The organism is Streptomyces sp. NPDC088254 (assembly GCF_044740925.1).
Taxonomy (GTDB): Bacteria; Actinomycetota; Actinomycetes; order Streptomycetales; family Streptomycetaceae; genus Streptomyces.
In genome coordinates this window covers 399,946-457,616 of the sequence record NZ_JBIURQ010000008.1, presented here as the reverse complement: position 1 = coordinate 457,616, position 57,671 = coordinate 399,946, and the positions used below count along the sequence as shown (strand labels likewise).

General features: G+C 72.7%; 49 protein-coding genes and 1 pseudogene (2 of these 50 only partly in view). 31 read left to right on the top strand and 19 right to left on the bottom strand.

Annotated elements, in window-relative coordinates:
- The 3 genes from ACIOC0_RS24960 to ACIOC0_RS24950 form a co-directional block, all read left to right on the top strand.
- A protein-coding gene (locus ACIOC0_RS24960) for an NAD kinase (RefSeq protein WP_130443973.1) crosses the window boundary here: on the top strand, positions 1-847 show its 3' portion. It extends 59 nt beyond the left edge of the window; only the last 847 of its 906 coding nucleotides appear in the window; its start codon lies beyond the left edge, outside the window; the stop codon is at positions 845-847.
- Positions 848-947: 100 nt separating this feature from the next.
- Positions 948-2,675 (top strand): DNA repair protein RecN, encoded by a 1,728-nt coding sequence (recN, locus tag ACIOC0_RS24955; RefSeq protein WP_402157675.1) that lies wholly within the window; start codon positions 948-950, stop codon positions 2,673-2,675.
- Between the two features lie 395 nt (positions 2,676-3,070).
- On the top strand, positions 3,071-4,192 hold the full coding sequence (locus ACIOC0_RS24950; protein WP_402157645.1) for a glycosyltransferase family 4 protein: 1,122 nt from the start codon (positions 3,071-3,073) through the stop codon (positions 4,190-4,192).
- Positions 4,193-4,243: 51 nt separating this feature from the next.
- Here the strand turns inward: ACIOC0_RS24950 and ACIOC0_RS24945 are convergent, their stop codons facing one another.
- Together ACIOC0_RS24945 and ACIOC0_RS24940 are read right to left on the bottom strand one after the other, a co-directional pair.
- Complete coding sequence (locus ACIOC0_RS24945) at positions 4,244-5,893, bottom strand: PucR family transcriptional regulator (RefSeq protein WP_402157642.1); 1,650 nt, start codon at positions 5,891-5,893, stop codon at positions 4,244-4,246.
- A 92-nt stretch (positions 5,894-5,985) separates the two neighbouring features.
- Positions 5,986-7,788 (bottom strand): glycoside hydrolase family 15 protein, encoded by a 1,803-nt coding sequence (locus ACIOC0_RS24940; RefSeq protein ID WP_130444305.1) that lies wholly within the window; start codon positions 7,786-7,788, stop codon positions 5,986-5,988.
- A gap of 544 nt (positions 7,789-8,332) precedes the next feature.
- On the opposite strand from ACIOC0_RS24940, the gene ACIOC0_RS24935 reads away from it, so the two are divergent.
- From ACIOC0_RS24935 to ACIOC0_RS24895, 9 genes are all read left to right on the top strand, one after another.
- Positions 8,333-10,018 (top strand): CTP synthase, encoded by a 1,686-nt coding sequence (locus ACIOC0_RS24935; protein ID WP_402157640.1) that lies wholly within the window; start codon positions 8,333-8,335, stop codon positions 10,016-10,018.
- 96 nt (positions 10,019-10,114) lie between these two features.
- Positions 10,115-10,741 (top strand): NUDIX hydrolase, encoded by a 627-nt coding sequence (locus ACIOC0_RS24930; protein ID WP_130443989.1) that lies wholly within the window; start codon positions 10,115-10,117, stop codon positions 10,739-10,741.
- A 156-nt stretch (positions 10,742-10,897) separates the two neighbouring features.
- The gene (locus tag ACIOC0_RS24925) at positions 10,898-12,955 is read left to right on the top strand and encodes a tetratricopeptide repeat protein (protein ID WP_402157639.1); all 2,058 of its coding nucleotides are present in this window, start codon (positions 10,898-10,900) and stop codon (positions 12,953-12,955) included.
- Between the two features lie 134 nt (positions 12,956-13,089).
- Entirely contained in the window at positions 13,090-14,214 is a 1,125-nt protein-coding gene (ald, locus tag ACIOC0_RS24920; protein ID WP_402157638.1) for an alanine dehydrogenase, read from the top strand.
- Between the two features lie 545 nt (positions 14,215-14,759).
- On the top strand, positions 14,760-15,752 hold the full coding sequence (locus ACIOC0_RS24915) for a ParA family protein (RefSeq protein ID WP_242621006.1): 993 nt from the start codon (positions 14,760-14,762) through the stop codon (positions 15,750-15,752).
- Positions 15,737-16,327, top strand: coding sequence for a hypothetical protein (locus tag ACIOC0_RS24910; RefSeq protein ID WP_130443995.1), 591 nt, complete (start codon positions 15,737-15,739; stop codon positions 16,325-16,327). The genes ACIOC0_RS24915 and ACIOC0_RS24910 overlap by 16 nt, the downstream gene beginning before the upstream one ends.
- Positions 16,328-16,345: 18 nt before the next feature.
- Complete coding sequence (locus ACIOC0_RS24905) at positions 16,346-17,593, top strand: segregation and condensation protein A (protein ID WP_402157636.1); 1,248 nt, start codon at positions 16,346-16,348, stop codon at positions 17,591-17,593.
- A complete protein-coding gene (gene scpB, locus ACIOC0_RS24900; RefSeq protein WP_402157634.1) occupies positions 17,590-18,243 on the top strand; it encodes an SMC-Scp complex subunit ScpB in 654 nt (217 codons plus the stop codon). Before ACIOC0_RS24905 ends, scpB begins: the two co-directional genes overlap by 4 nt.
- Positions 18,243-19,364, top strand: a complete 1,122-nt coding sequence (locus ACIOC0_RS24895; protein ID WP_402157632.1) for a pseudouridine synthase — start codon at positions 18,243-18,245, stop codon at positions 19,362-19,364. Before scpB ends, ACIOC0_RS24895 begins: the two co-directional genes overlap by 1 nt.
- A gap of 122 nt (positions 19,365-19,486) precedes the next feature.
- Here ACIOC0_RS24895 and ACIOC0_RS24890 read toward each other — a convergent pair whose 3' ends face one another.
- Positions 19,487-19,942 carry a Rieske (2Fe-2S) protein gene (locus ACIOC0_RS24890; protein WP_402157630.1) on the bottom strand — a complete coding sequence of 152 codons (456 nt, stop codon included), beginning with the start codon at positions 19,940-19,942 and terminating at the stop codon, positions 19,487-19,489.
- 348 nt (positions 19,943-20,290) lie between these two features.
- On the opposite strand from ACIOC0_RS24890, the gene ACIOC0_RS24885 reads away from it, so the two are divergent.
- The 4 genes from ACIOC0_RS24885 (at position 20,291) to der (ending at position 24,378) form a co-directional block, all read left to right on the top strand.
- Positions 20,291-21,376, top strand: a complete 1,086-nt coding sequence (locus ACIOC0_RS24885; RefSeq protein ID WP_402157628.1) for a prephenate dehydrogenase — start codon at positions 20,291-20,293, stop codon at positions 21,374-21,376.
- A gap of 115 nt (positions 21,377-21,491) precedes the next feature.
- The gene (gene cmk, locus ACIOC0_RS24880; RefSeq protein WP_402157627.1) at positions 21,492-22,178 is read left to right on the top strand and encodes a (d)CMP kinase; all 687 of its coding nucleotides are present in this window, start codon (positions 21,492-21,494) and stop codon (positions 22,176-22,178) included.
- The gene (locus tag ACIOC0_RS24875; RefSeq protein WP_402157625.1) at positions 22,136-22,828 is read left to right on the top strand and encodes a lysophospholipid acyltransferase family protein; all 693 of its coding nucleotides are present in this window, start codon (positions 22,136-22,138) and stop codon (positions 22,826-22,828) included. The genes cmk and ACIOC0_RS24875 overlap by 43 nt, the downstream gene beginning before the upstream one ends.
- A gap of 71 nt (positions 22,829-22,899) precedes the next feature.
- Entirely contained in the window at positions 22,900-24,378 is a 1,479-nt protein-coding gene (gene der, locus ACIOC0_RS24870; protein WP_402157623.1) for a ribosome biogenesis GTPase Der, read from the top strand.
- A gap of 88 nt (positions 24,379-24,466) precedes the next feature.
- Here the strand turns inward: der and ACIOC0_RS24865 are convergent, their stop codons facing one another.
- Positions 24,467-24,913, bottom strand: a complete 447-nt coding sequence (locus ACIOC0_RS24865; protein ID WP_402157620.1) for a hypothetical protein — start codon at positions 24,911-24,913, stop codon at positions 24,467-24,469.
- A 52-nt stretch (positions 24,914-24,965) separates the two neighbouring features.
- The gene (locus ACIOC0_RS24860) at positions 24,966-25,745 is read right to left on the bottom strand and encodes a hypothetical protein (RefSeq protein ID WP_351097619.1); all 780 of its coding nucleotides are present in this window, start codon (positions 25,743-25,745) and stop codon (positions 24,966-24,968) included.
- A 518-nt stretch (positions 25,746-26,263) separates the two neighbouring features.
- On the opposite strand from ACIOC0_RS24860, the gene ACIOC0_RS24855 reads away from it, so the two are divergent.
- A complete protein-coding gene (locus ACIOC0_RS24855; protein WP_402157619.1) occupies positions 26,264-27,013 on the top strand; it encodes a transglycosylase family protein in 750 nt (249 codons plus the stop codon).
- A gap of 447 nt (positions 27,014-27,460) precedes the next feature.
- Positions 27,461-27,676, top strand: a complete 216-nt coding sequence (locus tag ACIOC0_RS24850; RefSeq protein ID WP_130444017.1) for an I78 family peptidase inhibitor — start codon at positions 27,461-27,463, stop codon at positions 27,674-27,676.
- A gap of 100 nt (positions 27,677-27,776) precedes the next feature.
- On the opposite strand, the gene ACIOC0_RS24845 is transcribed toward ACIOC0_RS24850, so the two are convergent.
- On the bottom strand, positions 27,777-28,805 hold the full coding sequence (locus ACIOC0_RS24845) for a phosphatase PAP2 family protein (protein ID WP_402157617.1): 1,029 nt from the start codon (positions 28,803-28,805) through the stop codon (positions 27,777-27,779).
- A 201-nt stretch (positions 28,806-29,006) separates the two neighbouring features.
- On the bottom strand, positions 29,007-30,209 hold the full coding sequence (locus tag ACIOC0_RS24840) for a hypothetical protein (protein WP_402157616.1): 1,203 nt from the start codon (positions 30,207-30,209) through the stop codon (positions 29,007-29,009).
- A gap of 270 nt (positions 30,210-30,479) precedes the next feature.
- On the opposite strand from ACIOC0_RS24840, the gene ACIOC0_RS24835 reads away from it, so the two are divergent.
- Both ACIOC0_RS24835 and ACIOC0_RS24830 read left to right on the top strand, forming a co-directional pair.
- Positions 30,480-32,105, top strand: a complete 1,626-nt coding sequence (locus tag ACIOC0_RS24835; RefSeq protein ID WP_402157614.1) for an MFS transporter — start codon at positions 30,480-30,482, stop codon at positions 32,103-32,105.
- A 240-nt stretch (positions 32,106-32,345) separates the two neighbouring features.
- Positions 32,346-33,518 (top strand): acyl-CoA dehydrogenase family protein, encoded by a 1,173-nt coding sequence (locus tag ACIOC0_RS24830; RefSeq protein ID WP_402157612.1) that lies wholly within the window; start codon positions 32,346-32,348, stop codon positions 33,516-33,518.
- 35 nt (positions 33,519-33,553) lie between these two features.
- On the opposite strand, the gene ACIOC0_RS24825 is transcribed toward ACIOC0_RS24830, so the two are convergent.
- Entirely contained in the window at positions 33,554-33,991 is a 438-nt protein-coding gene (locus ACIOC0_RS24825; RefSeq protein WP_130444025.1) for a cell division protein SepF, read from the bottom strand.
- Between the two features lie 325 nt (positions 33,992-34,316).
- Between ACIOC0_RS24825 and ACIOC0_RS24820 the strand changes: the two genes are divergently transcribed.
- The 6 genes and pseudogenes from ACIOC0_RS24820 to ACIOC0_RS24795 all read left to right on the top strand — a co-directional run bounded on the left by ACIOC0_RS24820 (position 34,317) and on the right by ACIOC0_RS24795 (position 43,302).
- On the top strand, positions 34,317-35,531 hold the full coding sequence (locus ACIOC0_RS24820; RefSeq protein ID WP_402157610.1) for a DUF5685 family protein: 1,215 nt from the start codon (positions 34,317-34,319) through the stop codon (positions 35,529-35,531).
- Positions 35,532-35,711: 180 nt separating this feature from the next.
- Positions 35,712-35,938: pseudogene (locus ACIOC0_RS24815) on the top strand (FMNH2-dependent monooxygenase); the annotation flags it as partial.
- 439 nt (positions 35,939-36,377) lie between these two features.
- The gene (locus ACIOC0_RS24810) at positions 36,378-37,283 is read left to right on the top strand and encodes a S1 family peptidase (protein ID WP_402157609.1); all 906 of its coding nucleotides are present in this window, start codon (positions 36,378-36,380) and stop codon (positions 37,281-37,283) included.
- 253 nt (positions 37,284-37,536) lie between these two features.
- The gene (locus ACIOC0_RS24805; protein WP_402157608.1) at positions 37,537-38,619 is read left to right on the top strand and encodes a S1 family peptidase; all 1,083 of its coding nucleotides are present in this window, start codon (positions 37,537-37,539) and stop codon (positions 38,617-38,619) included.
- 190 nt (positions 38,620-38,809) lie between these two features.
- Positions 38,810-42,337: a DNA polymerase III subunit alpha gene (locus tag ACIOC0_RS24800; RefSeq protein WP_402157606.1), complete on the top strand. Its 3,528-nt coding sequence runs from the start codon at positions 38,810-38,812 to the stop codon at positions 42,335-42,337.
- Complete coding sequence (locus ACIOC0_RS24795; protein WP_402157604.1) at positions 42,334-43,302, top strand: DNA polymerase thumb domain-containing protein; 969 nt, start codon at positions 42,334-42,336, stop codon at positions 43,300-43,302. Before ACIOC0_RS24800 ends, ACIOC0_RS24795 begins: the two co-directional genes overlap by 4 nt.
- 24 nt (positions 43,303-43,326) lie before the next feature.
- Here ACIOC0_RS24795 and ACIOC0_RS24790 read toward each other — a convergent pair whose 3' ends face one another.
- Positions 43,327-43,701 carry a cupin domain-containing protein gene (locus tag ACIOC0_RS24790; RefSeq protein WP_402157603.1) on the bottom strand — a complete coding sequence of 125 codons (375 nt, stop codon included), beginning with the start codon at positions 43,699-43,701 and terminating at the stop codon, positions 43,327-43,329.
- A gap of 104 nt (positions 43,702-43,805) precedes the next feature.
- Here ACIOC0_RS24790 and ACIOC0_RS24785 point away from each other — a divergent pair, with 104 nt between their 5' ends.
- Positions 43,806-44,252, top strand: coding sequence for a MarR family transcriptional regulator (locus tag ACIOC0_RS24785; protein ID WP_352250478.1), 447 nt, complete (start codon positions 43,806-43,808; stop codon positions 44,250-44,252).
- Between the two features lie 170 nt (positions 44,253-44,422).
- Positions 44,423-45,307: an esterase/lipase family protein gene (locus ACIOC0_RS24780; RefSeq protein WP_402157602.1), complete on the top strand. Its 885-nt coding sequence runs from the start codon at positions 44,423-44,425 to the stop codon at positions 45,305-45,307.
- Between the two features lie 219 nt (positions 45,308-45,526).
- Here the strand turns inward: ACIOC0_RS24780 and ACIOC0_RS24775 are convergent, their stop codons facing one another.
- Positions 45,527-45,661, bottom strand: coding sequence for a hypothetical protein (locus ACIOC0_RS24775; RefSeq protein WP_130444047.1), 135 nt, complete (start codon positions 45,659-45,661; stop codon positions 45,527-45,529).
- Between the two features lie 143 nt (positions 45,662-45,804).
- Between ACIOC0_RS24775 and ACIOC0_RS24770 the strand changes: the two genes are divergently transcribed.
- Positions 45,805-46,422, top strand: a complete 618-nt coding sequence (locus tag ACIOC0_RS24770) for a class I SAM-dependent methyltransferase (RefSeq protein WP_402157601.1) — start codon at positions 45,805-45,807, stop codon at positions 46,420-46,422.
- Between the two features lie 31 nt (positions 46,423-46,453).
- Here the strand turns inward: ACIOC0_RS24770 and ACIOC0_RS24765 are convergent, their stop codons facing one another.
- Positions 46,454-46,978, bottom strand: coding sequence for a DUF402 domain-containing protein (locus ACIOC0_RS24765; RefSeq protein ID WP_402157600.1), 525 nt, complete (start codon positions 46,976-46,978; stop codon positions 46,454-46,456).
- Complete coding sequence (locus ACIOC0_RS24760; protein ID WP_402157597.1) at positions 46,959-47,888, bottom strand: GNAT family N-acetyltransferase; 930 nt, start codon at positions 47,886-47,888, stop codon at positions 46,959-46,961. Before ACIOC0_RS24760 ends, ACIOC0_RS24765 begins: the two co-directional genes overlap by 20 nt.
- 71 nt (positions 47,889-47,959) lie before the next feature.
- Here ACIOC0_RS24760 and ACIOC0_RS24755 point away from each other — a divergent pair, with 71 nt between their 5' ends.
- Positions 47,960-48,328, top strand: a complete 369-nt coding sequence (locus ACIOC0_RS24755; protein ID WP_130444055.1) for a GntR family transcriptional regulator — start codon at positions 47,960-47,962, stop codon at positions 48,326-48,328.
- A 45-nt stretch (positions 48,329-48,373) separates the two neighbouring features.
- Here the strand turns inward: ACIOC0_RS24755 and ACIOC0_RS24750 are convergent, their stop codons facing one another.
- The 5 genes from ACIOC0_RS24750 to ACIOC0_RS24730 all read right to left on the bottom strand — a co-directional run bounded on the left by ACIOC0_RS24750 (position 48,374) and on the right by ACIOC0_RS24730 (position 53,119).
- Positions 48,374-49,150, bottom strand: coding sequence for a DUF72 domain-containing protein (locus ACIOC0_RS24750; RefSeq protein WP_402157595.1), 777 nt, complete (start codon positions 49,148-49,150; stop codon positions 48,374-48,376).
- Positions 49,151-49,185: 35 nt separating this feature from the next.
- Positions 49,186-50,280, bottom strand: coding sequence for a DUF5925 domain-containing protein (locus ACIOC0_RS24745; protein ID WP_402157593.1), 1,095 nt, complete (start codon positions 50,278-50,280; stop codon positions 49,186-49,188).
- An 81-nt stretch (positions 50,281-50,361) separates the two neighbouring features.
- Positions 50,362-51,162: a polysaccharide deacetylase family protein gene (locus ACIOC0_RS24740; RefSeq protein WP_402157592.1), complete on the bottom strand. Its 801-nt coding sequence runs from the start codon at positions 51,160-51,162 to the stop codon at positions 50,362-50,364.
- Positions 51,159-52,265: a glycosyltransferase family 2 protein gene (locus tag ACIOC0_RS24735; RefSeq protein WP_402157591.1), complete on the bottom strand. Its 1,107-nt coding sequence runs from the start codon at positions 52,263-52,265 to the stop codon at positions 51,159-51,161. The genes ACIOC0_RS24740 and ACIOC0_RS24735 overlap by 4 nt, the downstream gene beginning before the upstream one ends.
- Positions 52,262-53,119 (bottom strand): glycosyltransferase family 2 protein, encoded by an 858-nt coding sequence (locus tag ACIOC0_RS24730; protein WP_402157589.1) that lies wholly within the window; start codon positions 53,117-53,119, stop codon positions 52,262-52,264. Before ACIOC0_RS24730 ends, ACIOC0_RS24735 begins: the two co-directional genes overlap by 4 nt.
- Before the next feature lie 538 nt (positions 53,120-53,657).
- Here ACIOC0_RS24730 and ACIOC0_RS24725 point away from each other — a divergent pair.
- Positions 53,658-54,464, top strand: coding sequence for an SGNH/GDSL hydrolase family protein (locus ACIOC0_RS24725; RefSeq protein WP_402157588.1), 807 nt, complete (start codon positions 53,658-53,660; stop codon positions 54,462-54,464).
- Between the two features lie 21 nt (positions 54,465-54,485).
- Here the strand turns inward: ACIOC0_RS24725 and ACIOC0_RS24720 are convergent, their stop codons facing one another.
- Complete coding sequence (locus ACIOC0_RS24720) at positions 54,486-56,123, bottom strand: protein kinase (protein WP_402157586.1); 1,638 nt, start codon at positions 56,121-56,123, stop codon at positions 54,486-54,488.
- A 52-nt stretch (positions 56,124-56,175) separates the two neighbouring features.
- A protein-coding gene (locus ACIOC0_RS24715) for a nickel transporter (protein WP_402157585.1) crosses the window boundary here: on the bottom strand, positions 56,176-57,671 show its 3' portion. Its footprint extends 247 nt past the window's final position; the window shows 1,496 of its 1,743 coding nt (coding positions 248-1,743); its start codon lies off the right edge, out of view; it ends in the stop codon at positions 56,176-56,178.

Sequence of the window (57,671 nt, the reverse complement as noted above, 5' to 3'; positions counted from 1 at the left end):
GATCCGCAGCGCGGAACTTGTGGTCAAGGGGCTGCTGCGGTCCGGCATCGTGGTCCGCGTCCTCGAGTACGAGGCCGCCGACCTGCCCCTGCCGAGCGAGGTGGAGCTGGTCTCCGAGGCCACCCCGCAGTGCCTGGAGGGCTGCGAGCTGCTCATCGTCCTCGGCGGCGACGGCACGCTGCTGCGCGGCGCGGAGTTCGCGCGGGCGTCCGGGGTGCCGATGCTCGGCGTGAATCTGGGCAGCGTCGGCTTCCTGGCCGAGGCCGAGCGCGACGACCTCGACAAGGTCGTCGACCGGGTGGTGTCGAAGGCGTACGAGGTCGAGGAGCGGATGACCGTCGACGTCGTCGTGCACCGCAACGGGGACATCGTGCACACCGACTGGGCGCTGAACGAGGCGGCGGTGCAGAAGGCCGGCGCGGAGAAGCTGCTCGAGGTCGTGCTGGAGATCGACGGGCGGCCGGTCACCGGCTTCGGGTGCGACGGCATCGTCCTGTCGACGCCGACCGGCTCCACGGCGTACGCGTTCTCGGCGGGCGGGCCGGTGGTGTGGCCCGAGGTCGAGGCGCTGCTGATGGTGCCGATCAGCGCCCACGCGCTGTTCGCCAAGCCACTGGTTACCTCGCCGAACTCGGTGCTCGCGGTCGAGCTGCTGCCGCACATCCCGCCGGGCGTGCTGTGGTGCGACGGACGGCGCACCTTCGAGCTGCCGCCGGGGGCCCGGGTGGAGGTGCGGCGCGGGTCGGTGCCGGTGCGGCTCGCCCGTCTGCACCACGCGTCGTTCACCGACCGCCTGGTGGCGAAGTTCGCGCTGCCGGTGGCCGGGTGGCGGGGGGCACGGCACTGAGCGGTTCACGGGCAGTGCGCTGAACTCCACTCACCCGGGTGACAGGGTGCCTCGCACTCCCCGGCTCCGACCTCGTAAGGTCTTCTCCGTGTTGGAGGAGATGCGGATACGGTCACTCGGGGTCATCGACGACGCGGTCGTCGAGCTGTCGCCCGGCTTCACCGCCGTCACCGGTGAGACGGGCGCGGGCAAGACCATGGTGGTCACCAGCCTCGGCCTGCTCCTGGGCGGGCGCGCCGACGCCGCGCTCGTGCGGATCGGCGCCGAGAAGGCGGTCGTGGAGGGGCGGATCGCCGTGCCCGCGGACGCCTCGGTGGTCGTACGGGCCGGGGAGGCCGGGGCCGAGCTCGACGACGGCGCGCTGCTCATCAGCCGTACCGTCTCCGCCGAGGGGCGCTCACGGGCGCACGTCGGCGGGCGGAGCGTGCCGGTGGGCCTGCTCGCCGACCTCGCGGACGAGCTGGTGGCCGTGCACGGGCAGACCGACCAGCAGGGGCTGCTGAAGCTGTCCCGGCAGCGGCAGGCCCTCGACCGGTACGCCGGGGACGCGGTGGCCGTGCCGCTCGCCAAGTACACCGAGGCCTACAAGCGGCTGCGGGCCGTGGCCGCCGAGCTGGACGAGATCACCACGCGCGCGCGTGAGCGGGCTCAGGAGGCCGACATGCTGCGCTTCGGGCTGGAGGAGATCGGCGCCGTGGAGCCGCGCGCCGGGGAGGACGCGGAGCTGGCGGAGGAGGCGGAGCGGCTCGGGCACGCGGAGGCGCTGTCCTCGGCGGCGACGGCCGCGCACGCCGCGCTGGCCGGCAATCCCGAGGACCCGGAGGGCATCGACGCCGCCACGCTCGTCGCGGGCGCGGCGCGGGCCCTGGAGGCGGTGCGGTCGCACGATCCGGCGCTGGCCGCGCTCGCGGACCGGATCGGCGAGCTGGGCATCCTGCTCGGCGACGTGGCCGGTGAGCTGGCCGGGTACGCCGACGATCTCGACGCCGACCCGCTGCGGCTCGCGGCGGTCGAGGAGCGGCGGGCCGCTCTCACGGCGCTGACCCGCAAGTACGGCCATCACGGCGAGGGCGTCGACGCGGTGCTGACCTGGGCCGAGCGGGGCGTCGTACGGCTCACCGAGCTGGACGGCGACGACGAGCGGATCGACGAGCTGACCGCGGAGCGGGACGCGCTGCGGGTGGAGCTGGGCGGGCTGGCGCAGGCGTTGACCGACGCGCGGACGGAGGCCGCGGACCGGTTCGCCGCCGCTGTGACCGCCGAGCTGGCCTCGCTGGCGATGCCGCACGCGCGTGTGTCGTTCGAGATCAGGCAGTCGGAGGACGCGGAGGGCGTGGAGGTCGGCGGGCGTGCCGTCGCCTACGGGCCGGCCGGCGTCGACGAGGTGGAGCTGCTGCTCGCCCCGCATCCGGGCGCGCCGCCGCGGCCGATCGCCAAGGGCGCGTCCGGCGGTGAGCTCTCGCGGGTGATGCTGGCGGTGGAGGTCGTGTTCGCGGGCACGGATCCGGTGCCGACGTATCTCTTCGACGAGGTCGACGCGGGCGTGGGCGGCAAGGCGGCCGTGGAGATCGGGCGGCGGCTGGCGCGGCTCGCGAGGACCGCGCAGGTCGTGGTGGTCACGCATCTGCCGCAGGTCGCGGCCTTCGCCGACCGGCAGCTGCTGGTGGAGAAGACGAACGACGGGTCGGTGACCCGCTCCGGCGTGAAGGTCCTGGAGGGCGAGGAGCGCATCCGGGAGCTGTCGCGGATGCTCGCGGGCCAGGAGGACTCCGAGACGGCCCGGGCGCACGCGGAGGAGCTGCTCGCGACGGCGCGGGCGGACGTGTAGCGGACGACCGGCGGCGCGTGCGGGGGACGCGTGGACGCGCGTAGGGCGCGGAAGGGGCGCGTCCCGGGGGCGCGTTCGCCTGCGGGCCGGCGGCGCGAGCGGCCGGACGCGCAGGACGCACGGTTGGTGAAGGGCGGGACGGAGGTCTACGGGCCGCTGTCCCGCCCTTCGCCCTTCGGTGCGTGACATCGAACGGAACCCCGCCTTCCTTCACTCGTGTGGGTGACAACAGGGGCGGTGTTGCCGGGAACGCGGCAGCTCGGCGGCACGGAACACCCGTACGTGCTGGCATCCTTGGCACAGGACGAGAGGAGTTCGAGCGGTCCACCCCTTCGCCCGGCCCTTCCGTACGTTTCTTCGTGACCGTCCGACGCCGACCCAGGAGCCCCGGCCACGTGAGCAGCCACTCACCGCACGGCCAGTCGCCGCTGCGCACCGTGCAGGTGCTGGGCGGCGGCAACGCGGGCAGCAGCGCCCACGTGCGCTCGCTGGCCGCGGGGCTCGTCGCACGGGGCGTGCGGGTGACGGTGTGCGCCCCCGCCGAGGCCGACCAGGCCCACGGCTTCACGGACGCCGGCGCCGCACACGTGCACGTGCCGCGCAGCAGCGACCCGGGCGCGGTGGCGGCGCTGAGGGCGGCCTGCGCGGACGCCGACCTCGTCCACGCGCACGGGCTGCACGCCTCGTTCCGGGCCGTCCTCGCGCTCAGCGGGCGGCGCACCCCGCTCGTCGTCACCTGGCACAGCCGGGCCCATGCCGAGGGCGCCCGCGCCCATCTGCTGCGGCTGCTGGAGCGGCGGGTGGCGAAAGCCGCCGCCGTGGTGCTCGGCACGACCTCCGACCTCGTCGACCGGGCCCGCCGCACGGGCGCTCGGGACGCGCGGCTCGCCGCCGTGGCGCTCGCCGTGTCGCGGAGGGAGCGGGCCGACCCGGAGCTGCCGGGGCCCAAGGTGCGGGCCGAACTCGGCGCGACGGGACGCCCGTTGCTGGTGGCCGCCGGTCCCCTCGACCGTCATCGCGGCCATGACGTCCTGCTGGACGCCGCGCGCGCGTGGCGCCGCCTCGATCCGCTGCCGCTGGTCGTCGTCGCGGGGGAGGGACCGTTGCGGGCGGAGCTCCAAGGGCGCATCGAGGCCGAGGAGTTGCCCGTCCGGCTCATCGGGCACCGGGACGACGTGCGCGAACTGCTCGCCGCAGCCGACCTCGCGCTGCTGCCCGGCGACGGGGAGTCACGCTCGGCCCTGGTCCAGGAGGCCCTGCACGCGCGCGTTCCGCTCGTCGCCGTCCTCACCGGCGGGGTGCGCGCGCTCGTCGGCGACGCGGCCGAACTAGTCCCGCACGGCGACGCGGACGCCCTCGCCGCCGCCGTCGTACGCCTCCTCGCCGACCCCGACCACTGCGAACGGCTGCGCCGCCTGGGCGGGCTCCAGGCCGCGACCTGGCCCACGGAGGACGAGACCGTCGCCCAAGTCCTCAGCGTCTACGACGAGTTGACGCAACCTCAGCCGATGATCTGACCGTGTGTCGGTGTGCTGCCCCCCTCGTCCGCGGGCTGCGCACCAGGACGCTCACGGCACATGGCGGCGGGCCCTGAGAGCCAGGCTCAGAGCCAGAACCGTCTGCGGGTCGTCCAGGTCGCTGCCCAGGAGTTCGCCGATACGGGCCAGCCGGTTGTAGAGCGTCTGGCGGTTCAGATGCAGTTCGCGGGCCGTCTCCGCCTTGCGGCCGGCATGGGCGAGATACGTCTCCAGCGTGGGCAGCAGCGGCGGCTTGGAACGGCGGTCGTGGTCGCGGACCGGGCCGATCGCGCGGTCGACGAAGGCCGCCAGATCGCGATGGTCGCGCAGCCGCCACAGCAGCAGGTCGATGTCCAGACGGCGGGCGTCGTACCAGGGGCGGTCCGGCAGCCCCTGCGCCGCCGTCGCCGTCTCCGCCGAGTGCCGCAGACCCGCCGACGCCGCCGCCCAGCCGCCCGCCACCCCGACGACCACGACCGGCGGCTGGGCGCCCGGCCGCAGGATGCCGGCCCGCTCCACCCCGGCCCGCAGCGCCGCCGCCACCCGGTCCGCCACCGCCGGCCGCTCCGACTCCGAGCGCAGCCCCAGCAGCAGAGGCACCCGGCCCTCCACCGGGCGCACGCCCAGCAGCGCCGGCACGCCCACCGACGCCAGCTCCTCCGCGACCGCCCGCGCCAGCACCGCCCAGCCGCCGCCCGGGGAGAGCACGTCGCCCAGCCGCATCACCACCGGCAGCAGCGGGCCGGCCCCGGGCCTGAAACCCAGGACGCGGGCCTGCGCCGGCGCGTCCTCCGCCGCGACCCGCCCCTCGGCGAGATCGGTGAGGAAGTCTCCCCGGCCCCGCGCCGCGAGCTCCTCCTCCTGCCGCGCCTGCATCAGCACGACGGCCAGAATCCCCGCCGCCCGCTCCGCGGCGATCCGGTGCACCGGAGCGAGCGGGCCGCGCACGGGCAGCAGCACGAGCCGGGCCCGCGCCGAACCCGCCCCCGGGCCCGGACCGCCCCCGGGGACGTCCACCAGCGCCGAACCGGCGGGCGGCGGCGCGTCCTTGTGCGGGCCGCGCAAGCCCTCCCACACCTGGAGCGGATCGGCGCCCTCCGGCCCGGCTCCGGCGGCGTACAGCAGCCGACCGTCCGTCGTCTCCAGGAAGACGGGGTTACCGCTGAAGTCGGCCAGGATGCCCAGCACCTGCGGGATGCCGCCCCCGCCGAGCAGCGCCTGCGTGCACCGGCGGTGCACCTCCTCCGCCTGCTGGAGCAGGGCGTAGTGGCCGTTGACGATCTCGGTGTGCACCTCCTCCGTGACGGTCACGAAGGCCACCTCGCGGTGCAGCTGGACCAGCGGGAGGCCGGTCGTCCGCGCCGTCTCCACCAGGGCCGAGGGCAGGCGGGTGAAGCGCGGGCCCAGCTCGATCACCAGGGCGGCGATGCCCCGCTCGGCCAGGGTGCGCACGAATGCCCGCTGCTCGGCCGGACGGTTGCCGAGGCCGTAGCCCGTGGTCAGCAGCAGCTCGCCGCCCTTGAGCAGGGAGGCGATGTGCGGGACCTCGCCCGCGTGGACCCAGCGCACGGTCCGCCCGAGCCGCTCGGCGCCGGCCAGGACCTCCGGCAGCCCGCTGCGCAGACCGGGCAGCTCCAGCGCGCGCCGCACGGTGATGCCGGCGCTCTGACTGTCGAAACGGTGGTCCGTGGGGCTGTCCATGCAGCGGACGCTACCCCTGGCGACCGGACGGCTCACTCCCCGCGGACCGGGAGTGACTCCCTTGCCTCGCGCCCGCGGGGCGGACGAGCCGTTCAGCCTCCGTAGGCCCCCGATGCCGTCAGGCGGAGGGCCGTGTCGATCAGGGGGACGTGGCTGAACGCCTGGGGGAAGTTGCCGACCTGGCGCTGGAGGCGGGGGTCCCACTCCTCGGCGAGGAGGCCGAGGTCGTTGCGCAGCGCCAGCAGCTTCTCGAAGAGCTTGCGGGCCTCGTCCACGCGGCCGATCATCGCGAGGTCGTCCGCCATCCAGAACGAGCAGGCGAGGAACGCGCCCTCGTCGCCGGGGAGGCCGTCGACGCCCTCCTCGCCGCCCGAGGTCGGGTAGCGCAGGATGAAGCCGTCCGGGGTGGACAGCTCCCGCTGGATCGCCTCGATGGTGCCGATGACGCGCTTGTCGTCGGGCGGCAGGAAACCCATCTGCGGGATCAGCAGCAGCGAGGCGTCCAGCTCCTTCGAGCCGTAGGACTGCGTGAAGGTGTTGCGCTCCTTGTCGTACCCCTTCTCGCACACGTCCCGGTGGATGTCGTCGCGCAGCTCGCGCCACCGCTCCAGCGGGCCGTCCGCGTCGCCGGACTCGATCAGCTTGATCGTGCGGTCCACCGCGACCCAGGCCATGACCTTGGAGTGCACGAAGTGGCGGCGCGGGCCGCGCACCTCCCAGATGCCCTCGTCCGGCTCGTCCCAGTGCTTCTCCAGGTAGCGGATCAGCTTCAGCTGGAGCAGCGAGGCGTAGTCGTTGCGGGCGAGGCCGGTCATGTGGCCGAGGTGCAGCGCCTCGGTGACCTCGCCGTAGACGTCCAGCTGGAGCTGGTGGGCGGCGCCGTTGCCGACCCGGACCGGCGCGGAGTTCTCGAAGCCGGGCAGCCAGTCCAGCTCCGCCTCGCCGAGCTCACGCTCGCCGGCGATGCCGTACATGATCTGGAGGTTCTCCGGGTCGCCGGCGACCGCGCGCAGCAGCCACTCGCGCCAGGCGCGGGCCTCCTCGCGGTAGCCGGTGCGCAGCAGCGAGGACAGGGTGATGGCCGCGTCGCGCAGCCAGGTGTAGCGGTAGTCCCAGTTGCGGACGCCGCCGATGTCCTCGGGCAGGGAGGTCGTGGGCGCGGCGACGATGCCGCCGGTGGGCGCGTAGGTCAGGGCCTTGAGCGTGATCAGCGAGCGGATCACGGCCTCGCGGTAGGGGCCGTGGTACGTACAGTGCTCGACCCACTCGCGCCAGAACTCCTCCGTCGCCTCCAGCGACTGCTCCGGCTCGGGCAGCGCCGGCGGCTCCTTGTGGGAGGGCTGCCAGGAGATGCTGAACGCGATCCGCTCACCGGGGGTGACGGTGAAGTCCGCGTACGTGGTCAGCGACTTGCCGTAGGTCTCCGCCTCTGCGTCGAACCACACGGAGTCCGGTCCTGCGACGGCCACCGTGCGGCCCTCGTGCTTGTGCACCCAGGGGACGACCCGGCCGTAGGAGAAGCGCATGCGCAGGGTGGAGCGCATGGGGACGCGGCCCGAGACGCCCTCGACGATGCGGATGAGCTGGGGGGCGCCGTCACGCGGCGGCATGAAGTCGGTCACCCGGACCGTGCCGCGCGGGGTGTCCCACTCCGACTCCAGGATGAGCGAGTCGCCGCGGTAGCCGCGCCGGACCGCCCGGGGCGGTTCCGTGTCGGCGGCGTGGGCGGGGCCGAGGCGCCAGAAGCCGTGTTCCTCGGTGCCCAGCAGCCCTGCGAAGATCGCGTGTGAGTCGAAGCGGGGCAGGCAGAGCCAGTCCACCGTGCCGTCACGGCAGACCAGCGCGGCTGTCTGCATGTCTCCGATGAGTGCGTAGTCTTCGATGCGCCCGGCCACGTGCAACTCCAGTCGAACGGCCACGTCACCCCACGAGGGGGCTGTCGCTCAGTGCGGTCAAGGGGGATGTTGTGATTACGTCGTACTGCGTCGTTGAGCCTTGAAGCAAAGCAGTCGCCCAGCCGTGTTGGCAAAAACGCCGATCTCTGCTCAACGAACTGACGAACTCTCGTTGTTCCGATGGATACGGACGGGGGTGGTGCCGCGTTCGGAAGGACGGGCTCGGCAGTGAGTGTCCGAGCAGGATACGACGCACGTAGATGATCTGGGTGCCGCTCCGGGCAACGCGGGTGAGCCGAACGGGTGAGCAACGGGTGACGGGCGCGTGTGTGTGCGCACGTCCGTGGCGGTCCGTGCGCGCAGGGTGGCCGGAAGCCATCTCCCCGAGGCGCTGATACCCTGGTAGCCCGTGGACCGGTGGGCACGAAACCCCCGAACCGCAGCGACGGCACCCCCGGAGACCTCCGGCGGAATCCGCTGGTGAAAGCCTCCGTGGCGCCGTACCGCACCCCCATACCGCGACCACGGGAGCCCCCTCTTGGCCATGCCGCCCGCTGCTTTCCGAAACAGCACCACGACGACCAAGCACATCTTCGTCACCGGGGGTGTCGCCTCCTCGCTCGGCAAGGGTCTGACGGCCTCCAGCCTCGGCATGCTGCTCAAGGCCCGTGGCCTGCGCGTCGTGATGCAGAAGCTGGACCCCTACCTCAACGTGGACCCCGGCACGATGAACCCCTTCCAGCACGGTGAGGTGTTCGTCACGAACGACGGCGCCGAGACCGACCTGGACATCGGCCACTACGAGCGCTTCCTCGACCGCGATCTGGACGGCTCCGCCAACGTCACCACCGGCCAGGTGTACAACACCGTGATCGCCAAGGAGCGGCGCGGCGAGTACCTGGGCGACACCGTGCAGGTCATCCCGCACATCACCAACGAGATCAAGCACCGCATCCGCCGGATGGCGACGGACGAGGTCGACGTCGTGATCACCGAGGTCGGCGGCACGGTCGGCGACATCGAGTCGCTGCCGTTCCTGGAGACCGTCCGCCAGGTCCGCCACGAGGTCGGCCGGGACAACGTGTTCGTGGTGCACATCTCCCTGCTGCCCTACATCGGTCCCTCGGGCGAGCTGAAGACCAAGCCCACCCAGCACTCCGTCGCCGCCCTGCGCAACATCGGCATCCAGCCGGACGCGATCGTGCTGCGCTGCGACCGCGAGGTCCCCACCGCGATCAAGCGGAAGATCTCGCTGATGTGCGACGTGGACGAGGCGGCGGTCGTGGCCTGTCCCGACGCCCGCTCGATCTACGACATTCCCAAGACCGTGCACGGCGAGGGCCTGGACGCCTATGTCGTACGCAAGCTGGACCTGCCGTTCCGTGATGTGGACTGGACGACCTGGGACGACCTGCTCGACCGCGTCCACAACCCCGACCACGAGATCACCCTCGCCCTGGTCGGCAAGTACATCGACCTGCCGGACGCCTACCTCTCGGTCACCGAGGCGCTGCGCGCCGGCGGCTTCGCCCACCGGGCCCGCGTGAAGATCAAGTGGGTCACCTCGGACGACTGCAAGACCCCGGCGGGCGCCGCGCAGCAGCTCGGCGACGTCGACGGCATCTGCATCCCCGGCGGCTTCGGCGACCGCGGCGTCCTCGGCAAGGTCGGAGCGATCAAGTACGCCCGCGAGAACAGGATCCCGTTGCTCGGCCTCTGCCTCGGCCTGCAGTGCATCGTGATCGAGGCCGCCCGGACCCTGGCCGACATCCCCGACGCCAACTCCACCGAGTTCGACTCCGCCACCGCTCACCCGGTCATCTCGACCATGGCCGAGCAGCTCGACATCGTCGCGGGCGAGGGCGACATGGGCGGCACGATGCGTCTGGGCATGTACCCGGCCAAGCTGGCCGAGGGCTCCATCGTGCGCGAGGTGTACGACGGCAAGGAGTACGTCGAGGAGCGCCACCGTCACCGCTACGAGGTGAACAACTCCTACCGCGCGGAGCTGGAGAAGAAGGCGGGCCTCCTGTTCTCCGGCACCTCCCCGGACGGCAAGCTCGTCGAGTACGTGGAGTACCCCCGCGACGTCCACCCGTACCTGGTGGCCACGCAGGCGCACCCCGAGCTGCGTTCGCGTCCCACGCGCCCGCACCCGCTGTTCGCCGGCCTCGTGAAGGCGTCCGTCGAGCGCCAGCAGGCCCAGCGCGCGGAGAAGACCGCGAAGTAACACACCGGTTGTACGGTGGCCGGGGTGCGTCCCTTACCCGAGGGAGTGCACCCCGGTTTCGTTTCGGCAGGTCGCGCAGGACACGGAAGGACAGGCATGACGATCAAGGACACCGCCGAGGAGTGGGAGATCCGGGCGACCGAGACCCCCTTCACGGGCAACAAGACCTCCGTGCGCACGGACGACGTGGTCATGCCCGACGGCACGGTGGTCCGCCGCGACTACCAGGTCCACCCCGGTTCGGTGGCCGTCCTCGCCCTCGACGACGAGGACCGGGTGCTGCTGATCAAGCAGTACCGGCACCCCGTCCGGGAGAAGCTGTGGGAGATCCCGGCCGGCCTGCTCGACGTGCCCGGCGAGAACCCGCTGCACGCCGCCCAGCGCGAGCTGTACGAGGAGGCGCACGTCAAGGCCGAGGACTGGCGGGTGCTGACCGACGTCTACACCACCCCCGGCGGCTGCGACGAGGCCGTACGGATCTTCCTCGCCCGCAATCTGTCCGAGGCCGAGGGGCGGCGCTTCGAGGTCGAGCACGAGGAGGCCGACATGGAGCACGCACGCGTGCCGGTCGGCGACCTCGTGCGCGCGGTGCTCGCGGGCGACGTGCACAACAACTGCCTCGTCGTCGGGGTCCTCTCGCTGGTCGCCGCCCGCGCCGCCGACGGCCTGGACGCGCTGCGCCCGGCGGAGGCCCCCTGGCCGGCCCGCCCGTTCGAAGCCTGAACGGCCCAGAGGCCGGTGTGACGATCGGTTGATCCGATCGGGCGACGTCTCCGCCGCGCTCCTCCCGGAAGGTCTCAGAGCGTGAACTAGGCTCTGGAATCGCCCGATCCGAAAGGTCCGGCGGGCTCGCGTGCGCGGTGGACGGGAGGGTGGCCCGTGACGGATCAGGCAGTGGACACAGACGGCGTCAAGCTGTCGGGGCACGCTGCGACGGAGGGCCATTTCCTGGGCCGTACGCGGGAGTTGAAGGAGCTGTGCGCGGACATCGAGCGCGCGGGCCTGGACACCCTGGCGGGGAACAAGCCGCCCCGCGCGCGGGTCCTCCTCATCGCCGGACGGCCCGGCTCCGGCCGCAGCGCCCTCGCCGCGGAACTCGTCCGCCGGGTCGCCGGCCGCTACCCGGACGGCGTGCTGCGCGCCCGCCTCGCCGACGCCGACGGCACCCCCGTCCCGGCCGAGCGGGCCGCCCGCGCACTGCTCGCCGCCCTGGAGCGGCCGGCCCCTGCGGGCGCGTCCGAGGAGGACCTCTCCGCCTGTCTGCGCGAAGCGCTCGCCGAACGGCGCGCCATCGTCCTCCTCGACGACGCGGCCGGCGCCGAGCAGGTCGACGCACTGCTCCCGGACACCCCGGAGTGCCTGGTCGTCGCCGTCTCCGCGGGACCGCTCACCGGCATCTCCGACGTGCGCCCCTGCACCCTGGGCGGCCTGGACACCAAGTCCGCCCTGGAACTGCTCACCCGCCGCATCGGCTCGGTGCGCATCACCGTCGACCCGCGCTCCGCCGAGGGACTCGTCGAAGCCTGCCAGGGCCACCCCGTGGCGCTGATCCTCGCCGGGGGCTGGCTCGCCGCCCGCCCCAAGTCGGCCGTCGCCGACCTCGCCAAGCAGCTCCACGCCGAGGGCGACGAGGGCGCCCCGCTCAGCCGCCTCTTCGCACTCGTGCACCACGGGCTGGCCCCCACCGCCGCCCGCACCCTGCGCCTGCTCTCCCTCGCCCCGGCCGGGCTCGTCGACGCCCACACCGCCTCCGCCCTCGCCGGCTGCTCGATCGGCGCCGCCCGCAGCACCCTGGACGACTTCGCCGCCCTCGGCCTGCTGCGGCCCGTGCCCTGCACACCGCCCCAGTACGAGATCCCCGGCTGTCTGCACCCCCTGCTGCGTGCGGCCGCCGAGGCCCACGAGCGGCCGGCCGAGCTCCAGCTGGCCCGCGCCCGCATGCTGGAGCGGACGGTGCGGCTGCTCCAGTCCTGCCGTGCCGTCACCGAGACCGACAACCCCCAGGCCCGCGAGAAGCTCCAGGGCATGCCCAGCGCCCTGCGCTTCCCCTCCCCGCAGGCGGCCGCCGAGTGGCTCGAGGCGCGCCGGCCCGCGCTGCTCGGGGCCGCCCGGCTCGCGGTCGCCGACGGCGAGCTGGACACCCTGGCCAGGCGGCTGATGGCGCAGCTGGTCAAGGCGATGGTCGCCCACCTCGGCGCCCACGGCGCCGCGCCCGACCTGTACGACGTCCACCAGCTCGTCCTGGACGTCGCCGAGCGCCGCGGGCTGCCCCGGGAGAAGGCCGCCGCCCTGCTGAACCTGGGCGACGTCGACGCCCGCACCGGGCGCACCGCCCAGGCCCTGGTGCGCTACCGGGCCGCGCTGGACGCCGGACGCCAGGCGAACGACCCGTACGCGACCGGCCGCGCGATGGAATCCGTAGGCGGCGCGCACCTGGAGCTCGGCGACTACGAACGCGCCGCCGACTGGTTCGGCCGGGCCCTCGCCCAGCGGCTGGCCCGCGACGAGCGCGCCGACGCCGCCCGTCTGTACGGACGTATCGCGACCGCGCACACCTACGCCGGCCGCTACGGGGAGGCGCAGCGCGGCTGGCGTGCCGCCGTGGCCGTGCACCGCAAGAGCGGGGATGTCGGCGCGCAGGCGCGGGCGTTGAGCGAGCTGGCCCGCGTCCAGGAGTACGCGGGCCGGCCCGAGGAGTCGCTGCGCACCTGTCAGGAGGCGGTGGAGTGGGCCCACCGCGCGGAGGACGCGCGCCTGCGGGCCGCGCTGCACCTGCGGCTGGCCGACACCTGCGAGCACCTCGGCGACCCGGCGGCCGCCCGCCTGCACCGGGGCGCGGCGGAGCGCATCCTGGGAGATGAGGCCCCCGGCACCGAGTCAGAGCCGGAACACACGGCCGATGCCTGCGAAATCCGCAGTACTCCTGCTGAAGATTGATGCATTGAAAGGCTAGACAGCGGGAACACCTTCATTAGACTGGCTCTGCCGCACGTTCTCCTGCGGTATGTCCCCGTATGCCCATGGCATCCGGGTTTGTCGTTCCATGCCCCACCCCCTCTGAGCCAAGGACCGTGATCCACGTGAAGGTCGGCATCCCCCGCGAGGTCAAGAACAACGAGTTCCGGGTGGCGATCACCCCCGCAGGCGTGCACGAGCTGGTGCGCCATGGCCACCAGGTCGTCGTCGAGCAGGGCGCCGGCGTCGGCTCGTCGATCCCGGACGCGGAGTACGTGGCCGCCGGTGCCCGGATCCTGGACACCGCCGACGAGGTGTGGGCCACCGCCGACCTGCTGCTGAAGGTCAAGGAGCCCATCGCCGAGGAGTACCACCGCCTCCGCAAGGACCAGACGCTCTTCACCTACCTGCACCTGGCCGCCTCCAAGGAGTGCACCGACGCGCTCATCGAGTCCGGCACCACGGCGATCGCCTACGAGACCGTCGAACTGCCGAACCGCGCGTTGCCGCTGCTCGCCCCGATGTCCGAGGTCGCGGGCCGGCTCGCCCCGCAGGTCGGCGCCTACCACCTGATGGCCGCCAACGGCGGCCGCGGCGTGCTGCCCGGCGGCGTCCCCGGCGTGCTGGCCGGCCGGGCCGTCGTCATCGGCGGCGGCGTCTCCGGCTGGAACGCCGCGCAGATCGCCATCGGCATGGGCTTCCACGTGACCCTGCTCGACAAGGACATCAACAAGCTCAAGGAAGCCGACAAGGTGTTCGGCACCAAGATCCAGACGGTCGTCTCCAACGCCTTCGAGCTGGAGAAGGCCTGCCTGGAGGCCGACCTCGTCATCGGCGCGGTCCTCATCCCGGGCGCCAAGGCGCCCAAGCTCGTCACCAACGAGCTGGTCTCCCGGATGAAGCCCGGAAGTGTCCTTGTCGACATCGCGATCGACCAGGGCGGCTGCTTCGAGGACTCCCGCCCGACCACCCACGCCGAGCCGACCTTCCCGGTCCACAACTCGGTCTTCTACTGCGTCGCCAACATGCCCGGCGCGGTCCCCAACACCTCCACCTACGCGCTCACCAACGCGACCCTGCCCTACATCGTCGAACTCGCCGACCGGGGCTGGGCGGAGGCGCTGCGCCGCGACCCCGCGCTGGCCAAGGGCCTCAACACCCACGACGGCAAGGTGGTTTACCGCGAGGTCGCCGAGGCGCACGGCCTCGAGCACGTGGAGCTCGCCTCTTTGCTCGGCTGAGACGCTCCGCCAAGTCACCTTTTCGTAAAGGCGATACGTCAACACAACGCCTCAAGGGCGTGCGCACGGCCGGACCTTGCCATACAAGGTCCGGCCGAGTGTGTGTATGGTCACTTTGCCGCTCTCGGCCAACTCGCCTCGAACGTAACCCTTGAACCGATTCGCACACCCGTGAATCCTGCCGTGCGACGGCCGTACGCCCTTGACAGCGGGATGTTTCATTGCCGACACATCGGGCCGGGTCCGGTGGATTGTGTTGCTGCGGACGCCCGACACGCCATAGAGTCGCCAATCGTCGGCATGGTGCCACGCTGACCTTGTCTAGAAGTTTCCTGGTCACCAAGGAGGTAAGACGACTTGTGAATGAGTCGACATTTTCTCCCGGGGGTGGTCATCCAGGAACGCCTACGCGGGGCCCGGGCCCCACGGGGCGCGAGGCTGTCGGCTCCGTCGCTGTCCGAACCTTCGCAGACCATCAGAGCCACAGAAGCCCCCAGTTGGCTCAGCCAGCACACCACAGCATGGATGGCCATCACGTGAACGCCATGGCCGGCGACGGAAGTGGCGCGCCCCGCAACCACTTCGCCGACTACGACGAACTGCCCGAAGGGCACTTCTACGACCCCGACGCCGAGTACGAGCCCGATCCCGAGTACGCGGCCACCCTCGCGCCCGACGCCGCCCGCCAGCGTCGCGAGCGCGTCGGTCCCACGGGACGCCCGCTGCCGTACTTCCCGATCCCGGGCCCGCTGACCGATCACGGACCCGCGAAGATCATCGCGATGTGCAACCAGAAGGGCGGCGTCGGCAAGACGACGTCGACCATCAATCTGGGCGCCGCCCTCGCGGAGTACGGACGCCGGGTGCTGCTCGTCGACTTCGACCCGCAGGGCGCGCTGTCGGTCGGTCTCGGCGTCAATCCGATGGAGCTCGACCTCACCGTCTACAACCTGCTCATGGAGCGGGGCATGGCGGCCGACGAGGTGCTCCTGAAGACGGCGGTCCCGAACATGGACCTGCTGCCCAGCAACATCGACCTGTCCGCCGCCGAGGTCCAGCTGGTCTCCGAGGTCGCGCGCGAGTCGACGCTGCAGCGGGCGCTGAAGCCGCTCCTCGACGACTACGACTTCATCGTCATCGACTGTCAGCCCTCGCTCGGCCTGCTCACCGTCAACGCGCTGACCGCCGCGCACAAGGTGATCGTGCCGCTGGAGTGCGAGTTCTTCGCGCTGCGCGGTGTCGCGCTGCTCACCGAGACCATCGAGAAGGTCCAGGAGCGGCTCAACCCGGAGCTGGAGCTCGACGGCATCCTCGCCACGATGTACGACTCGCGCACGGTCCACAGCCGTGAGGTCCTCGCCCGTGTGGTCGAGGCCTTCGACGACCACGTGTACCACACGGTCATCGGGCGCACGGTCCGCTTCCCGGAGACCACGGTCGCCGGTGAGCCGATCACCACCTACGCCTCCAACTCCGTCGGCGCCGCCGCCTACCGTCAGCTCGCCAGGGAGGTGCTCGCCCGGTGTCACGCCGAGTGAGTCTGCCGGGGGCCGACGAACTCTTCCGTACGACAGGGGGGATGGCGCTCCAGCCGTCCGCACCGCGACGCCAGGCCAACGGCGAGGCGCGGGTACCCGCTCCCGCCGGGGAGAGCGACACGGCGGCAGCGGCGGCCTCGGCCGAGGACGCGCCGCAGGCCGTGCCCGCGCAGGGCGGTGACGGCGAGGGCGCCGAGCACGTGGCGGCCGACGCCGAGCAGGGCGATGCCGGGGAGTCCCGCAGCCGGACCGCCGGCGGGGAGCGCCCCGCGCGGCGTCAGGGCGCGGCGCAGGAAGGACCGGCCGCCGCCGGCGAGGCCGCCCAGCCCCGCAAGCGGGGCCGGGCCGCGGCCCGCCGGCCCAGCGGCCGGGAGCGACACGACGAGAAGATCACCGTGTACGTCTCCGCCGAGGAGCTGATGGACCTGGAGCACGCCCGGCTGGTGCTGCGCGGCGAACACGGGCTGGCCGTGGACCGGGGACGGATCGTCCGCGAGGCGGTCGCCGTGGTCCTGGCGGACCTGGAGGCCCGCGGCGACGCCAGCATCCTCGTACGCCGGCTGCGCGGCCGGTAGCGGTAGCCTGCGGAGGCCATGACCTCGAACAACACCCCCTCGCCGGGAGCCCGCCGCCCCCTGGGCCGAGGCCCGGCACCCCCCACCACCCGACCACCCGAGCCGGCCCCGGAGAATCCCGCGCCCCCGCAGCCCGCGCCCGCCGCCCACGCCGAAGCCGGACCGGGCAGCGAGCCACCGCCGGCCGTGGGCCGCGACGAGACCTGGCCGGTGCGCTCGGCCGCGCCCGCTGTCCTTGAGGACGTCGAGACCGAGTCGCCGCCGGACACGGGACTGGCCGAAATCGGGCCTGCGCGCCGCTCGCTGTCGGATGCCCGTCGTGGTGACGGTCGGTCGGAGGAGGCCTCGGTCGTCGCGCGGGACGGAGGCGGGGCCGGGGCGTCGAACGGGGCCGTGGCCGCGGAGGCGGCCTCTCAGGTCGGGACCGCGCCCCAGGGTGAGGTGGGCGATGGGGTGTTCAAGGTTCGGCTCGCCAATTTCGAGGGGCCGTTCGATCTGCTGCTCCAGTTGATCTCCAAGCACAAGATGGACGTCACCGAAGTCGCGTTGTCGAAGGTCACCGACGAGTTCATGGCGCACATCAGGGCGATGGGGCCGGACTGGGACCTGGACCAGACGACCGAGTTCCTGGTCGTGGCCGCGACGCTGCTCGACCTGAAGGCGGCCCGGCTGCTGCCCGCCGCCGAGATCGAGGACGAGGCCGACCTCGCGCTGCTGGAGGCCCGCGACCTGCTCTTCGCGCGGCTGCTCCAGTACCGCGCGTACAAACGGATCGCCGACATCTTCAACGAGCGACTGGAGGAGGAGGCCCGCCGCTACCCCCGTACCGTCGGCCTCGAAGCGCACCACGCCGAGCTGCTGCCCGAGGTCGTCATCAGCATCGGCGCAGAAGGGTTCGCCCGGCTCGCGGTGAAGGCGATGCAGCCCAGGCCCAAGCCGCAGGTGTACGTCGACCACATCCACGCGCCGCTGGTCAGCGTGCAGGAACAGGCCGGGATCGTCGTCGCGCGGCTGCGGGAACTCGGGGAGACCAGCTTCCGGGCGCTCGTCGAGGACACCGACGACACCCTCACGGTCGTCGCCCGCTTCCTGGCCCTCCTGGAGCTGTACCGGGAGAAGGCGGTGGCCCTGGACCAGGAGACGGCCCTCGGCGAGCTGCTGGTGCGCTGGACCGGCGGAGACGGGGACGAGACGCCCAGAGTGACCGACGAGTTCGACCGGCCCCCAGAAGTGCCGGGGGAGTCCGAGAAGGAGAAGACGCCGTGACTGAGGACACCGCCGGCGCCCCGGGCGGATCCCGTGCCGTCGTGGACCTCGACCTCAAGCCCGCCCTGGAGGCCGTCCTGATGGTCGTGGACGAACCCGCGACCGAGGAGCACCTCGCGAAGATCGTGGAACGGCCGCGCCGCCAGGTCGCGGACGCCCTGCGCGAACTCGCCGACGAGTACACCGTGCAGGGGCGGGGCTTCGACCTGCGGTTCGTCGCCGGCGGCTGGCGGTTCTACACCCGGGCCGAGTACGCCCCGGCCGTGGAGCGCTTCGTCCTGGACGGCCAGCGGGCCCGGCTCACCCAGGCCGCGCTGGAGACGCTGGCCGTCGTCGCCTACCGGCAGCCGGTCAGCCGCAGCCGGGTCTCCGCCGTGCGCGGGGTGAACTGCGACGGGGTCATGCGCACCCTCCTCCAACGGGGTCTCGTCGAGGAGGCGGGCGCGGAACCCGAAACAGGTGCGATCCTGTACAGGACGACGAACTACTTTCTGGAGCGGATGGGCCTGCGCGGCCTGGACGAGCTCCCGGAGCTCGCGCCCTTCCTCCCGGAGGCTGAGGCGATCGAGGCCGAGACACTGGAGGGGGTCCCGTCGTTCGATCCGGACGCCCCGGATTCCGAGGACGCAGACGACAAGACGGAACTTTGATGCGAAGCAGCAGCGGCAGGAACAGCAGCGGAAACAACGGCGGGAGCCGTGGTGGCAACAGCGGCGGCCGCGGCGGGAGCAGCGGTGGCCGCGGCAATCACCGCGGTGCCGGGAACAACCGCGACGACAGGCAGGGCGGCAGGCCCAAGAAGCCGCGCCCGGAGGAGCGGCGCTACGACGTGGGCCCCGGCGCCTCCCCGGACGGGCCGAAGTCGGGGCGCGGCGCCTCCGCGCGCGGTGGCGCGAAGGGCGGCCCCCGGCAGTCCCCGACCGGCGGGCGCGGCCGGTCGGCCCCGGCGACCTCCCGCGAGTACGACGCGCGGATGGAGGAGCGCAACCGGGAGCGGTACGCGGGCAAGAAGGACGTCAAGCTGCCCAAGACCTTCCCCGGCGCCGAGCAGGAGGGCGAGCGGCTGCAGAAGATCCTCGCGCGCGCGGGCTACGGCTCCCGGCGCGCCTGCGAGGAGCTGATCGAGCAGGCACGGGTCGAGGTCAACGGCGAGATCGTGCTGGAACAGGGCAAGCGGGTCGACCCGGAGAAGGACGAGGTCAAGGTCGACGGGCTGACCGTCGCGACGCAGTCGTACCAGTTCTTCTCGCTGAACAAGCCGGCCGGTGTCGTGTCCACGATGGAGGACAACGAGGGCCGTCAGTGCCTCGGCGACTACGTGACCAACCGCGAGACCCGGCTCTTCCACGTCGGACGGCTCGACACCGAGACCGAGGGCGTCATCCTGCTCACCAACCACGGTGAGCTGGCCCACCGGCTGACCCACCCGAAGTACGGCGTGAAGAAGGTCTACCTCGCGCACATCGTGGGCCCGATCCCGCGCGACCTGGGCAAGAAGCTCAAGGACGGCATCCAGTTGGAGGACGGCTACGCGCGCGCGGACCACTTCCGCGTCGTCGAGCAGACCGGCAAGAACTACCTGGTCGAGGTCACCCTGCACGAGGGCCGCAAGCACATCGTGCGCCGCATGCTGGCGGAGGCCGGCTTCCCCGTCGACAAGCTCGTGCGCGTTGCCTTCGGCCCGATCACCCTGGGCGACCAGAAGTCGGGCTGGCTGCGCCGGCTGTCGAACACCGAGGTCGGGATGCTGATGCAGGAGGTCGACCTCTGACCGGGAGGTCGTGACCGAACCGCGCCCCCTTTCACCGTCGCCTCGACCACAGAAGGTCGCCTCGACCACAAAAGGGGGCGGAGAGCCCCGGCCGCCGGGGGCCCCGCGGCTCCTCGGCGGGCTCACACCAGCTTGATGGCGCCGCCCTCCACCGTGATCTTCTCCGCCGGCAGCGGCCTGGTCGCCGGGCCCGCGGTGACCGCGCCGTCCTCGATGCTGAAGCTGCTCCGGTGGCAGGCGCAGTTGATCGTCTTGTCGGCGACGCTGGTGACCGTGCAGCCCTGATGGGTGCAGATCGCGGAGAAGGCCTTGAAGTCGCCCTTCGACGGCTGGGTGACCACGACCTTCTCCTCCTTGAAGATCGTGCCCCCGCCGACGGGGATGTCGGCCGTGGCCGCCAGTTCACGGCCCGCGGATGCGGCCGGGGGCTCGGTCCCGGGGGTGCCCGCGGTCCCGGCGGCGGGGCTCTTGGAGGCTTCGGGGGCCGAGTCGCCGTCGCCCTTGTCGCTGCAGCCGACGGCGAGAGCCGCCGCGCCCGTCGCGAGGAGGACCGTACGGCGGGTGGCGGGATGGGTCATGTCGTCACTCCGAAGGTGCGGGAAGTACGGAAAGTGCGGAAAGGCGCGGAAGGTGCTGTGACACGGACAACAATCGTGGCACCGAGGGCACCGATCGAGAAGCAATTCCGGATAAGTGCCACAAAACGAACATTTCGGGTGTGATGAACGGCTCCCGCCGCCCGTCTCAGCGGGCGGGCGGCGCGCATCCCGCACGGGCGGGCTGACTACGCTGGACGCAGAGCCGACAGCTATGTGAACGAGGAGCAGCACCGTGGCGGTACGAGCGGCCCGGGGGGCCGTCCAGCGGGAGCGGGACGAGGCCGGCCACATGGAGCGGGTCGCGGCCCCGGGCGAGGGCGTCGCCCGGTGAGGACCGCGCTCGTCATCGGAACCGGGCTGATCGGCACCTCCGCCGCCCTGGCCCTCGCCCAGCGCGGCGTCACCGTCCACCTGGAGGACCACGACCCCGAGCAGGCCCGCACGGCAGCGGCGCTCGGCGCGGGCGCGGACGCACCTCCCGAAGGCCCAGTGGACGTCGCCATCGTCGCCGCGCCGCCCGCCCACGTCTCCTCCGTGCTCGCCGACGCCATGCGACGCGGGGTGGCCCGCGGCTATCTCGACGTGGCCAGCGTCAAGGGAGGTCCGCGCCGTGAGCTGGAGGCGCTCGGCCTCGACCTGTCGACGTACCTGGGCACGCACCCCATGTCGGGCCGCGAGAAGTCCGGCCCGCTCGCCGCGTCCGCCGACCTCTTCGAGGGCCGGCCCTGGGTGCTGACGCCGACCCGGGACACCGACACCGAGGTGCTCAACCTCGCCCTGGAGCTCGTCTCGCACTGCCGGGCCGTCCCGGTGGTGATGGACGCCGACGCCCACGACCGGGCGGTGGCCCTCGTCTCCCACATGCCCCACCTCGTCTCCAGCCTGGTCGCCGCCCGGCTGGAGAACGCCGAGGAGGCCGCCGTACGGCTGTGCGGGCAGGGCATCCGGGACGTCACCCGGATCGCCGCCTCCGACCCCCGGATGTGGATCGACATCCTCTCCGCCAACCCCGGGCCGGTCGCCGACCTGCTCACCGACGTCGCCGGCGACCTCGAGGAGACGGTGCGGGCGCTGCGCTCCCTGCAGTCCTCCGACGAGGCCAAGCGGCGTGAGGGCGTCGGCGGCATCGAGAGCGTCCTGCGGCGCGGGAACGCCGGGCAGGTGCGCGTGCCCGGCAAGCACGGGTCCGCCCCGCGGGCGTACGAGGTGGTCGCGGTGCTGATCGACGACCAGCCGGGGCAGCTGGCCCGCATCTTCGCCGACGCCGGGCTGGCCGGGGTCAACATCGAGGACGTGCGCATCGAGCACGCGACCGGGCAGCAGGCGGGGCTGGTGCAGTTGATGGTCGAGCCGCGCAGTGCGGGGGTGCTGTCCGCCGCGCTGACGGAGCGGGGGTGGGCGGTGCGGCAGTAGGTTGCCCGGCGCCGCCCTGACGTGCGGCCGGACGAGTGAGTCGTACCCAGTAACCTTGTGCGGGGCGTGTTCTCGCCCCGCAGTCCTCCGCCTCGCACCAGGAAGGTGTCCCCCCGTGGAAAACGGCGCCGCCCAGCCCGTGATCGTCGCCATCGACGGTCCCTCCGGAACGGGCAAGTCGAGCACGTCCAAGGCCGTGGCCGCCCAGCTGGGGCTGAGCTACCTGGACACCGGTGCGCAGTACCGGGCGATCACGTGGTGGATGGTGGCCAACGGGATCGACATCGAGGACCCCACGGCGATCGCCGCCGTAGCCGGCAAGCCGGAGATCGTCTCCGGCACCGACCCGGCGGCCCCGACGATCACCGTCGACGGCACCGACGTGGCCGCCCCGATCCGCACCCCGGAGGTCACCTCCCGGGTCAGCGCGGTCAGCGCGGTGCCCGAGGTGCGGGCCCGGATCACCGAGCTCCAGCGGTCGCTGGCGGCCTCCGCCGAGAAGGGGATCGTCGTCGAGGGGCGTGACATCGGCACCACCGTGCTGCCCGACGCCGATCTGAAGATCTTCCTCACCGCGTCCCCGGAGGCCCGCGCCGCCCGCCGCAGCGGCGAGCTGAAGGGCTCGGACGTGCACGCCACCCGCGAGGCGCTGATCAAGCGGGACGCGGCCGACTCCTCCCGCAAGACCTCCCCGCTCGCCAAGGCGGACGACGCCGTCGAGGTGGACACCACCGAGCTGACGCTGGCCCAGGTCATCGAGTGCGTCGTCACCCTCGTCGAGGAGAAGCGGGCGGGGAAGTGACTCAGCCGTCCGTGCCCTCGGAGAGGGGCGCCGAGGTCGGACGCCGGATCGGCGTCGGGCTGATGTACGGGCTGTGGCGGCCGCGGGTGCTGGGAGCCTGGAAGGTGCCCGCGACCGGCCCGGTGATCTTCGCGGTCAACCACTCCCACAACATCGACGGACCGATGGTCATGGGCGTGGCGCCCCGGCCCACGCACTTCCTGATCAAGAAGGAGGCGTTCGTCGGCCCCCTCGACCCCTTCCTGACCGGGATCGGCCAGCTCAAGGTGGACCGCGAGACGACCGACCGCTCGGCGATCACCCGGGCCCTGGGCGTGCTGGAGAACGGCGGAGTGCTGGGCATCTTCCCCGAGGGCACCCGAGGCGAGGGCGACTTCGCCTCGCTGCGCGCGGGGCTCGCCTACTTCGCGGTGCGCAGCGGCGCGCAGATCGTGCCGGTCGCCGTGCTGGGAAGCACCGACCGGCCCGGACGGTTGTTCAAGGGGCTGCCCCCGCTGCGGTCCCGGGTCGACGTCGTCTTCGGGGACCCGTTCGAGGCGGGCGACGGCAGTGGGCGGCGCACCCGCAAGGCGCTGGACGAGGCGACCGAGCGCATCCAGAAGCAGCTCGCCGCCCACCTGGAAAACGCCAGGCGTCTCACCGGGCGCTAGGCGACACTGAGTAGTGGATCACCTGCCGAGTCAGGTCCACCGATCACCACGATGAACGAGGTACGGACTTCATGAACGACCACATCCAGCCCGGCGGCTCGGACGCCTTCGAGCACGATCACGGGGCGCTCGGCGAAGCCGAGTACGCGGAGTTCATGGAGCTCGCCGCCGAAGAGGGCTTCGACCTGGAGGACGTGGAGGGCGCCATCGAGGCGGCCGGTCACGGGCCGCTGCCCGTGCTCGCCGTCGTCGGCCGCCCCAACGTCGGCAAGTCGACCCTGGTGAACCGGATCATCGGCCGCCGTGAGGCCGTCGTCGAGGACAAGCCCGGCGTCACCCGCGACCGCGTCACCTACGAGGCCGAGTGGGCCGGCCGCCGCTTCAAGGTCGTCGACACCGGCGGCTGGGAGCAGGACGTCCTCGGCATCGACGCCTCCGTGGCCGCCCAGGCCGAGTACGCCATCGAGGCCGCCGACGCCGTCGTCTTCGTCGTCGACGCCAAGGTCGGCGCGACCGACACCGACGAGGCGGTCGTACGACTGCTGCGCAAGGCCGGCAAGCCGGTCGTGCTGGCCGCCAACAAGGTCGACGGCCCGAGCGGCGAGGCCGACGCGGCCTACCTGTGGTCCCTGGGCCTCGGCGAGCCGCACCCCGTCTCCGCGCTGCACGGCCGCGGCACCGGCGACATGCTGGACGCCGTGCTGGAGGCGCTGCCCGAGGCGCCCGAGCAGAGCTTCGGCACGGTGGTCGGCGGACCGCGCCGTATCGCGCTCATCGGCCGCCCGAACGTCGGCAAGTCCTCGCTGCTGAACAAGGTGGCGGGCGAGGAGCGCGTCGTCGTCGACGAGTTGGCCGGCACCACCCGCGACCCCGTCGACGAGCTGATCGAACTGGGCGGCGTCACCTGGAAGTTCGTCGACACCGCGGGCATCCGCAAGCGCGTCCACCTCCAGCAGGGCGCCGACTACTACGCTTCCCTGCGCACCGCCGCCGCCGTGGAGAAGGCCGAGGTCGCGGTCATCCTCATCGACGCCTCCGAGCCGATCTCGGTCCAGGACCAGCGGATCGTGACCATGGCCGTGGAGGCGGGCCGTGCAATGGTCATCGCCTACAACAAGTGGGACACCCTCGACGAGGAGCGCCGCTACTACCTGGAGCGCGAGATCGAGACCGAGTTCGGTCAGGTGGCGTGGGCGCCCCGGGTGAACGTCTCGGCGCGCACCGGGCGGCACATGGAGAAGCTGGTCCCGGCGATCGAGACCGCGCTGGCGGGCTGGGAGACCCGGGTCCCCACCGGCCGGCTGAACGCCTTCCTCGGCGAGCTGGTCGCCGCCCACCCGCACCCCATCCGGGGCGGCAAGCAGCCCCGCATTCTGTTCGGCACCCAGGCCGGCACCAAGCCGCCGCGGTTCGTGCTGTTCGCGTCCGGCTTCATCGAGGCCGGCTACCGGCGCTTCGTCGAGCGCCGGCTGCGCGAGGAGTTCGGCTTCGAGGGAACGCCGATCCACATCTCGGTGCGGGTGCGCGAGAAGCGCGGCAGGAAGAAGTGACATGACGGCCGGAGGGCGGCTCCCCATCGCGGGAGCCGCCCTCCGGCCGTGCGGGCGCCGCCGAGGCCGCGCCGGGCCCTGCGGCCGGTCAGTAGCCTCTTCGGGCCGGCGGCAGGGCCGCGGGGACGTGGTGCGTGGTCGTCGGCGCCTGCGGCTGGGCCCGTGGCTGCGGTTGCGGCTGCCGGCCGGCCGGGGTGAGCGGGCCGACCCGCTGCCACTGCGACTGCTGCCCGAGCCCGGTGCGGGCGCTCTGCGCGCCCGCGCTGTAGGCGCTGTAGCCGCTGCTGAACGAGTTGCCGAGCGGTCCGCCGCTGAACGACCCGGTGTTGTGCGGGACGTACCCGAAGGCGGTGAACCCCAGGTCTTCCTCCCCGCTGCGATCGCCCGGCAGCGAACGGAACGACTTGACGTACTCGGCGTAGAGCGCGTCGTAGATCGGCGTGGCCGAGGGGCCGCCCTGGGGATCCTGGGCCGCCGGCCGCGAGGACTGGACCGACTGGAAGGCCTGGCGGCGCGGAACGTCGTAGGTGTGCACGTATGTCCAAACGACCCGGCGCGGGAAGGGATGCGCCGAAGGACCCCCCGGCTCAGGTGCCCGCGAGCGGCAGGGCCGCGCCGACGAGCTTGCCGCCCGCCGCCGCCTTGTCCAGCGCGTCCCGCAGCAGGTCCTCCCGGGGCTGACGCCCGATGGAGCCCGCCGGCGCGGCGAACATCAGCACCTGCTGGTGCTTGTTGGCGGCGGCCCGCCACCCGTCGGTCACCTGGAGCGGCTGGTGCGCCTGCCACCAGGCCACCGGCTGGCCGCCGCCCGCGGAGGGCTGGAGGACGGCGTGCAGCTGCCCCATCGCCAGCAGCACGGACCAGCCGTGCTGCACCGGGGGCGCCTCGGACAGCTCGGTCAGCGGCATGAAGCCCTGCTCGATGAGGAGCGGCAGGAAGTCGTCGCCCAGGCCGGAGGAGCCCGGGCGTGCGATCGGCGTGGTCGGCTCGACGACGAGGGCGGGGTGCAACTCCCCGGCGATCAGGACGAGTCCGCTGGTGACCCCGAGGACGGCCTGCTCGGGCGCGGCCTGCGCGGGAACCCGGGCCGCGTCGCCGCTGATGGAGCGGACCGCGCCCTGGAGCTGCTCCTCGGTGACCTGGACGACCTGTGAGGGCAGACAGGTGGAGTGGGCGAAGGCGAGGACGGCGGTCTCGTCCCCGATGAACAGGACGGTGCTGGTGCGCTCGTGCGCGGAGTCGCCCGGGGTGCGGCAGGACGTGCAGTCGTAACTGCCCGGGGCGTTCTCTCCGGTGAGCAGCCGGTCGGCTTCTTCGTCGCCGATCTCGGCGCGTACCTCGTCGCTGACGTCGAGCATGCGCGGCACGGGTGGCTCCCTCGGATGCGGTGCGTTGGCGGGCCGGGTGAGTCCCCGGCTCATGCAGAAGACAACGGCGGATCTGTGGCGGGAGTCACGCTGTCGGCCCAAGGGAATCGAACCGCCCTGCGCATACGGTCACGAGGTGTGCGGAATCGAACACTCAACGTCAAGTAACGGGATGGCAACGGAAGTTGGTTCCGTGAGCTGAGTCACAGACATCATGGGCGGCATGGCGGGCGTATGGCGACATGAACGCATTAAGTGGTGCGTTCAATCTAGGGTGTTACCTAAGGTAACTGTCAACTGGCCTGCGAAAACCTTCAGTTGGTTGTTAACGAACCGTCAGAGTCCATAGATTCCTCCGCCGTGTGCAGCTAGCACCGCCCGGGAACGTCCGCCGGCCGCGCAGAGCAGGACAGCGCAGCACGACCGCCGGCGGACGGGGCGGAGCGCCACCACCGCGTCCTTGCGCGGACGGTGCGCCCCGCTCCGGGGGAGACCCGGGTCCGCAGAGAGGGATCTACATGTCCGAATGTGCCGATAACACCCGCTCCACCGCCCGCACCGGCGCCGGCAAGGCCCGGACGACGGCGGTCATCGCAGGAGCGGCGCTCCTCGCCCCGCTCGGCCTGCTGGCAGCGAGCGGCAACGCCGCGGCCGCGGACAGCGGGGTGTGGGACCGCATCGCCCAGTGCGAGAGCGGCGGCGACTGGCACATCAACACAGGCAACGGCTACTACGGCGGACTGCAGTTCTCCGCCTCCACCTGGCGGGCGTACGGCGGTGGGCAGTACGCCTCCACCGCCGACAAGGCCAGCAAGTCGCAGCAGATCTCCGTCGCCGCCAAGGTCCAGCGATCCCAGGGCTGGGGCGCCTGGCCCGTCTGCTCCGGGCGCGCCGGGGCGTCCGGAAGCGCTCCCTCGTCCCACGGGGGCGACTCCGGCTCGACCGGGTCCGGCTCGTCCGGCACCAAGGAGCACCGCTACAAGTCGAAGAAGTCCTCGAACTCCTCGTACTCCTCCTCGTCGTCCGCCGGCGGCTCGGCGAAGCGTTCGGAGAAGTCGCACAGCACGGAGAGCCCGCAGCGTTCGACGGGGTCGGGCCACAGCAGCCGCGGCAGCTCCCGCGGCGACTACACCGTCCGCGAGGGGGACACGCTCAGCGTCATCGCCGCCCGCAACGGGACCACCTGGCAGCGGCTCTACGCCGCCAACAAGGACGCCATCGGCGGCGACCCCGACCTGATCATGCCGGGCCTGCGCCTGGCCTTCTGAGCCGGCTTCCGCTCCACCGGCCCCGCCCCGACCGGGCGGGGCCGCCCCGGCTCGCCGGTCGCCGGGACGCTCGCGCCGTCACCCGCTCCGACGGGGGGAGTACGGACAAGATGTGAGGGAGCCGTGCATTTCCCATGACGGGAAGGCGTCGACGAGGCCCTGCGGAATGTGAAGGGAACGGGCTCGGCAGGACCGTTCTCCGGGCACTTTCCGCCGTCTTTTCAGGGGCGCCCGGGTGACGCGCGGGAATCGCGTTCGAATAGGCGTGAAAGGCGCAGGAAACCGCTCGTACGGGTGACGGGACAATGCCCCCGAAGGTGATTCCCGAAGCCTCAAACACGTGTCGCGGTCCTGTGACAGAAGTGTGACCGGGGTGATCCACATCTCCGGTCCCGGCTTCGCTGTCCGGGCTTCCCGCAGGGGCGCGCTCCGCCTAGCGTGGGCGGCATGGCACCGAATCCCGCTCCCGTGGAGGAGCCCCAGGACAGCCCGGACGGATACGTCGGCCTCGACGCCGAGAGCGCCGAGCGGCTCGCCCGTGAACGGGGATGGACGACGGTGCGCTCGCTCGCGCCCGGCACGGTCATCACCATGGAGTACCGCGTGGGCCGGCTGAACCTCGAAGTGAGTGACGGCCTGGTGAACCGCGCCTGGAAGGGCTGAACCGCCTCCGCCGAGATCACGAAGGCCCCGGTTCCTGGATGAGGAACCGGGGCCTTCGCCGTGCGGGCCGCGAGGTGCGTACCGGCGCCCGCGTGGGCCGTCAGCCGCCCGTCACCGGGCGGGCCGCCGAGGTGGTCGCCCCGCGCGGCAGGCGGTCGGCGTGCGGCGGGCGGCGGCTGCCGGCCGGGCTGAACGGAGCGCGCTCCGAGCGGATGCCGTGCGAACCGGGCGCCAGATGCAGCGTCGACCTGGGCGAACGGGTCGTGCCCGAGGCGTCGTAGGACACCTGCACCTCGTCCGCGGTCGCGGTGCGCGCGGTGAGCGACACCGGCACGGGGACCGGCGCCGGGAGGGCGGGCCTGCCCCTGCGGCGGGCGCGCCAGCGGTCGCGCAGCTCGAAGACGCGGGCCTCGGAGCGGGCGATCAGCGGCTCGAACCAGGGCAGCGCGAGCAGGATCAGCAGCCCCGCGGCCCAGCCGAGGACCACGTCGCTCAGCCAGTGCGTGCCGAGGTAGACGGTGGCCAGCCCGACGCCGAGCGAGGTCACCGCGGAGAGCGCGGACAACCAGCGCCGCGCTCTCGGGGTGGAGGCCAGATAGGCCAGGATTCCCCAGGTCACGACGGCGTTGGCGGTGTGGCCGCTGGGAAATATATCGCCGCCCAGGCCCATCTCGTTCGAGCCGATCGTGGTGGCGTAGTGCGGGCCGAGACGGCCCATGCCGATCTTGGCGGCCCCCACCGTGATGTTCAGGAGCAGCAGCGACGCGCCCAGCGTGAGCAGCGGGCGCAGCGTGTGCTGCCGCCAGGATCTCCAGCCCAGCCAGGCGGCGACCATCACCGCGGTCGGGCCGCGCTGGCCGAGGACCACGTAGTAGTCGACGAACCAGTGGATCCCCGACCACTGCTGGTACGGCCGGAAGAACATGACCTGCCAGTCGAGGCGGACCAGCCACGACGTGATCACCACGAGCCACACGATCGCCAGATAGAAGGCCAGGGTCGCCGAGAACAGCACGATCCTGTGCCGGCTCATCCTCGGCACATCGATGTGTGACGGGCGTTCGGGCTCTCGGTCGAGCCTGGCGAACACCCGGTCCAGCCGTCGGGTGGGGGTTGGTTCGGTACGCACCCAATCGACGTTACAGCGAGTGATCTCTGTTCCCGGCCGATTCCACGGGTTTGTGATGACGATGTGATGTGGGATTGCTCTCAACGGGGCCGATATTCCTACGGATTACGTAATCCCGTCCGGTCATCCCCTTCAATTCTTTTGATCGTTCTGGAGGGTTGTTTTAGGAAACTTATGAATAGCCTGATCGATTCGCTGTGATCACGGCGGACCGGAACCGTTCAGCCACCACGCGCCGTACGCGGCCGCCACCGCCACGACGGCGCCCACCACCGAGGCCGACGTCCGTGTCCGCAGCCGGGCGAGGGCCAGGGCGAGGGGGAACAGCACCGGGAACGCCGGCATCAGCAGCCGCGGCTTCGACCCGAAGTAGCTCGACGCGCACAGCGCGAGCGCGAGGACCACGCCGGTGTACACCAGCAGGGGGACCGGCTGCCCCTGCCGGACGCAGACGACGTAGAGCCGGATCAGCAGCGCGACCCCCAGCACCAGGGCGAGCCCCGCGAGGGCCGACGGGAACGCCGTGAACTTGTCGGCGACGAAGCGGGCGAAGGCGTAGCCGCCGTCGAAGCCGTTGCGCCAGCCCGCCTGCACGTCGAGATAGCCGAACAGGCCCCCGCCGGTGCGACGGCCCACCCACAGCACGTAACCGGCGGTGCCGAGGGGAGCGAGGACGAGCCCGAGGGCGCGCCGTGCACGCCCCGCGCGAGCGCCGGTGCGCGCTACGCCGCGCTCCCTCGCGAACGCGAGCACACCCGTCACCCAAACGGCCGCCACCACCGCGAGCCCCACCGGCCGGGTCAGCCCGGCCGCGGACGCCAGCAGGCCCGCGGCCACCCACCGGCCGGTGAGCACCGCGTACAGCGACCACGCGGCCGACGCCGTGAACAGCGACTCGCTGTACGCCATCGACTGCACGATCCCCACCGGCAGGGCCGCCCACAGCAGCACCGCGCACACCCCGGCCCTACGGCCGTACCGACCGCCGTACACATGGTCCGCGACCGCGAAGATCCCCCAGGCCGCAGCGAGCGAGGCGAGCAGGGACACCACGAAGCCGGCGTCGGCGTACGACAGCGGCGTCACCGCGTGCAGCAGATGCTCCAGCCAGGGCAGCAGCGGGAAGAAGGCCAGGTTGGAGTGCACGTCGCCGTTCGGCAGGCGCACCTCGTAGCCGTACCCCAGCTCGGCGACCCGGGTGTACCACAGTGCGTCCCAGCGGGCGGTCAGCAGCGTGTACGCGCTCTTCCCGCGCGCCGCACTCCACACGGCCAGCGTGAGCAGACACAGGATCCGGACGGCCGCGTACCCGAGCAGAGCCGGGGCCGCCCGGCGCAGGGACGCCGAGCCGGCGGCCGCCGCCCGAGGCGCCCGGGCGGTCGTGGGTGCTTCGAGTTCGGTCACGCGCCCGATTATCGGCCGGGCGGGCAGAGCGGCGGAGCGCCGTGGCGTGAGGGCGGTCGCATCACGTGGCGTACACCACACAGGTCGCCCCGGCCTCTGAGAGGTCCGCCACGTGGCCGACGGGTGAACTCGCGTACGCTGCGAATACTCGTCGTTCGCAGCGCGGGCCGGAGACCACCGCTCCTCTCCGGCCGGGTCGCGGGGAGGCCGCACCCCCGCGAGACCGCCGAACCCGAGGCGAATCCGAGGAAACACCTGGGAGGTACGTACATGTCCGGGACGACCACGGCCGCCGTCGGGCTGCGCCGTCGGGCGGCCGGGGCCGGTGCCAACCGCTGGGTCGTGCTCCTGGTGCTCTGCGTCAGCCTGCTCCTGGTCGCCGTCGACGCGACCGTGCTGCACGTCGCGGTGCCCGCCGTCACCGAGGACCTGCGGCCCGGCGCGATCGAGCTGCTCTGGATCGTCGACACCTACCCGCTCGTCTGCGCCTCGCTGCTGATCCTGTTCGGCACGCTCGGCGACAAGGTCGGCCGCAGAAGGATCCTGCTGCTCGGCTACGCGCTGTTCGGCGTCGCCTCCGCGATCGCGGCCTTCGCCCACACCGCCGAGATGCTCATCGTCGCGCGCGGGCTGCTCGGCGTGGGCGGCGCGATGATCATGCCGGCGACGCTGTCCATCCTGCGGCAGGTCTTCCCCGACCGGCGGGAGCGGGCGCTCGCGATCGGCGTCTGGAGCGCGGTGGCCGCCGTCGGCGCGGCCGTCGGGCCGCTGCTCGGCGGCTTCCTCCTTGAGCACTTCTGGTGGGGCTCGGTCTTCCTCGTCAACATCCCGCTGATGCTGGTCAGCCTGCCGGTGGGCCGGCTGCTGCTGCCCGAGTCGCGCGGCGCGGCGGACGGCCCGTGGGACGTCGTCGGCGCGCTGACGGCGGCGGCCGGACTGTTCGGCGTGGTGCTGGGCGTGAAGCGGCTGGGCGGCGGGGAGCTCGGCGCGCTGACCGTGGCACCGCTGGTGGCGGGCGCGGCGCTGGTCGTCCTGTTCGTACGGCGTCAGCGGCGGCGCCGGCATCCCCTGGTGGACCTGCGGATGTTCGCGCGTCCGGCGTTCAGCACGTCGGTGGGGTGCATCGTGCTGGCCATGCTGGCGCTGGTGGGCCTTGAACTGATCGCGGCGCAGTACCTGCAACTGGTGCTGGGGCTGTCGCCGCTGGAGACGGGGCTGCGGCTGCTGCCGCTGACGTTCGCGGCGATGGCCGCGGGGCTCGCCGGGGCGCGGCTGCTGAGGCGGTTCGGGCCGCGGCGGACGGTGTGCGCGGGGTTCGTTCTCACCGCGGCGGCCGTGGTGACGCTCACCGCGATGGGACAGGCGGACAACGCCGGGCTGCTGCTGTTCGGGTTCGTGCTGCTCGGGTTCGGGCTGGAGACGACGCTGTTCGCGGCGTACGAGTCGATGCTGAGCGAGGCTCCGCCGGAGCAGGCGGGGGGCGCGGCGGCGATCGGGGAGACGTCGTACCAGCTGGGGGCGGGGATCGGGATCGCGCTGCTGGGCAGCGTGATGAACGCGGCGTACGCGCCAGGGTTGTCGTCGGTGCCCGGGGTGCCCTCTGACGCGTCGGCGGCGGCGGGGCATTCGCTGGGGGAGGCGTACGGCGTGGCGGCGCGGCTCGGGGGGCCGGCGGGGGAATTGCTGCGGCGGACGGCCCGGGACTCCTTCGTGCACGGGCTGCATGTGACGCTGCTGGTGAGCGCGGGGTTGTTGCTGCTGGGGGCGATGATGGCGTTGAGGCTGCCGCGGGTGATGCAGTGCGAGGCGCCCGCGGTGGAGGTGCCGGCGCCTCGGGACGCGGGGGACGCTGCGCTGAGCTTCGGGGGAGTTTCCCCACCCGCGCGCCGCTCATGACCGCCGGCTGAAAAGTGAACGTCGCCCGTGCGGCGCGCTCGCCGTCGGCGGGTGCGCGTGGTGGGTGGTGTGCGCGTTCCCCGGGTGTGTGGCGATTCGCTGGGGATCTCGCCTGTGGCGCGCGCTCGCCGTCGGCGGGTGCGGGTGGGCGTTGTCGGTGAGTGTGGGTGGTGGTGGGGGGCCGGGACGGAGTGGGAGACTAGCGGTGTTAGTTTTCCTGGGCTGGTGGAGGGTGTCGTCATGGTGTCGTTCGATCCCGCTGATCCCCTGGGCGTCGACGAGCTGCTGGACTCCGAGGATCTCGCCGTGCGGGACACCGTGCGGGCATGGGCCGCGGACCGGGTGCTGCCGTACGTCGCCGAGTGGTACGAGAAGGGGGAGCTGCCCGGGATCCGGGAGCTGGCCCTCGAACTCGGCGGGATCGGGGCGCTCGGGATGTCGCTCCAGGGGTACGGGTGCGCCGGCGCGACCGCGGTGCAGTACGGGCTGGCCTGCCTGGAGCTGGAGGCCGCCGACTCCGGCATCCGCTCGCTCGTCTCCGTGCAGGGCTCGCTCGCGATGTACGCCGTCCACCGCTTCGGCAGCGAGGAGCAGAAGCAGCGGTGGCTGCCCCGCATGGCCGCCGGCGAGGTCATCGGCTGCTTCGGGCTGACCGAGCCCGACCACGGGTCCGACCCCGCCGCCATGCGCACCCACGCCAAGAGGGACGGCTCGGACTGGATCCTCAACGGCCGCAAGATGTGGATCACCAACGGCTCCGTGGCCGGCGTGGCCGTGGTGTGGGCGCACACCGACGACGGGATCCGGGGATTCGTCGTCCCCACGGACGCCCCCGGTTTCTCCGCCCCCGAGATCAAGCACAAGTGGTCGCTGCGGGCCAGCGTCACCAGCGAGCTCGTCCTCGACGACGTACGGCTGCCCGCCGACGCCGTGCTGCCCGAGGTGGTGGGGCTGAAGGGCCCGCTGAGCTGCCTGTCCCACGCCCGGTACGGGATCGTGTGGGGGGCCATGGGGGCCGCGCGGTCCTGCTTCGAGACCGCGCTCGACTACGCGAGGACACGGGAGCAGTTCGGACGGCCGATCGGCGGCTTCCAGCTCACCCAGGCCAAGCTCGCCGACATGGCGGTCGAGCTGCACAAGGGGATTCTGCTCGCCCATCACCTCGGGCGGCGCATGGACGCCGGCCGCCTGCGTCCCGAGCAGGTCAGCTTCGGCAAGCTCAACAACGTACGCGAGGCCATCGAGATCTGCCGTACGGCGCGGACGATCCTCGGGGCCAACGGGATCTCGCTGGAGTACCCCGTCATGCGGCACGCGACCAACCTGGAGTCGGTGCTCACCTACGAGGGCACCGTCGAGATGCACCAGCTGGTGCTGGGCAAGGCGCTCACCGGACTCGACGCCTTCCGCTGACCCCGGCAGGGGCAGGGCCGGCGAGCGGCCCTGCCTCAGCTCTGGTTGAAGAACCCGTCCGACCGGTGCGAGGCCGGGTCACCGTTGACGATCTCGGTGTTGTTCGGGGTCAGCAGGAACACCCGGGTGGAGACCCGCTCGATCGAACCGCGCAGCCCGAAGATCAGGCCGGCTGCGAAGTCGACGACGCGCTTGGCGTCGCCGGCCTCCATGGCCGTGAGGTTCACGATGACCGGGACGCCCTCGCGGAACAGCTCGCCGATCGCCCGCGCGTCCCGGAAGCTGTCCGGGGTCACGGTGCCGATCCGACGGCCCCTCTCCTCGGCCGAGTCGGTGGCGACCTTCACTCGGGGGTCGGTGACCCAGGCGTCGCCGGAGTCGGTCCCCTCGGAATAGTCGTCGTCGTAGTAACGCTCGTCATCGTTGTCGTCGACGAGGCCAAGCCAGGCACTCGCCTTGCGTACCGATCCCATGGACGCCTCCTCTCACTGCGGTCATTCTTGCTTTCCGCATTCCCCATGGTCGTCCATGATGCGGATGTCGCGCCAAGTGGATAGACGCCGCGCGGGGGGTTTGTGACGGTACTGGTGCACAGCCGATCCGTCGAGAGTCCAGGTGCCCCAAGGGTCCCGTCGTACACCGATGCTGACTGAGAGTGAAATATGATTCTTCTCGGCGACCGGGTGACGGGCGGAGCGTACGGGTGAACAGGGGCGAGCCGTGGCCGCCTGTCACCCACGGCTACGATGCGCACGGTTCGGCGTCACTCAACGCGCCGAGGATCACGGGGGATCGAGCGTGTTCGGAATCGTCAGGCCGTGCCGGCACCGGCTCGGAGAGGGCCTCAGCGCCCAGTGGATGGCGCACCTGTGCGGACTGTGTCTCGCGCTGCGCAAGGACCACGGGCAGTTCGCCCGGGTGGTCACCAACTACGACGGGTTGCTCATATCCGTCCTGACGGAGGCTCAGGCCGGTCAGGGAGAAGGGGCACGGCGCACGGCGGGGCCCTGCCCGTTGCGCGGGATGCGTACGGCGTCCGTGGCGCGGGGCGAGGGCGCACGGCTCGCGGCCGCCGTGTCCCTGGTGCTGGCCTCCGCGAAGGTGCGCGACCATGTGGCCGACGGGGACGGGCTGCTGGCCCGCCGTCCGGTGGCCTCGGCGGCGCGCCGGGTGGCCGCGGGCTGGGGCGCGGCGGGGGCCCGCACCGGATCCGCCGTCGGGTTCGACACGGCCGTCCTCGTCGACGCCGTGGACCGGCAGACCGGCGTCGAGGCGCTCGCCGGACCCGGGACGCCGTTGCTCACGGTCACCGAACCGACCGAGACGGCCACCGCGGCGGCCTTCGCGCACACCGCCGTGCTGGCGGGCCGGCCGGGCAACGCGGAACCGCTCGCCGAGGCCGGCCGGCTCTTCGGGCGGCTCGCGCATCTGCTGGACGCCGTCGAGGACCGGGAGGCCGACGCCGCCGCGGGCGCGTGGAACCCGCTCACCGCGATCGGGACGTCTCTGCCTGAGGCGCGGCGGCTCGCCGACGACGCCGTGCACGGCATCCGGCTCGCGCTGCGCGAGGTCGAGTGGGCGCCCGGGAAGGGCTCGGACAAGCCCGGCGCGGAGGCGAAGTTGGCCCATGTGCTGCTGGTGCACGAGTTGGGCAACGCCGTTCACCGCGCCTTCGGCACGGCCTCGTGCGGGCACGCCCGTGCGGACGGCGAGTTCGGGCCGCCGCCGGGCAACCCGTTCGCGCCGGCCGGGCCCGGCGGCCCGCCGTCGCCGCCGGAGCCGCCGCGCCGTGACCGGCGCGGCCTGCTGGCCGGGTGCGTCGTCTGGGCAGGCCCCGCCTGTACATGCCAGTTGTGCTGCGGCGAGCACGAAGGCCCCTGGACCCGGGAGCCCAAGGAAGGCTATTGCCACAGGTGCGACTGCGACGACTGCTCGGATTGCTGCGACTGCTGTGACTGCTGCGGGAAGTGCGGAGACGGCTGCTGTTGCGACGGCTGCGGCTGCGACTGCTGACACGGCCGCGTCCCGTCCGCGGGTGGGCCCCGTGGCGGTGCGGAGAGCGCTGAGGGAGGGGAAGGAGCGCCGGGTGAAGGCGAAGGGGTGAGCTCAGGCGGCTGAACGCCGGGGGCGCCCCGGGAGCGGGGCGGCAGGGGGTCGGCTCAACAGGAACAGGACCACACTCGACCGAAGCCGGACCTCGCCGAACTGTTCGGGACCTGGCACCGGGAAGGGGCCGCCGACGGCTTCCTCCTCACCCCCGTCGACCCCGCCGTGATCTGGAGCGGCTGGTCAACGGCACAGTCGCGTTGCTCCAGCACCGCGGTCTGTTCCGCACCTTCTACCCGGGCAGCGCACTCCGCGAGCACCTGGGCCCGACCCGCCCCGCCCACCGCTACGCGGCACCCAGGGGAGCCGCATGAACCCACGGAGTTCCGCGCGAGCCGGTGAACGCGTTCCACCGCGGAGAGGCCCGCGCCGGCGGACGCGCACACCGGTACCGGCAGCACGTACTGGCCGCGGCCGAGCATCCGGAGCGGCGACTTCCGGACATTTCCGGGGCGTGGGTGGCCGAAGAGGACGGGGTGACGATCACGGCGAACGGTGAGGGCCGCCCGGGCCGAGGCGGAGGTGCGCGCCCTGATGTGAGCGATCGTCATCCGGGCCCGGCACCCGGCCGGTGCGCGGGGCGGCGGCCGAAAGGCACCCTTGCGTCGACCGTCCGTTCGGCCGAATACTCCCCCTCAGCGCTTGTCAGGGGCATTATCTGTCCGGATTGCGGACGTACGAGCGCCCCCTGACTGCGCCTCACGGGCCCCAACCCCACGCGGGCCCCCGACTTCCCCTGGGAGGGAACGAAACGTGAGGATCAAGCGCACCACCCCCACCAGCGGCATCACCAGACGGACCCGGCTGACCGCCGTCGCCACCGGGCTCGTGGCCGCGGCCGCCATCGCGATCCCCCACGCGAGCGCGGCGGACGTCACCACCTTCAGCGCCGCCGAACTCGGCAGCGCCAGCGGCGCGGTGCTCAAGGCCGACGTCCCGGGCACCGCCTGGACCGTCGACACCAAGACCAACCGGGTCGTCGTCACGGCCGACAGCACGGTGTCCGAGGCCGAGATAGCGAAGATCAAGAAGCAGGCCGGCGCCGACGCCGACGCGCTGACGATCAAGCGCACCGAAGGCCGGTTCCAGAAGTACATCCAGGGCGGCGACGCCATCTACACGAGTAGCTGGCGCTGCTCTCTCGGCTTCAACGTCCGTGACAGTGCGGGCAACTACTACTTCCTGACCGCCGGCCACTGCACCGACGGCGCGGGCACGTGGTACTCCAACTCCGGCCGCAGCACGGTACTCGGTCCGACGACGGGCTCCAGCTTCCCGACGAACGACTACGGCATCGTCCGGTACTCCAACACCTCGATCGCCAAGGCGGGCACCGCCGGCGGCGTCGACATCACCCGCGCGGCCAACCCGACCGTGGGCACCACCGTCTACCGCGACGGCTCGACCACCGGCACTCACAGCGGACGCGTCACCGCGCTCAACGCGACCGTCAACTACGGCGGCGGCGACGTCGTCTACGGGATGATCCAGACCAACGTCTGCGCCGAGCCCGGCGACTCCGGCGGCTCGCTCTACGGCAGCAACGGCGTGGCCTACGGTCTGACCTCCGGCGGCAGCGGCGACTGCACCTCGGGCGGCACGACGTTCTTCCAGCCCGTGGTGGAGGCCCTGAACGCCTACGGCGTCAGCGTCTTCTAGGCCCCGGCGGGCAGCGGCCCGCACGGACACAGGCGGCAGGTGAGCCCCCGTACGCGAAAGCGTGCGGGGGCTCGGCCTTTTGTGGCCGGGGAGTGAAGGCGTCGAGGGCGCGCTGTGCTCACCGTGTGCGCGTCCGCCGGTCGACCTTGTGTGCCCCCTGTGCGGTTCGGAAGAGTGGGCGGCCGTCACCCCACCTTCCGGCCCGCGGCGGCCTGCCGCCGCGTGCGCCGAACCCCCCACAGGAGGACGTGAGTTGAAGCACCGACGCATAGCCGGGCGACGGGCCGTCATGGCGGGAGCGGGCGTGGCCGCGCTCGTCGCCGCGGGCGTCACCTTCCAGACCGCCAACGCGAGTGAGACCCCGCAGGCTCCGCAGCCCCGCCTCCTGACGGCCCTGGCCGCCGGGAAGCTCGCCTCGACCCTGGGCCAGGACCTCGGCGCCGACGCGGCGGGCACCTACTACGACGCCAAAACCAAGAGCCTCGTGGTGAACGTGCTCGACGAGAGTGCCGCGGACGCCGTCGAGGCGGCCGGGGCCAAGGCCAGACTGGTGGAGAACTCCCTCGCCGAGCTCCGCAGCGCCCGGACGACCCTCGCGAGGGATGCGGCCGTCCCCGGCACCGCCTGGGTCACCGACCCCACCGCCAACAAGGTCGTCGTCACCGCCGACCGCACGGTCTCCGGCGCCGAGTGGGCCAAGCTCACCAAGGTCGCCGAGAGCCTCGGCGCCACGGTGGAGCTCCAGCGCACCAAGGGGGAGTACAAGCCCTTCATCGCGGGCGGCGACACCATCACCGGCGGCGGCAGTCGCTGCTCGCTCGGTTTCAACGTGGTCAAGGGCGGCGAGCCCTACTTCCTGACCGCGGGCCACTGCACCGAGTCCGTCACCGCCTGGTCGGACTCCTCCGGCAAGCGGATCGGCGCCAACGAGACCTCCAGCTTCCCCGGCGACGACTACGGCCTGGTCAAGTACACCGCCGACGTCGCCCACCCGAGCGAGGTGAACCTCTACGACGGCTCCACGCAGAAGATCACCGGCGCCGCCGAGGCCACCGTGGGCATGCAGGTCACCCGCAGCGGCTCGACCACCCAGGTGCACTCCGGCACGGTCACCGGCCTGGACGCCACCGTGAACTACGGCAACGGCGACGTCGTCAGCGGCCTCATCCAGACCGACGTCTGCGCCGAGCCCGGCGACAGCGGCGGCTCCCTCTTCTCGGGGAGCAGTGCGATCGGGCTCACCTCCGGCGGCAGCGGCGACTGCGCCGCCGGCGGGGAGACGTTCTTCCAGCCGGTGACGGAGGCGCTCTCGGCGACGGGCGCACAGATCGGCTGACCCTCCCGGCGCCACCGAGGTCCCGCCCCGTACCCGGGGCGGGACCTCGGTGCGTTTGCGGCTGTTTCGGTGTGTTTTCGCAGGTGGGAGATGCTCGAACGGTCGTCGTACAGATGTTCGGGAATTGGTCTATGGTGGGGGTGAGGGATTAGGGAACTGATGTTCGAGAGCGGGTTCGCGGGAGGTGCGTGTGCCAGGCTTCACGCATCTGCACACCGCCTCCGGGTTCTCCCTGCGATACGGGGCCTCGCACCCGGAGCGGCTGGCCGAGCGCGCCGGTGAGCGGGGCATGGACGCCCTCGCCCTCACCGACCGCGACACCGTCGCCGGCGCGGTCCGCTTCGCCAAGGCCTGCGCGCGGGCCGGGGTGCGCCCGCTGTTCGGGGCGGACCTCGCGGTGGCCGCACCGGCCCGCCACGAGAGCGACGTACGACGGGAGAGGCGCCGCACCCCCGTGCGCGGCGGCGCCTTCCTCGACGAGTCGGCCCCCCGCGTCACCTTCCTCGCCCGCGACGGCGCCCGCGGCTGGGCCGACCTGTGCCGGATCGTCACGGCGGCGCACGGGAGCGAGGGCACCCCGCTGCTGCCCTGGGCGGACAACCGGGGAGACGGCCTGACCGTCCTGCTCGGCCCCGCCTCCGACGTCGGCCGCGCCCTCGCCGCCGGCCGCCCCGACCGCGCGGCCAGGCTCCTCGCCCCCTGGCGGGAGGTCCACGGCGACGCCCTGCGCCTGGAGGCCGTCTGGCACGGCCGCACCGGCACCGGATCCGGCTCGCTGCGCCTGGCCGCCCGCACCGTCGGCTTCGCCGCCGAACAGCGGATCCGCCCGGTGCTCAGCAACGCCGTCCGCTACGCCGACCCCGGCCAGGGCCCGGTCGCCGACGTCCTGGACGCCGCCCGCCGCCTGGTGCCCATCGACCCGACCGGGGAACTGGACTCGGGGGAGGCCTGGCTCAAGGGGCCGGACGCCATGCTGCGCGCCGCCGAGCGGATCGTGGAGGCCGCCGGCTTCCGCCGCGACACCGCCCACCGCCTGCTGGAGCAGACCCGGGCCACGGCCGCCGAGTGCCTGGTCGACCCCGAGGACGATCTCGGCATCGGGACCGTCCACTTCCCCGAGCCGCACCTCGTCGGCGCCGGCCGCCGCACCGCCCAGCGGACCCTGGCCTCCCGGGCGGCGGCGGGGATGGTGCTGCGCGGCTACGACGGACGGCGCGACTACTGGGAGCGGATGCACCACGAACTCGACGTCATCGCCCACCACGGCTTCGCCTCCTACTTCCTCACCGTCGCCCAAGTCGTGGACGACGTACGGCGGATGGGCATCCGGGTCGCCGCGCGCGGATCCGGCGCCGGCTCGCTCGTCAACCACCTCCTCGGCATCGCGCACGCCGACCCGATCGAGCACGGGCTGCTGATGGAGCGGTTCCTGTCCAGGGAACGGGTCGTGCTGCCCGACATCGACGTCGATGTGGAGTCCGCACGCCGGCTGGAGGTCTACCGCGCGATCATCGGCCGGTTCGGCGCCGAGCGCGTCGCGACGGTCTCGATGCCGGAGACGTACCGGGTCCGGCACGCGATCCGGGACGTCGGCGCCGCCCTGTCCATGGACCCAGCCGACATCGACCGCGTCGCCAAGTCCTTCCCGCACATCCGCGCGCGCGACGCCCGCGCGGCGCTGGAGGAACTGCCCGAACTCAGGGCGCTCGCCGGGGAACGGGAGAAGTACGGGAAGCTGTGGGAACTGGTCGAGTCCCTCGACGCCCTCCCGCGCGGCGTCGCCATGCACCCCTGCGGCGTGCTCCTCTCCGACGCCTCCCTGCTCTCCCGCACGCCGGTCGTGCCGACCAGCGGCGAGGGGTTCCCCATGTCCCAGTTCGACAAGGAGGACGTCGAGGACCTCGGGCTGCTCAAGCTCGACGTGCTCGGCGTGCGGATGCAGTCGGCGATGGCGCACGCGGTCGCCGAGGTGGCGCGGGCGACGGGGGAGCGCATCGACCTGGACGCGCTCCCGGAAGGGGACCCGGAGACGTACCGGCTCATCCGGTCCACCGAGACGCTCGGCTGCTTCCAGATCGAGTCGCCGGGGCAGCGGGACCTGGTCGGACGGCTCCAGCCGGCGACCTTCCACGACCTGGTCGTCGACATCTCGCTGTTCCGGCCCGGCCCGGTCGCCGCCGACATGGTGCGGCCGTTCATCGAGGCCCGGCACGGGCGCGCCCCTGTGCGCTACCCGCACCCGGACCTGGAGGAGGCGCTGAAGGGCACCTACGGGGTCGTCGTCTTCCACGAGCAGGTCATCGACATCGTCGCCGTCATGACCGGCTGCGGGCGCGGCGAGGCGGACCGGGTGCGGCGCGGGCTGTCCGAACCGGAGTCGCAGGGGCGGATCAAGGTGTGGTTCGCCCAGCGGGCGGCGGCGAAGGGCTACGGCGCGGAAACGATTCAGCGCACCTGGGAGATCGTCGAGGCCTTCGGCTCGTACGGCTTCTGCAAGGCGCACGCGGTCGCCTTCGCCGTGCCGACGTACCAGTCGGCGTGGCTGAAGGCGCACCACCCGGCCGCCTTCTACGCGGGGCTGCTCACCCACGACCCCGGGATGTATCCCAAGCGGCTGCTGCTGGCGGACGCGCGGCGGCGGGGGGTGCCGGTCCTGCCGTTGGACGTGAACCGGTCGGGGGTCGGACATCGTATCGAACTGATGTCCGATTCCGGGTCGGCCGGGTCTTCCGGCGTGTGGGGGCTTCGGCTCGCCCTCTCCGACGTGCACGGCATCGGCGAGGCCGAGGCTCGGCGGATCGCGGACGGACAGCCCTACACCTCGCTGCTCGACTTCTGGGAACGGGCACGGCCGAGCCGTCCTCTCGCCCAACGCCTCGCCCAGGTAGGCGCGTTGGACGACTTCGGGGCCAACCGCCGTGATCTGCAACTGCACCTGGCCGAGCTGCACCGGGGCTCCCGGGGCGGCGGCGGCCAACTCCCGCTGGCGGGCGGGCGGAAGACCGCTCCGGCCGGGCTGCCCGACCTCACCTCGGCGGAGCGGCTCAGCGCCGAACTGGGCGTGCTGTCCATGGACGCCTCACGCCATCTGATGGACGATCACCGGGAGTTCCTGCGCGAACTGGGCGTGGTGTCGGCGCGACGGCTGCGTGAGACGCGGCACGGGGAGGCGGTGCTGGTGGCGGGCGCCAAGGCGGCCACCCAGACCCCGCCGATCCGCTCCGGCAAACGGGTCATCTTCAGCACCCTCGACGACGGCACCGGCCTGGTCGACCTCGCCTTCTTCGACGACTCCCACGACGTCTGCGCCCACACCGTCTTCCACTCCTGGCTGCTGCTGGTGCGCGGGACGGTGCAGCGGCGCGGCCCGCGCAGCCTCAGCGTGGTGGGCGCCGCCGCCTGGAACCTGGCCGAACTGCTGGAGGTGCGGCGCGAGGAGGGACTCGAAGGGGTCGCGTCCCGGCTCGCGGAACCTCCCGGCCCCGCGCCCGACGCCGACGCCGAAGCCGGTGCCGACGGTCCGGCGCACAGGCGGCTCGCCGGTTCGGACGGGCTGCCCGCGCCGGCCGGTTCCGCGGCCCAGGACGCGATGGAGCGGCGGCGCATCCGCCTGCCCACGGGGTACGAGATGCACCCCTGGGCGGATCTGCGTCCCGCGGGCGAAGGGCCCGCGGTGGGAAGGAAGTTGTGGCACCAGAGTCCGGGGAGTGCGGGATGACCATCCTCTGCGTACGTTTCCAGCTGCCGTCGGAGCACGAGACGGCGTTTCCCGAACTGCTCGGCCTGCTGGAGGAGTTCACGCCCGTCGTCGAGGCGCTGCCGCCGGACGGGGCGCTGGCCGATCTGCGGGGCGCCGAGCGCTACTTCGGGCGCGGCGCGGTCGAACTGGCCTCGGTGATCCGGGTCCGCGCTCTCGCGCTGCACGGCGTCGACTGCGTGATCGGCGCCGGACCGGGACCGATGCTGGCCCGTGTGGCGCAGCGAGCCGCCCGGCCCGGGGTGACCTGCGCGGTCTCCGCGGACGAGGCCCGTGACTTCCTCGCCGGGAAACCCGTCGCCGCGCTGCCCGGCGTCGGCGCCGCCACCGCCCGCACCCTGTGCGAGTACGGCCTCGACACCCTCGGCCGGGTCGCCGCCGCGCCCCTGTCCACGCTCCAGCGCCTGGTCGGCGCGAAGGCCGGCCGGGAGCTGCGCGAGAAGGCGAACGGCGTGGACCGCGGCCGGGTCGTCCCGAACGCGGTCTCCCGATCGCTGGCCGCCGAACGGCGCTTCCCGCGCGACGAGCTGGACCCGGTCCGGCATCGCAGGGCGCTTCTGTCGGCCGGTGAGGAACTGGGCGCCCGGCTGCGCGCCGTGGAGAAGGTCTGCCGCACCCTGACCCTCACCGTCCGCTACGCCGACCGCTCCTCCACCACCCGCGGCCGCACCCTCGGGGAGCCGACCGCGCACTCGGCGGACCTGACGCGGGCGGCGTACTCCCTGTACGAGGCGCTCGGTCTGCAGCGCGCCAGGGTCCGCGCGATCGCCCTGCGCGCCGAGGGCCTCGGCCCCGCCGACCGGGCCTCCCACCAGCTCACCTTCGACCCCGCCGACGAGAAGGCCCGCCGTATCGAGGAGGTGGCCGACCGCGCGCGGGCGAAGTTCGGCCCGCGAGCGGTGATGCCCGGTGGCCTGGCGGCCTGAACACGACTCCGCCCAGCGGACGGCTCAGTTGGCCCACGGAGGCACGATCCGGCTGCCGTCGGCCAACACCGCCTCCAACCCGAGACTGGTGGTGACCCAGGTGAGGGCGGTGTGACCGGTCGGGTTCTCCACCCTCAGGGTGGAGCCGGCGTTGACGATCAGCGTGTCACCCGCCGTGATCCGCTCGGTGCGCCCGTCGAGCGTGACGTCCAGTTCTCCGACGAGCAGATGGAAGACCTCCTCCCGGCTGACGGCGTGCGCCGGCGCCTTCGTGCCCGGCGGGATCTCCCCGCGCCAAGCGGCGAGTTCCCTGCTGCCGGTGAACGGGGTGGCGTGCGAGACGAAGCGGGCGCCGTGGATCTCGTGGGTGACGGCGTCGGCGGAACGGACGACAGGCATGGACGGCTCCTGACTCGGCGAAGAATGGTCAATCTACTTGACCATTTGATGGGGCTCATGGTCAAGCAGGTTGACCAAATCGTCAAGGGTGTTTCAATGCGGAGGTGCAGAACTCCGATGCCCTCGCCCTGACCGCCGCCCTGCTCGCCGCCGCCGGCGACCTCACGCGACGCATCGACGAGGGGGTGCGGGCGCGTGGGTTCTCCGACGTGCGGCCCGCTCATGGCTTCGCCTTCGCCCGGCTCGCCCCGGACGGTGCGACGGTCACCGAGTTGGCCGTGCATCTGGGTGTCACCAAGCAGGCGGCGAGTCAGCTCGTCGACGAGCTGGTGCGCAAGGGGTACGTCGAGCGGGGGCCGCACCCCGCTGATGCGCGCGCCCGGCTGGTCGTCCTGACCGAGCGGGGCTGGGCGTGCACCAGGGTGGCCGAGGAGGTCGCGGTGGAGGTGGTACGGGGGTGGGGGGATGTGCTCGGGGAGGGTGAAATGAGCGTGTTGCGGGACGGTTTGGGGCGTATCGCGCCCTACGGTCCGGTCAGGCCTGCCTGGTGACGGGGCGTCAGGGATAGCACATGCGTCGACTGTTGCCGGAAGTTTTTACCGATCCGTAACTTCTCACTTCATCTACTCGCCCGTAACTTGACAGATGAACAGCATCCTCGTGATCCGGATCACAGGCGTAAGGCCGTCGAATCCCCCTTGAGCCGCAAGGAGATCACGCGATGCTGCCCTGGAAGCGCCTGGCCAGACCCCTGGCCGCCCTGCTGCTGGCCACCGCGGCCCTCAGCGCCACCGCCACTGCCCCCGCCTCGGCCGAGTCGTCGTCCGCCGCGACCTCCGCGTCGTCGCAGGGCGGCTGGAACGACTACGACTGCCGGCCCTCCGCAGCCCGCCCCCGCCCCGTCGTCCTGGTCCACGGAACCTTCGCCAACTCCGTCGACAACTGGCTCTCCCTCGCGCCGTACCTCACGCACCGGGGCTACTGCGTCTTCTCCCTCGACTACGGGCAACTGCCCGGCGTCCCCTTCTTCCACGCCCTCGGTCCCATCGATGAGTCCGCCGGGCAGCTCTCCGCCTACGTCGACCGGGTGCTCGCCGCGACCGGCGCCGCCGAGGCCGACATCGTCGGTCACTCGCAGGGCGGCATGATGCCCCGCTACTACCTCAAGTTCCTCGGCGGGGCCGCCAAGGTGAACGCCCTCGTCGGCATCGCACCCAACAACCACGGCACCACCCTGGCCGGGCTCACCCACCTGCTGCCGTACTTCCCCGGCGCCGAGGACCTCCTCACCGCCGCCACCCCCGCCCTCGCCCAGCAGATCGCCGGCTCCGAGTTCATGGCGAAGCTCAACGCCGGCGGCGACACCGTCCCCGGCGTCCGCTACACCGTCATCGCCACCCGGTACGACGAGGTCGTCACGCCGTACCGGACGCAGTTCCTGAGCGGCGCGAACGTCAGCAATGTCCTCATCCAGGACCGCTGCGCGCTCGACCTGTCCGAGCACGCGCTGCTCGGGCTGACCGACCGGATCGCCTTCCACGAGGTGGCCAACGCGCTCGACCCCGCCCACGCCACGCCCTCGACCTGCGCGTCCGTCCTGAGCTGACGCGGGCCGCCCCGCCGGAACCTGACCGGCCTGAGCCGCCGGTCAGGACCCGGACGGGGAAACGTGCCGAGTACCAAGAAACCGCGGACACGCCCGCAGGCGAACGGTTCCGGCGATCTTTAGGACCGCCTTAAGGAACCGCTGAGCCTGGGCTCAGGCAGGAGGCGTCCGGCGGGAAGGAAGGGCGTGAGAGATCGGTCGACGGTGACGCGGGCGCGGTCAGCCGTCCGGCCACCAGGTGCGGGCGATGTCCTTGCGCACCTCGGGGCGCCCGGCGGGGCGTTCGTCCACCTCTTCGCGGAGCCGGCGGGAGTCCGTCTTCTTCAGGGGCTTCTGCACGGTCGTACGGCGCATGGCTGCCTCCTTCAGAGCTACCGGGTTCCGCGATTTCACGGAGGTAGACCCTTTTCGCGAGAGTTCCTCATCGCCGCCTGTTCTGTCAGTGGCGGCTGTCACATCACGAGGGGATTGTCAGTGGCGGGTGTCACTCTTGGCGCATGACCGACCAGAGTGATGTGAACGCTGCGGAGCGTGTCGACTGGGACGCGGAGGCGGCCGGCTTCGACGACGAGCCGGACCACGGGTTGCGCGACCCCGTCGTCCGGGCCGCCTGGGCCCGCAGGCTGCTGGACTGGCTGCCGGAGCGCCCCGGCGATCTGCTCGACCTCGGCTGCGGCACCGGCAGCCTGTCGCTCCTCGCGGCCGAGCGGGGCCACCGCGTCACCGGCGTCGACCTCTCCCCGGCGATGCTCGGCCGGGCGCGCGAGAAACTCGCCGGCCGTGACGCCGTGTTCCTCCTCGGTGACGCGGCGGCGCCGCCCGTCGGGGAGCGGCGCTTCGACGTCGTCCTCGTACGGCATGTGCTGTGGGCGCTGCCCGATCCCGCGCGCGCCCTGCGGCACTGGCGTGACCTGCTGCGGCCCGGAGGCCGGCTCGTGCTGGTCGAGGGGGTGTGGGGGACGGTGACCCCGGTCGGCATACCGGCGGACCGGCTCACCGGTCTGCTCACCCCGCTCACCGCCCACGCTCGCGTGGAGCGCCTGTCCGGGGACGCGGAGCTGTGGGGGAGAGCCGTCGAGGACGAGCGGTACGCCGTGGTCGCCTCGGTGGCCTGACGGCGGTCGATTCGACGGGCGCACAGAACACTCAGGCGAGCAGCCGTTCGAGGCCGTTCCCTGTGGTGGCGAGGGTCTCCAGGGCGTCCAGCGCCCTCAGCGCCTGTGCCGCCGCATCGGGGTCGCGGTCGGCCAGGCCGCTCCCCGCGAACTCGTCCTCGTCCAGCCGTCGGACGTCGGTGCCGTCGGCGGAGCGCCACAGGTCCAGGTCGAGGTCCTCGACCACCAGTTCCGCGCCGCTGAGTCTCGCCGGGCGGGTGATGTCGCAGTACCAGCCCTTGAGGGCGCCGGACGCGGCGCGGACCTCCTTCACGGAGTACCAGCGGTCGCGCCAGTAGTACTCGGTGAAGACGTCACCCGGCTCGAAGCGTACGAAGCCGAAGTCGCGTACGCCCTCGCCCGCCCAGGAGGCGCGCACGGCGATCCGGGTGCCGTCGTCGGACAACAGCTCGGCCGGGTAGCGGATCTTCGTCCGGCCGGCCTTGACGAGGACGACGTCCACGGCGACCTCCACGGTGTCCGCCCGGACCGAGCCGTCATCCGAGTTCGCGGACATGGCGCGCCTCCGTCGCACAGATCTCGTAGCCGAACCACTTGTTGATCGCGAGCATCGGCCCGTTGCCGGTGTCGTTCCCGGTGAACGCCTCCTGGTAGCCCGCCGCGCGGGCGCGGTGCAGCGAGGCGTTCTTCGCCAGCTTGGCCAGGCCCCGGCCGCGGAAGGCGCGGGCGGTGCCGGTCATGCCGGAGGCGTAGCGGGTCGCGCCGTCGGTGTGAGCCGCCGTGAACGCGGCGGGGCGGCCGTCGACCACGGCGACCGTGGTCAGCTCGGCGTCGAGCAGCGGATGCCGCCAGGTCTCCTCCAGCCAGGCCTCGTAGTCGGTGAACTCGGCGCCGACGTCGCTCGGTTCGTCGGCGGTCGTCTCCGCGTCCAGCGCGAACAGCGGGCGGGGGTCGTCGGCGAAGTCGGCGGCGGTGCGCAGTTCGACACCGGGCGGCGGAGCCTGGAGCGGCGGCAGCGTCCCGTCCGCCAGGTCGAGGCGGAGGAAGTGCGCGGAGCGGCTCGCCCGGTAGCCGTGCCGCTCGGCGAAGGCGAGGTTGCCCGGGGCGTCCAGCACCCAGGAGTACACCCTGGTCGTGCCGTGCGCGGCGAGGTGTTCCTCGGCGGCGCGGATGAGCAGCGAGCCGGCGCCCCGGCGGGTCCGCTCCGGGTGCACGTACACGTTGGCGAAACCCTGGCCGGGCCGCGGGCTCTCATGAGCGACTCCGACCTGCGCGGTGCCGACGATCTCGCCGTCCTCCTCCGCGACGAGCTGCCGGTACCGGGCCTCGGGACGGGCGTGGGCGAGGTCGTGGACCACGGAGCGGGCGGTGGACACCATGAACGGCAGGGCGAGCCGCCGCACCCGGACGAAGGCCTCGACCTCCTCGGGCGCCTCGGGACGCAGATCACGCACGATGACGGTCATGGGCCGCACGCTATGCGGACGCCGCCAGGGCATGCCTCCCATTTTCCCGCCGGTACGGGAGAATCGGCTCCGTGACCTTGAAGATCCACATCGTTGAGGGCGCCGCTCCCTATGAGCAGGTGCGGGCGCAGATCGCCGAGCAGGCGCGGTCCGGTGCGCTGCCGGTCGGCCACCGGCTGCCGACCGTGCGGGGGCTCGCCGAGTCGCTGGGGCTGGCGGCGAACACCGTCGCCAAGGCGTACCGGGCCCTGGAGGCGGACGGGGTGATCGAGACCCGGGGCCGCAACGGCACGTTCGTCGCCGCCGCTGGTTCGGCGGCGGCGCGTGAACTGGCCGCGGCCGCGCAGGCGTACGCCGAGCGGGCACGCCGGCTGGGGGTCGCACAGGACGACGCGGTGGCGGCGGTGCGCGACGCCCTGCGGGCGGCCCACGGGGAGTGAGCGGACGCGAACACCCGTGACGCGCCCGCCGGTGAGGCGGCGCGCTCAGCGCCCGGCGAGGGCCGCCCGGGCGGGGACGCGGGTCGGCCGCAGGCCCGTCCGCTCCGCCGCCCTCGCGAAGGTGACCGCGTCGCGCACCGCCGCACCGCCCGGATCGTTGTTGAAGTAGGCGTACACCTCCGCGTCGGCCGGCCAGGTCGTCGCGACGCGGTCGAGCCACGTCTCCAGGCACCGGCGGCCGTATCGCGGCCAGGGGCGGGCCCGGCCCTGGTGGAAGCGCACGTACCCCCAGTGCGCCGTCCGCCACAGCGGGGCGACGGGGCGGGCGAGGACGTCGGCCCAGCACAGCGCCGCGCCCCGGGAGTGGAGCACTTCGCGGACCGCCGGCGTCCACCAGGAGTCGTGCCGGGGCTCGACCGCCACGCGCGTCCCGGACGGGAAGCAGGCCAGGCAGGCGTCCAGCAGTCCCGGGTCGCAGCGCAGGGTCGGCGGGAGCTGGAGCAGCACCGGGCCGAGCCGCGCCCCCAGCCCGGCCGCGTGGCTCATCAGCCGGTGCACCGGTTCCTCGGGGTCCTTCAGCCGCTTGACGTGGGTGAGATACCGGCTGGCCTTGACCGCGAAGGTGAAGTCCGGCGGGACACGCTCGGCCCAGGACGCGAAGGTCTCCCGTGACGGCAGCCGGTAGAACGCGTTGTTGATCTCCACGGTGGCGAACCGCGCCGCGTACTCCTCCAGCCAGAGCCGCACGGGCACGTCGGGCGGGTACAGGACGCCCCGCCAGTCCTTGTACTGCCAGCCCGACGTGCCGACGAACAGGGTCATAACCCCATCAAAGCATCACAGGGCCGGTCACAGCCTCACAGGTACAGCCCCGCGTCCGCCCCGCCGCGCGGCTCCGGAAGCGATGTCGGGGACGTGCCCCGGCGCAGCGCGTACAGCTCCGCCAGGGTCGCGCCCTCACGGCCGACACCCTCCTCGGAGCCCAGCCACGCCACCGCCTCCGGGCGGGTCAGCGGACCGACCTCGATCCGGGCCAGGCAGCGGCCGGGGCGGACGACGGCCGGGTGCAGACGCTCCAGGTCCTCGTTGGTGGTGACGCCGACCAGGACGTTGCGCCCCTGGCCCAGCAGACCGTCGGTCAGGTTCAGCAGCCGGGACAGCGCCTGGCCGGCGGTGTGCTTGGCCTCGCCTCGGATCAGTTCGTCGCAGTCCTCCAGCAGGAGCAGCCGCCAGCGGCCCTTGCCGGGGCCGTCCTCCTCGCCGATCGCGATGTCCATCAGGTAGCCGACGTCGGAGAACAGCCGCTCCGGGTCCAGCACGCAGTCCACCTGGCACCAGTCCCGCCAGGAGCGGGCCAGGGTGCGCAGCGCGGAGGTCTTGCCGGTGCCGGGCGGTCCGTGCAGGAGCAGCAGCCGGCCGGCGATGTCCTGCGGGGTCGTCGTCATCAGACGGTCCATCGCGTCCGCCACCGGGGCGGTGTAGTTGTGCCGGACCTCCTCCCAGGTGCCGGCGGAGATCTGACGCGTCGTCCGGTGCGGGCCGCGCCGCGGGGACACGTACCAGAAGCCCATCGCCACGTTCTCCGGCTGCGGCTCGGGCTCGTCGGCCGCGCCGTCCGTGGCCTCGCTGAGCACCCTGGCGGCCAGTTCGGGACTGGTCGCGGTGACCGTGACGTCGGCGCCCCGGTTCCAGCGGGACACCAGCAGCGTCCAGCCCTCGCCCTCGGCGAGGGTCGCGCTGCGGTCGTCGTCGCGGGCCACGCGCAGCACGCGGGCGTCCGGCGGGATCAGGTTCGCGCCGGAGCGCACGCGGTCGATGTTCGCCGCGTGCGAGTAAGGCTGCTCGCCCGTCGCGAAGCGGCCGAGGAACAGCGCGTCGACGACGTCGGACGGGGAGTCGGAGTCGTCGACGGTGAGCCGGATCGGCAGAGCGTCGTGTGGGTGCGCGGACATGGACGCCATGATCCGGCACACCGGGCCCGTGTGCACCCGGTTTCCGTGCTGCGCGCCGGTGTGTCGGATTCGTCCGGCCGCTCACCCGAGGACGCCCGCCGCCCTGCGGCACATCCGGCGGGCGCCGCGCACCATCGCGTAGCCCTTGGTGAGCGCGCGGTCCCGGGCGAAGGCGCGGGTGACGGCCCGGCCGTCGAGAAGCCGTACGAACTCCTCGGCGTCCGTGTCCCGCCGTACCGTCACCCGGCGCAGGGCATACGGGCCCTGCGCGCGCCGGGCGAGGGAGTTGCCCACGGCGAGCGCCTGGGCGAACCCGCGCTGCCGTACGGCGGTGCGCACCCGGCGGCTGGAGTAGCCGTAGGGGTAGGCGAACGACACCGGCGGGACGCCCAGCTCGTCGGCGACGATGTCCCGGCAACGGGTCAGTTCCGTGTGCAGCGCGGTGTCGTCGAGCTGGTCGAGCTGCGGGTGGGTGTGACTGTGGCCGCCGATCTCGACGCCTGCGGCGGCCAGTTCGCGCACCTGCGGCCAGTCGAGCATGGTGTCCGGGCCGGCGCCGGTGTCGTGGTCGCCGCGCAGCCAGCCGGTGGACACGAACAGGGTTGCGGGGAAACCGTGTTCCGCCAGGGTGGGGAGGGCGTGGCGGTGCACGCCCTCGTAGCCGTCGTCGAAGGTGAGGAGTACGGGGCGGTGGGGGAGGGGACGGGCGGTGCGCCAGCGGGTGGCGAGGTCGGCGGTGGTCATGGGGGTGAGGCCTCGCTCCGCGATCAGGGTGAGGTGCTGGGTGAAGGCTTTCGGCGAGACGGAGAGGGTTCGGGTGGCGTCAGTGGGGTCGGCTGAGACCGAGTGGTACATGAGGATGGGTACCCCGGGTGCGGTCATCCGGCGGCCTCCTGTCCGGTGCGGGTGCCGGTGCGAGCGGGACGGGGGTCTTCCGCGGCTTGCGCGGGCGCCGCTGCGCCCACCCTCCCCCACTCTCGGCTTCGCTCGAGCGGGGGGACCCCCATCGCCCCAGCGGCACGACTGCCCGCGGCTGGGTGGGTTGTGCCTACTGCGTAGCCTGCTGCTGCTGTCAGGGTGCCGGTGATGATGGCTGCTGCTCTGCGGGCGCCGCCTCGGCGGGCCAGGGCGGCGTCGCGCAGGCCACGGGCCACGCCGGACGGGAGTACGCGGGTGGTGTACCGGCGTTCCGACTCCAGCCCCTTGGCCGCGCCCACGCTGCGGGCGACGCGGGCTTTGGACAGGCCCTCGGCGTAGGTGCGGGCACGGAAGTAGGCGAAGCGCTCGCGGACCTCGGGCACCTTGTGGTGGATGACCGCACGGTCGTCCACCAGCAGGATCGCGTCCGGCCGGGCGCGGCTGAGCCGGATGCACAGCTCCGTCTCCTCCCCGCCCAGCGGGCGCCTGTCCCCGTCGCGTCCGATGCCGGTCGCGAAGCCGCCCGCCAGGTCGAACGCCGTACGCCGGAACGAGGCGTTGCCGCCGAGGACGTTGCGCACCCGGACCCGGCCGGGCGGCAGGCCCCGGTAGGAGCAGCCCACCACCCAGTCGAACTCCTCGGGGAACCAGACGGGCCGTCGCCCGGAGGCCCACACGGGCAGCGTCAGCCCGCCCACGGCCATCACACGGGGATCGTCGTAGCCGACGGCGAACCAGCGCAACCAGTCGCGTTCGGCGACGGCGTCGTCGTCGAGGAAGGCGATGACGTCGCCGCGCGCGGCCGCGATGCCGGTGTTGCGGCCGGCCGACAGGCCGCGCGGGCCGGAGTTGGACAGCACCCGCACCTCGCCGTCCGCCGCGCGGGATCCGGCGCTCGCGAACTCCTCGGTCAGGCGGTCCGTCAGCGCCTGGTTGTGGTCGACGACCAGCACGGTCTCCAGCGCCGGCCGGCTCTGCGCGCGTACCGAGGCGACCGCCGCGAGGATGTCGTCCCAGCGGTCCTCGGTGTACGCGCAGACGACCACGGAGATGCCGGGCCCGCTCAAGAGATCTCTCCCGCGACCGGGTCGAGCACCGGGTCGAGCACAGAGTCGAGCATCGGCGACCGGTGGCGGCCTCTGCGGCGCAGCGCCCGCCGGTTGGACCGCTCCCGGAGGATCACCCGCAGCACCCGCAGCCCGTCGCGCACGGCCCGCAGGTTGCTGACCCCGTGGATGCGCAAGTACTCGTGGCTGGGTATCTCCTGCACCCTCAGTCCCGCCTTGACGACCCGGATGTTCATCAGGGTCTCCACCTCGAAGCCGGTGCAGTCGAGGTCGATGCGGTCCAGGCAGTGCCGCCAGAAGGCGTTGTAGCCGTAGCACAGGTCGGTGTACCGGGCCCCGAACTTGCGGTTGACGACGGCGCACAACGCCCTGTTGCCGAGCCGGCGCACGAAGGTCATGTCGTCGGTCCCGCCGCCGTTGGCGAAGCGGGAGCCCTTGGCGAAGTCCGCGCCGGAGACGAGCGCGCAGACGTAGGAGACGATCTCGTTGCCGTCGGCGGAGCCGTCCGCGTCGACCATCACGATGATGTCGCCGGTGCACGCCCCGAACCCGGTGATCAGGGCGTCGCCCTTGCCGCGGCCCCGCTGCTCCACGACCTTGACGCCGGGCCACAGAGCGCGGGCCACGGCGATGGTGTCGTCGGTGGAGTTGCCGTCGACCAGGACGACCTCGTGGACCCAGTCGGGCAGCGTCTTGAAGACGTACGGGAGGTTCTCGGCCTCGTTCATCGCGGGGATGACCACGCTCACCGGCGGCGCGATGGCCAGGTGAGAGGAGACGGGCCGGTAGATGCCGGCGGCGGGCGGGGCCTGGTGATCCTGACCCGGTGTCGCCGGCTGCAGAACGGAACTCATGACTTGAGGTCCCTCTCGTCCGGTGGGCCGCCCTCCCCCGGGCGGTCCGGATTCACGTCCGGTTCGAAAGGGGGGTTGGTTCCCACCCGCGGCCGCACGGCAGGACGGAAGACCCCTCCGCCGCCCCACGGCACTCCGTGGCGGGGGACTTCCCCGCGCACGCCGGGTGAGCTGGCATAGCGGCCGGCTCCGGAGAACGGCGAACCGACCTGCGCGGCACGGCCCGATGACAAGTGCGCTCACCGAGCACGGCACCCCCCTGCCGCGCCCCGCGCCGGACACACCACCGCGTTCTTTGAGCCCTCCCCATGGGGCGTGTGGCGAACGCGCCCCAGAGCCGCTTGCTGACGGTCCGATGCGGGTGAGATGTCTGACGGTATTGACGATTGCGCCTGTATGGCGAGACCTGGGAGGAGACTCACCTTTTTGTTCCTTTGGCCACCCCTGGGGTCATCGACTGGATTGGCATGGACACTTCCCGTCAACACGCGGAGTTGGTACGACGGTTGTGGCAGAGATCCTGCTAAAGGGAGGTTCCATGAGACGTTCCCGACTTGTCGTATTCGCGAGCTCGCTCCTCCTCGCCGCCGTCACCGCCCTCACCGGGGCCACCGCGGCGCACGCGTCCCGACTCGCCCCGAACGGCGGCTATGTGGCGCTCGGCGACTCCTACTCCTCCGGCGTCGGCGCCGGGTCCTACGTCAGCTCCAGCGGCTCCTGCAAGCGCAGCGGCAAGGCGTTCCCGTACCTGTGGAACGCCGCCCACTCGCCCTCGTCGTTCGCCTTCACCGCCTGCTCGGGCGCTCGAACGGGTGATGTTCTCGCCGGGCAGCTCGGCCCGCTCAACGCCTCCACCGGGCTGGTCTCCGTCACCGTCGGCGGCAACGACGCCGGATTCGCCGACGTCATGACGACGTGTGTGACCAGCTCAGACAGCACCTGCGTCGCCCGGATCGACACCGCGCGGGCGTACGTCGACTCCACGCTCCCCGGCAAACTCGACAGCGTCTACTCGGCCATCCGCTCCAAGGCACCCAACGCACGCGTCGTCGTGCTCGGTTACCCCCGCTTCTACAAGCTCGGCACCGCCTGCCTCGGCCTGTCGGAGACCAAGCGCGCGGCCATCAACAAGGCCGCCGACCACCTGGACGCCGCGATCGCCCGGCGCGCGGCCGCCCACGGCTTCGTCTTCGGCGACGTCCGCACGTCGTTCGCCGGCCATGAGATCTGCTCCGGCGGCTCCTGGCTGCACAGCGTCAACTGGCTGAACATCGGCGAGTCCTACCACCCGACCGCGTCCGGTCAGTCGGGCGGCTACCTGCCGGCTCTCGGCAGCGCCGCCTGACCCGCTCGGCGCTGCCCGGTGCTATTCGGTGGACGAGGGCGAGGGGGAGGTCCCGGACGGCGGGGCCTCCGTCTCGCAGGTCACCGAGAACGGCACGTAGTCGGAGGTGACGGCCACCGGGTCGCGCACCTCCACGCCGATCGCGTTCTGCCGCGTCCCGCTCCGCCCGGACGTCGACACGACCACCTTGTCCTGCTTCGACTTCCCGCCCCCCGACGGGAAGTCGAGCGTCTTCCAGGTCTGACCGGACAGTTCGCCCTCCTTCGACACCCAGCGGTACGACACCGTCGCCGGCAGCCGTCCGACCGTGAGCGTGGCCGTGAAGGCCGGGGCGGAGTCGTCCGGCGGCGGGCAGGAGCCGGTGTACTCCGTGTGCGCGCCGGTCACGTTCACCGTGACGGACTGCGCCGGCTCCGCGCTCGGGGAGCTCTCGCTCTCCGTCTCGCTCGCGCTCGGACTGGGGCTCGGCGAGGGCTTCGGGCTGCTCCCCGTCGCGCTCTTCTCGGGCGTCGGGGACACTCCCTGCGACTGACTGACCGTGACGTCCCCGCCGGTGCCTTCGCCGCCGCCGTCCTTGTTCAGCAGCGCGTACGTCAGACCGCCGATCCCCAGCGCCAGCGCCGCGACCCCCGCGACGAGCACGAAGGCGGCACGCCGGCCGCGTTCCGGGTCGGTCTGCGAAGTCGTGTCGGAACCCGTCCACGGCGGGGTCGGCCGCGACGGCGGGAAACGGTCCGCGGGCGACGGCGACGGCGACTGCGCGAAGGACTCCGTGCGCCCCGACGGGAGCGGCCCGGCGGCCGCCGTCGGGTGGGCGCCCGGCCGGGGCGCGCCGCCTGCGGCGACGACCCGCAGCTCCCGCTCGGCGTCGGCGGCCGGCAGCCGCTCTCCCGGGTCCTTGCGCAACAGCCCCTCGATCACCGGGGCGAGCGGGCCCGCCCGGCGCGGCGGCGGCAGTTCCTCGTCGACGATCGCGCGCAGCGTGCTCAGCGGGGTGTTCTGACGGAACGGGGAGTTCCCCTCCACCGCCGCGTACATCAGCACGCCCAGCGACCACAGGTCCGACTCGGGCCCCGGCGTACGCCCCAGCGCGCGCTCCGGCGCGAGGAACTCGGGGGAGCCGATGACCTCGCCCGTCATCGTGATCGCCGAGGTGCCCTCGACCGAGGCGATACCGAAGTCGGTCAGCACCACCCGGCCGTCGTTGGACATCAGCACGTTGGCCGGCTTCACGTCCCGGTGCAGCACTCCGGCCTCGTGCGCCGCCCGCAGCGCGGCCAGCACCTCGGCCCCGATGTGCGCGACCCGCGCGGGCTCCAACGGCCCCTCGGCGTCCAGCAGTTCGGCCAGCGAGATGCCTCGCACCAGCTCCATGACGATCCACGGCCGGCCGTCCTGCGTGGCCACGTCGTACACCGTCACGACGTTCCGGTTCGCGACCCGGGCCGCGGCCCACGCCTCGCGCTCCAGCCGGGCGTACATCCGCTCCACGTCGGAGCCGGCGAGCCCGGCGGGCGCGCGCACCTCCTTGACCGCGACCTCGCGGTGCAGCACCTCGTCCCGCGCCCGCCACACCGTGCCCATGCCGCCCTCGCCGAGCGGCGACAGCAACCGGTACCGGCCCGCGATCAGCCGTTCACCGCCCGGCTCTTCGGACACCCGCGCCCCCTTCGCATCCCGGCCGAAACCTCCACCACCTCCACAAACTAGCTCAGGCGACGACGGATGCGGCCCCCTTGAGCACGAGTCCTATCCCGAGGGCGACGACGACCAGCGCGGACCACAGCGGCATGTTGCGGCGGATCAGCGCCGCGACGGGGTGCGTCATCCAGCGTGGGCTGCGGTCCAGCAACCGGGCCGCGCCCGAGCCCATCCTGACGACGGCGAACCCGGCGGCGGTGAGGGTCAGAGCGAGGCCGACGCCGTAGGCGACGACGAGCAGCAGCCCGAACCAGGCGTGCCCGAGCGCCGCGGCGCCGACCAGCACGACGACGGCGGACGGGCTGGGCACGAGCCCTCCGGCGAAGCCGAGGAGGATCGTGCCGCGCAGGGTGGGCGCGATGTCGTGGGAGTGCGTGAAACCGCCGTGGGTGTGGGTGTGCGTCCCGTGGCTGTGACCGTGACTGTGGTCGTGGTCGTGGTCGTGGTCATGACTGTGGTCGTGGTCATGACCATGGTCGGGCTCGTGGTGGCTGTGCCCGGCGGTCGTCCCCTCGGTGGAGGTCCCGTCGGTGGTGGAGCCGACCAGGGCGAGCTGCCGCGCGGGTGCCTCGGCGGGCTCGTGCGAGTGACTGTGCCCGTGCGCGTGGTCGTGCGCGTCGTCGTGCCCGTGATCGCGGGAATGCCCGTGCCCGTGCCCGTGATCGTGGTCGTGCGTGTGCCCGTGGCCGCCATGGGAGTGGGTGTGCCCGCCGCCGTGGCGGCGGTTGTGCCAGGCACGGCGTACGAGGGTGCCGCCCGCGAACAGCACGAGCGCGCCGCTCGCCAGGCCGAGCCAGGCGATCACCGATGGCGCGGCGGCCGACCCGGCCGTCACCAGGACGCCGAGGGCGACCACGCCCAGGGTGTGGGTGACCGTCACCGAAGCGGCCAGGGGCAGGACGTCCTTCATCCGGGCCTTGCCGCCCCGGGCGGCCGCGGTCGCGGCCATGATGGTCTTGCCGTGGCCCGGGGCCACCGCGTGCATCGCGCCGAGGACGATCGCGAGGAGCAGGGCGAGCGCGGCGAAGCCGACGGTCAGGTCCTGCCGGGCGACCAGGTCGTCAAGGGCCCGGGTCCAGCGGTCGGCGCCGCGCGGCAGGACGGACGCGGCGGGCGCGTCACGGTCCTCGGCGGCGAGGGCGGCGCCGCCGGGCCGCGCCCGCAGGGACGCGGTCGCGGTGTCGGCGGGCGAGGAGAGCAACTCCTGTGGGTACTCGGTGAGTTCCTTGGAGTTCGACTCGGCCGGCACATCGGAGCCGGTGAGCGTCATACGGTCGCCGCGCGCGGTGATCTCGCGCCAGCCGGGGCCGGTGGAGCCGCCCGCGCCGTGGAAGGCGAGGGAGACCGTCGCGTCCTCGGGCAGCGGGGCCGTCAGCCGGCACTGCACGCGCAGGGTGTCCAGCCCGGCCTGACCCTGCCGTACGACCGCCTCGGCGGCGCCGGCCGTGAGGGGGACCGCACGGCCGTCGACGGCGAGTCCGCTGTCCCTGGCGGCGGTCGCGCAGC

Bases quoted from the DNA above. Each gene is read 5' to 3' on its own strand.
- recN (WP_402157675.1), top strand. From the start codon at position 948: ATGCGGATACGGTCACTCGGGGTCATCGACGACGCGGTCGTCGAGCTG.
- ACIOC0_RS24945 (WP_402157642.1), bottom strand. From the start codon at position 5,893: ATGGACAGCCCCACGGACCACCGTTTCGACAGTCAGAGCGCCGGCATC.
- ACIOC0_RS24935 (WP_402157640.1), top strand. From the start codon at position 8,333: ATGCCGCCCGCTGCTTTCCGAAACAGCACCACGACGACCAAGCACATC.
- ACIOC0_RS24930 (WP_130443989.1), top strand. From the start codon at position 10,115: ATGACGATCAAGGACACCGCCGAGGAGTGGGAGATCCGGGCGACCGAG.
- ACIOC0_RS24915 (WP_242621006.1), top strand. From the start codon at position 14,760: ATGGCCGGCGACGGAAGTGGCGCGCCCCGCAACCACTTCGCCGACTAC.
- ACIOC0_RS24905 (WP_402157636.1), top strand. From the start codon at position 16,346: ATGACCTCGAACAACACCCCCTCGCCGGGAGCCCGCCGCCCCCTGGGC.
- ACIOC0_RS24895 (WP_402157632.1), top strand. From the start codon at position 18,243: ATGCGAAGCAGCAGCGGCAGGAACAGCAGCGGAAACAACGGCGGGAGC.
- ACIOC0_RS24890 (WP_402157630.1), bottom strand. From the start codon at position 19,942: ATGACCCATCCCGCCACCCGCCGTACGGTCCTCCTCGCGACGGGCGCG.
- der (WP_402157623.1), top strand. From the start codon at position 22,900: ATGAACGACCACATCCAGCCCGGCGGCTCGGACGCCTTCGAGCACGAT.
- ACIOC0_RS24855 (WP_402157619.1), top strand. From the start codon at position 26,264: ATGTCCGAATGTGCCGATAACACCCGCTCCACCGCCCGCACCGGCGCC.
- ACIOC0_RS24850 (WP_130444017.1), top strand. From the start codon at position 27,461: ATGGCACCGAATCCCGCTCCCGTGGAGGAGCCCCAGGACAGCCCGGAC.
- ACIOC0_RS24835 (WP_402157614.1), top strand. From the start codon at position 30,480: ATGTCCGGGACGACCACGGCCGCCGTCGGGCTGCGCCGTCGGGCGGCC.
- ACIOC0_RS24830 (WP_402157612.1), top strand. From the start codon at position 32,346: ATGGTGTCGTTCGATCCCGCTGATCCCCTGGGCGTCGACGAGCTGCTG.
- ACIOC0_RS24825 (WP_130444025.1), bottom strand. From the start codon at position 33,991: ATGGGATCGGTACGCAAGGCGAGTGCCTGGCTTGGCCTCGTCGACGAC.
- ACIOC0_RS24795 (WP_402157604.1), top strand. From the start codon at position 42,334: ATGACCATCCTCTGCGTACGTTTCCAGCTGCCGTCGGAGCACGAGACG.
- ACIOC0_RS24790 (WP_402157603.1), bottom strand. From the start codon at position 43,701: ATGCCTGTCGTCCGTTCCGCCGACGCCGTCACCCACGAGATCCACGGC.
- ACIOC0_RS24780 (WP_402157602.1), top strand. From the start codon at position 44,423: ATGCTGCCCTGGAAGCGCCTGGCCAGACCCCTGGCCGCCCTGCTGCTG.
- ACIOC0_RS24775 (WP_130444047.1), bottom strand. From the start codon at position 45,661: ATGCGCCGTACGACCGTGCAGAAGCCCCTGAAGAAGACGGACTCCCGC.
- ACIOC0_RS24770 (WP_402157601.1), top strand. From the start codon at position 45,805: ATGACCGACCAGAGTGATGTGAACGCTGCGGAGCGTGTCGACTGGGAC.
- ACIOC0_RS24765 (WP_402157600.1), bottom strand. From the start codon at position 46,978: ATGTCCGCGAACTCGGATGACGGCTCGGTCCGGGCGGACACCGTGGAG.
- ACIOC0_RS24760 (WP_402157597.1), bottom strand. From the start codon at position 47,888: ATGACCGTCATCGTGCGTGATCTGCGTCCCGAGGCGCCCGAGGAGGTC.
- ACIOC0_RS24750 (WP_402157595.1), bottom strand. From the start codon at position 49,150: ATGACCCTGTTCGTCGGCACGTCGGGCTGGCAGTACAAGGACTGGCGG.
- ACIOC0_RS24745 (WP_402157593.1), bottom strand. From the start codon at position 50,280: ATGTCCGCGCACCCACACGACGCTCTGCCGATCCGGCTCACCGTCGAC.
- ACIOC0_RS24740 (WP_402157592.1), bottom strand. From the start codon at position 51,162: ATGACCGCACCCGGGGTACCCATCCTCATGTACCACTCGGTCTCAGCC.
- ACIOC0_RS24730 (WP_402157589.1), bottom strand. From the start codon at position 53,119: ATGAGTTCCGTTCTGCAGCCGGCGACACCGGGTCAGGATCACCAGGCC.
- ACIOC0_RS24725 (WP_402157588.1), top strand. From the start codon at position 53,658: ATGAGACGTTCCCGACTTGTCGTATTCGCGAGCTCGCTCCTCCTCGCC.